This window comes from Clostridium sp. CS001 (genome assembly GCF_020443565.1).
GTDB lineage: Bacteria > Bacillota > Clostridia > Clostridiales > Clostridiaceae > Clostridium_AD.
In genome coordinates this window covers 115,344-173,014 of the sequence record NZ_JAIZZN010000006.1, presented here as the reverse complement: position 1 = coordinate 173,014, position 57,671 = coordinate 115,344, and the positions used below count along the sequence as shown (strand labels likewise).

At 32.0% G+C, this 57,671-nt stretch carries 44 protein-coding genes (2 of these 44 cut by a window edge); 32 read left to right on the top strand and 12 right to left on the bottom strand.

Annotated elements, in window-relative coordinates; all coding sequences use genetic code 11:
• Together LGK97_RS06415 and LGK97_RS06410 are read left to right on the top strand one after the other, a co-directional pair.
• Positions 1-1,501 carry the 3' portion of a PAS domain S-box protein gene (locus tag LGK97_RS06415; RefSeq protein ID WP_226258921.1) on the top strand. It extends 533 nt beyond the left edge of the window, so 1,501 of the gene's 2,034 nt are visible here — the last part of the coding sequence; its start codon lies off the left edge, out of view; the stop codon is at positions 1,499-1,501.
• An 11-nt stretch (positions 1,502-1,512) separates the two neighbouring features.
• Positions 1,513-2,256 carry a methyl-accepting chemotaxis protein gene (locus tag LGK97_RS06410; protein WP_226258920.1) on the top strand — a complete coding sequence of 248 codons (744 nt, stop codon included), beginning with the start codon at positions 1,513-1,515 and terminating at the stop codon, positions 2,254-2,256.
• A 63-nt stretch (positions 2,257-2,319) separates the two neighbouring features.
• Here the strand turns inward: LGK97_RS06410 and LGK97_RS06405 are convergent, their stop codons facing one another.
• The 4 genes from LGK97_RS06405 to LGK97_RS06390 all read right to left on the bottom strand — a co-directional run bounded on the left by LGK97_RS06405 (position 2,320) and on the right by LGK97_RS06390 (position 7,507).
• On the bottom strand, positions 2,320-3,471 hold the full coding sequence (locus LGK97_RS06405; protein WP_226258919.1) for an NAD(P)-dependent oxidoreductase: 1,152 nt from the start codon (positions 3,469-3,471) through the stop codon (positions 2,320-2,322).
• A 521-nt stretch (positions 3,472-3,992) separates the two neighbouring features.
• Positions 3,993-4,955: an NUDIX hydrolase gene (locus LGK97_RS06400; RefSeq protein WP_226258918.1), complete on the bottom strand. Its 963-nt coding sequence runs from the start codon at positions 4,953-4,955 to the stop codon at positions 3,993-3,995.
• Between the two features lie 91 nt (positions 4,956-5,046).
• Complete coding sequence (locus LGK97_RS06395) at positions 5,047-5,859, bottom strand: purine-nucleoside phosphorylase (RefSeq protein WP_226258935.1); 813 nt, start codon at positions 5,857-5,859, stop codon at positions 5,047-5,049.
• Positions 5,860-5,968: 109 nt separating this feature from the next.
• Positions 5,969-7,507 carry an MBL fold metallo-hydrolase RNA specificity domain-containing protein gene (locus tag LGK97_RS06390; protein WP_226258917.1) on the bottom strand — a complete coding sequence of 513 codons (1,539 nt, stop codon included), beginning with the start codon at positions 7,505-7,507 and terminating at the stop codon, positions 5,969-5,971.
• Between the two features lie 469 nt (positions 7,508-7,976).
• Here LGK97_RS06390 and LGK97_RS06385 point away from each other — a divergent pair, with 469 nt between their 5' ends.
• The 4 genes from LGK97_RS06385 (at position 7,977) to LGK97_RS06370 (ending at position 14,013) form a co-directional block, all read left to right on the top strand.
• Positions 7,977-9,791 (top strand): ABC transporter ATP-binding protein, encoded by a 1,815-nt coding sequence (locus LGK97_RS06385; RefSeq protein WP_226258916.1) that lies wholly within the window; start codon positions 7,977-7,979, stop codon positions 9,789-9,791.
• Complete coding sequence (locus LGK97_RS06380; protein WP_226258915.1) at positions 9,775-11,592, top strand: ABC transporter ATP-binding protein; 1,818 nt, start codon at positions 9,775-9,777, stop codon at positions 11,590-11,592. The genes LGK97_RS06385 and LGK97_RS06380 overlap by 17 nt, the downstream gene beginning before the upstream one ends.
• Before the next feature lie 157 nt (positions 11,593-11,749).
• Entirely contained in the window at positions 11,750-12,451 is a 702-nt protein-coding gene (locus tag LGK97_RS06375; RefSeq protein WP_226258914.1) for an ABC transporter ATP-binding protein, read from the top strand.
• Positions 12,448-14,013 carry a putative ABC exporter domain-containing protein gene (locus LGK97_RS06370; RefSeq protein ID WP_226258913.1) on the top strand — a complete coding sequence of 522 codons (1,566 nt, stop codon included), beginning with the start codon at positions 12,448-12,450 and terminating at the stop codon, positions 14,011-14,013. Before LGK97_RS06375 ends, LGK97_RS06370 begins: the two co-directional genes overlap by 4 nt.
• A 140-nt stretch (positions 14,014-14,153) precedes the next feature.
• Here LGK97_RS06370 and LGK97_RS06365 read toward each other — a convergent pair whose 3' ends face one another.
• On the bottom strand, positions 14,154-14,813 hold the full coding sequence (locus LGK97_RS06365) for a TetR/AcrR family transcriptional regulator (RefSeq protein ID WP_226258912.1): 660 nt from the start codon (positions 14,811-14,813) through the stop codon (positions 14,154-14,156).
• 278 nt (positions 14,814-15,091) lie between these two features.
• Between LGK97_RS06365 and LGK97_RS06360 the strand changes: the two genes are divergently transcribed.
• The 16 genes from LGK97_RS06360 (at position 15,092) to LGK97_RS06285 (ending at position 36,256) form a co-directional block, all read left to right on the top strand.
• Complete coding sequence (locus LGK97_RS06360; RefSeq protein WP_226258911.1) at positions 15,092-16,417, top strand: glycine/sarcosine/betaine reductase component B subunit; 1,326 nt, start codon at positions 15,092-15,094, stop codon at positions 16,415-16,417.
• Positions 16,418-16,431: 14 nt separating this feature from the next.
• Positions 16,432-17,742 (top strand): betaine reductase selenoprotein B, encoded by a 1,311-nt coding sequence (gene grdH, locus LGK97_RS06355; RefSeq protein WP_226258910.1) that lies wholly within the window; start codon positions 16,432-16,434, stop codon positions 17,740-17,742.
• 93 nt (positions 17,743-17,835) lie between these two features.
• Complete coding sequence (locus LGK97_RS06350) at positions 17,836-19,362, top strand: BCCT family transporter (protein ID WP_413228421.1); 1,527 nt, start codon at positions 17,836-17,838, stop codon at positions 19,360-19,362.
• Positions 19,363-19,675: 313 nt separating this feature from the next.
• Complete coding sequence (locus tag LGK97_RS06345) at positions 19,676-21,766, top strand: sigma-54 interaction domain-containing protein (RefSeq protein WP_226258909.1); 2,091 nt, start codon at positions 19,676-19,678, stop codon at positions 21,764-21,766.
• A 237-nt stretch (positions 21,767-22,003) separates the two neighbouring features.
• Entirely contained in the window at positions 22,004-23,677 is a 1,674-nt protein-coding gene (gene yfcC, locus LGK97_RS06340) for a putative basic amino acid antiporter YfcC (RefSeq protein WP_226258908.1), read from the top strand.
• Between the two features lie 180 nt (positions 23,678-23,857).
• The gene (gene iadA / locus LGK97_RS06335) at positions 23,858-25,033 is read left to right on the top strand and encodes a beta-aspartyl-peptidase (protein ID WP_226258907.1); all 1,176 of its coding nucleotides are present in this window, start codon (positions 23,858-23,860) and stop codon (positions 25,031-25,033) included.
• Between the two features lie 332 nt (positions 25,034-25,365).
• A complete protein-coding gene (locus LGK97_RS06330) occupies positions 25,366-26,838 on the top strand; it encodes a SpoIIE family protein phosphatase (RefSeq protein WP_226258906.1) in 1,473 nt (490 codons plus the stop codon).
• Positions 26,839-26,850: 12 nt separating this feature from the next.
• Entirely contained in the window at positions 26,851-27,237 is a 387-nt protein-coding gene (locus LGK97_RS06325; protein ID WP_226258905.1) for an ATP-binding protein, read from the top strand.
• 16 nt (positions 27,238-27,253) lie between these two features.
• Positions 27,254-29,266 carry a methyl-accepting chemotaxis protein gene (locus tag LGK97_RS06320; protein WP_226258904.1) on the top strand — a complete coding sequence of 671 codons (2,013 nt, stop codon included), beginning with the start codon at positions 27,254-27,256 and terminating at the stop codon, positions 29,264-29,266.
• On the top strand, positions 29,259-29,540 hold the full coding sequence (locus LGK97_RS06315) for an STAS domain-containing protein (RefSeq protein WP_226258903.1): 282 nt from the start codon (positions 29,259-29,261) through the stop codon (positions 29,538-29,540). The genes LGK97_RS06320 and LGK97_RS06315 overlap by 8 nt, the downstream gene beginning before the upstream one ends.
• Before the next feature lie 237 nt (positions 29,541-29,777).
• Positions 29,778-31,277: a hypothetical protein gene (locus LGK97_RS06310; RefSeq protein WP_226258902.1), complete on the top strand. Its 1,500-nt coding sequence runs from the start codon at positions 29,778-29,780 to the stop codon at positions 31,275-31,277.
• 254 nt (positions 31,278-31,531) lie between these two features.
• Positions 31,532-32,698 (top strand): ABC transporter substrate-binding protein, encoded by a 1,167-nt coding sequence (locus LGK97_RS06305; RefSeq protein ID WP_226258901.1) that lies wholly within the window; start codon positions 31,532-31,534, stop codon positions 32,696-32,698.
• A gap of 78 nt (positions 32,699-32,776) precedes the next feature.
• Positions 32,777-33,670 (top strand): branched-chain amino acid ABC transporter permease, encoded by an 894-nt coding sequence (locus LGK97_RS06300; RefSeq protein WP_226258900.1) that lies wholly within the window; start codon positions 32,777-32,779, stop codon positions 33,668-33,670.
• Between the two features lie 3 nt (positions 33,671-33,673).
• Positions 33,674-34,750, top strand: a complete 1,077-nt coding sequence (locus LGK97_RS06295) for a branched-chain amino acid ABC transporter permease (RefSeq protein ID WP_226258899.1) — start codon at positions 33,674-33,676, stop codon at positions 34,748-34,750.
• A gap of 50 nt (positions 34,751-34,800) precedes the next feature.
• Complete coding sequence (locus LGK97_RS06290; protein ID WP_226258933.1) at positions 34,801-35,547, top strand: ABC transporter ATP-binding protein; 747 nt, start codon at positions 34,801-34,803, stop codon at positions 35,545-35,547.
• Positions 35,540-36,256 carry an ABC transporter ATP-binding protein gene (locus LGK97_RS06285; protein ID WP_226258932.1) on the top strand — a complete coding sequence of 239 codons (717 nt, stop codon included), beginning with the start codon at positions 35,540-35,542 and terminating at the stop codon, positions 36,254-36,256. The genes LGK97_RS06290 and LGK97_RS06285 overlap by 8 nt, the downstream gene beginning before the upstream one ends.
• Positions 36,257-36,387: 131 nt before the next feature.
• On the opposite strand, the gene LGK97_RS06280 is transcribed toward LGK97_RS06285, so the two are convergent.
• Positions 36,388-38,946, bottom strand: a complete 2,559-nt coding sequence (locus LGK97_RS06280) for a putative bifunctional diguanylate cyclase/phosphodiesterase (RefSeq protein ID WP_226258898.1) — start codon at positions 38,944-38,946, stop codon at positions 36,388-36,390.
• A gap of 414 nt (positions 38,947-39,360) precedes the next feature.
• On the opposite strand from LGK97_RS06280, the gene LGK97_RS06275 reads away from it, so the two are divergent.
• The 4 genes from LGK97_RS06275 to LGK97_RS06260 all read left to right on the top strand — a co-directional run bounded on the left by LGK97_RS06275 (position 39,361) and on the right by LGK97_RS06260 (position 41,393).
• The gene (locus LGK97_RS06275; RefSeq protein WP_226258897.1) at positions 39,361-39,729 is read left to right on the top strand and encodes a nucleotidyltransferase family protein; all 369 of its coding nucleotides are present in this window, start codon (positions 39,361-39,363) and stop codon (positions 39,727-39,729) included.
• Entirely contained in the window at positions 39,722-39,943 is a 222-nt protein-coding gene (locus LGK97_RS06270; RefSeq protein WP_226258896.1) for a hypothetical protein, read from the top strand. Before LGK97_RS06275 ends, LGK97_RS06270 begins: the two co-directional genes overlap by 8 nt.
• Before the next feature lie 12 nt (positions 39,944-39,955).
• Entirely contained in the window at positions 39,956-40,144 is a 189-nt protein-coding gene (locus tag LGK97_RS06265) for a hypothetical protein (protein ID WP_226258895.1), read from the top strand.
• A 205-nt stretch (positions 40,145-40,349) separates the two neighbouring features.
• A complete protein-coding gene (locus LGK97_RS06260) occupies positions 40,350-41,393 on the top strand; it encodes an alpha/beta hydrolase (protein ID WP_226258894.1) in 1,044 nt (347 codons plus the stop codon).
• A gap of 254 nt (positions 41,394-41,647) precedes the next feature.
• Here LGK97_RS06260 and LGK97_RS06255 read toward each other — a convergent pair whose 3' ends face one another.
• On the bottom strand, positions 41,648-42,325 hold the full coding sequence (locus LGK97_RS06255; RefSeq protein WP_226258893.1) for an MgtC/SapB family protein: 678 nt from the start codon (positions 42,323-42,325) through the stop codon (positions 41,648-41,650).
• A 233-nt stretch (positions 42,326-42,558) separates the two neighbouring features.
• Entirely contained in the window at positions 42,559-43,464 is a 906-nt protein-coding gene (locus tag LGK97_RS06250; RefSeq protein ID WP_226258892.1) for a chemotaxis protein, read from the bottom strand.
• 257 nt (positions 43,465-43,721) lie between these two features.
• Here LGK97_RS06250 and LGK97_RS06245 point away from each other — a divergent pair, with 257 nt between their 5' ends.
• From LGK97_RS06245 to LGK97_RS06225, 5 genes are all read left to right on the top strand, one after another.
• The gene (locus LGK97_RS06245) at positions 43,722-46,757 is read left to right on the top strand and encodes a DEAD/DEAH box helicase (RefSeq protein ID WP_226258891.1); all 3,036 of its coding nucleotides are present in this window, start codon (positions 43,722-43,724) and stop codon (positions 46,755-46,757) included.
• 76 nt (positions 46,758-46,833) lie between these two features.
• On the top strand, positions 46,834-47,649 hold the full coding sequence (locus LGK97_RS06240) for an SWIM zinc finger family protein (RefSeq protein WP_226258890.1): 816 nt from the start codon (positions 46,834-46,836) through the stop codon (positions 47,647-47,649).
• Positions 47,650-48,195: 546 nt separating this feature from the next.
• Complete coding sequence (locus LGK97_RS06235) at positions 48,196-49,998, top strand: ABC transporter ATP-binding protein (protein WP_226258889.1); 1,803 nt, start codon at positions 48,196-48,198, stop codon at positions 49,996-49,998.
• A gap of 14 nt (positions 49,999-50,012) precedes the next feature.
• Positions 50,013-51,860 carry an ABC transporter ATP-binding protein gene (locus LGK97_RS06230; RefSeq protein WP_226258888.1) on the top strand — a complete coding sequence of 616 codons (1,848 nt, stop codon included), beginning with the start codon at positions 50,013-50,015 and terminating at the stop codon, positions 51,858-51,860.
• 472 nt (positions 51,861-52,332) lie between these two features.
• Positions 52,333-54,240: an endonuclease MutS2 gene (locus tag LGK97_RS06225; protein WP_226258887.1), complete on the top strand. Its 1,908-nt coding sequence runs from the start codon at positions 52,333-52,335 to the stop codon at positions 54,238-54,240.
• 65 nt (positions 54,241-54,305) lie between these two features.
• Here LGK97_RS06225 and LGK97_RS06220 read toward each other — a convergent pair whose 3' ends face one another.
• Genes LGK97_RS06220 through LGK97_RS06215 form a run of 3 tightly spaced genes read right to left on the bottom strand, consistent with a single transcriptional unit; the run spans position 54,306 to position 55,324 of the window.
• Positions 54,306-54,842 (bottom strand): DUF1048 domain-containing protein, encoded by a 537-nt coding sequence (locus LGK97_RS06220; RefSeq protein WP_226258886.1) that lies wholly within the window; start codon positions 54,840-54,842, stop codon positions 54,306-54,308.
• Positions 54,843-54,875: 33 nt separating this feature from the next.
• Positions 54,876-55,001, bottom strand: a complete 126-nt coding sequence (locus LGK97_RS19760; protein WP_264174976.1) for a hypothetical protein — start codon at positions 54,999-55,001, stop codon at positions 54,876-54,878.
• 2 nt (positions 55,002-55,003) lie between these two features.
• Complete coding sequence (locus tag LGK97_RS06215; RefSeq protein WP_226258885.1) at positions 55,004-55,324, bottom strand: PadR family transcriptional regulator; 321 nt, start codon at positions 55,322-55,324, stop codon at positions 55,004-55,006.
• Positions 55,325-55,539: 215 nt separating this feature from the next.
• On the opposite strand from LGK97_RS06215, the gene LGK97_RS06210 reads away from it, so the two are divergent.
• Positions 55,540-56,115 carry a DJ-1/PfpI family protein gene (locus LGK97_RS06210; RefSeq protein WP_226258884.1) on the top strand — a complete coding sequence of 192 codons (576 nt, stop codon included), beginning with the start codon at positions 55,540-55,542 and terminating at the stop codon, positions 56,113-56,115.
• A gap of 60 nt (positions 56,116-56,175) precedes the next feature.
• Here the strand turns inward: LGK97_RS06210 and LGK97_RS06205 are convergent, their stop codons facing one another.
• Positions 56,176-57,671 carry the 3' portion of a cation-translocating P-type ATPase gene (locus tag LGK97_RS06205; protein WP_226258883.1) on the bottom strand. Its footprint extends 1,114 nt past the window's final position, so the window shows 1,496 of its 2,610 coding nt (coding positions 1,115-2,610); the start codon falls outside the window, past its right edge — the gene reads right to left on this strand; it ends in the stop codon at positions 56,176-56,178.

Below are 57,671 nucleotides of genomic sequence, written 5' to 3'. Positions count from 1 at the left end.
AATTACAGGGATATTGCGAAAGGATATCATTGGTAAAACCATTAAAGAAGTAATGCCAAATACTGAAAGTTACTGGATTGATAAATATGGACAAGTTGCAATAAGTGGTGAAGAATTATATTATGAAAATTTTTCAAGTGAACTTAATAAATACTTTCAAGTTTACGCCTATTCACCTGAATATAAAAAATTTGCAATCATCTGCACAGATATTACTGAAAGAGTAAATAGAGAAAAAGAGCTAAATGAAAAGTATGAAGAATTATCATCAATATATGAAGAACTTATGGCAACTGAGGAAGAACTTAGAACCAATTACAAGGAAATGGAGATATTAAAGGAAGAAGCAGTGGAAGCTAATTCAATAAAAAGTGCATTTTTAGCTAATATGAGTCATGAAATACGAACACCACTAAATGGAATTATGGGTATGGCCTATTTATTAGAAGATACAAATACTAATGATGTACAGAATGAATACTTAAATATGCTAAAAACATCTTCAAATTTACTACTAGATATTGTCAATAGTGTACTGGATATGGCCAAAATAGAAGCAGGTAAATTAGAACTATCTACTGAACCCTTTAATTTGAAGGATACACTTGATACAATAGTAAATCAACTTCAATTTCTTGCACATAAAAAGAATCTAGAAATAATGCACTATATTGAACCCTTTATGAATTTAGATATTATTGGAGATAAAGTTAGACTAAATCAAGTTATTATTAACTTAGTTAATAATGCAATTAAGTTTACAGATGAGGGACGAATAATTTTATGCGCTAAAAAGAATTATAGTAATGCTTTGAAAATAAAGATTCAGTTTTCAGTTGAAGATACAGGAATAGGTATTGATAACGAATATAAAGATAAAATATTTGAAGCATTTTGCCAGGGAGACTCCTCTTATACTAAAAAATATGGTGGAACAGGACTTGGACTTGCCATATCAAAAGAGATTACAGAACTTATGAATGGTGAGATTTGGTTTGAAAGTGAAAATGGTGAAGGAAGTACATTTTATTTTACAGCAGAATTTAATTTGCAGCAACTAGATGAAGTAAGTGAAAAAAAAATTATAGCTAAAAATGAAATTACACCACCTGTAAACAGTGGAAATAGAACAGTTTTAATAGCAGAAGATAATGAAATAAATATGGAGATTGTAAAGTCATTTTTGGATATTAAGGGAGTGAACTACTTCGCTGCAAACAATGGTAGAGAAGCAATTGAAATTCTAGAAAAGGAATGTGTAGATTTAATACTTATGGATTTACAAATGCCAGAAGTAAATGGATATGAAGCAACAAAAACTATTAGAGAAAAAGAAAAAAACAGTGGTAATCATATCCCAATTGTTGCCATGACTGCGTATGCAATGGATAGTGATAAGAAAAAATGTATAGAAAGTGGTATGGATGATTATATTTCAAAGCCATTTAACTTAAAAGACTTGGAAAAGATAATAATAAAATATATCAGCTCAAAGGATTAGTAAATTAATAAATGAGATATCTAAAAGACAATAATTATGCTGGCGAAGAAGAACACTGGCCTTTGGTTCAAGACATGCGTGGACAAATGTTTGAGTCTTTGGATAAACTGTTGGTAATAAACAATGACATGGCAAAGGTAAGTGACGATAAAAATACGCAATTATATAACACTAGTAGTAAAATAATTTATTCATTTATAATTGGAGCCTTACTAATTTCAACATTATTAGGGGTTATTTTATCTATATACATGACAAGGTCATTAAAAAAAGGATTGGATTTTGCGAAAGCAATTGGAAATGGCGATTTATCTAAAGAAATTGATTTAAATAGTAAAGATGAATTTGGACAACTTGCAACAGCTTTAAACAATGCTCAAGGAAACATAAAAGAAATGGTGTTAGAAATAATGAAAGGTTCTGAAGAATTAAGTGCTTCAAGCGAAGAGTTATCGGCAACAGTGGAAGAAATTACATCAAAACTTGAAATTGTAAATGAAAATACCGGTGAGATCGCTAAGGAGACACAGGAGTCAAGTGCTATGACTGAGGAGATTAATGCTACAATGGAGGAAGTTGCTAAAGTAGTCCAACATATTGCATCATCAGCACAAAACACATCATCAAGATCAATGGACATACTATCAAGTATAGGTGAAACAACCCAAGCTATGGAACAAGTTTCAATTACTGCTGAAAATCAAGCAACCATTGCTGGAAAACTCAATACATTGGTTCAAAAATTTAATTTATAAAAATTATAGAAAAGCACATTCCAATTATAATCATTAATTTGGAATGTGCTTTATTAATAAATTCTACACTACTATATTTACTAAATCATCCCCATAGTGATTTGAGCATTCTTCAAAATATTTAATGGTTCCTCTATATATTGCTCTATTAAAATAATCATTGCTACTTAAATCAAAATCATTAATAGAATAGACTATAAGGTTTTGCAGAATATATATAAGCTGTTTACCATACAAATCCATGCAAGCATTGGGTGTAACTCCCGGCCAAGCATTGCAACCCACTACGGTTCTTCGATGAAGTGTTTTCAAGGACTTTGGCAAATTGTTATACTGATCGTCATCAGGGTAAATAACAGTTTTGTCAAGTGTACCATGAGGAATACCTTCAATTGCTTTTATCTGGATAGAATTAGCATCTGTTAAATATGGATCTGCCGTCAAATCTAAGATTATGGAATTCTGCTTTAAGTGGCCTAATAATTCATTACTGATAATATACTTGGTTGAATCATCTCTAGTTGTTGCATCTACTAAAATATCTGTTTTCCGTAGAATTTTTATCATTTCATTCTTATCTTTAGTTAGGTTTCTAGATAGCAAATTAACAAGCACGCCTTTAGTTTTATCTCGAAGGATATCTTCAGTTGTTTTGTTGTTTCCATATTTACTTGAGAGTCTTGCTGCGGTTAAACCAACACGACCCATTCCCATTACGCTAACAATTATAGGCTTTTTATCTTTAATACAGATGTTTTCATAAGTTTTAGCAAGTTCAGTAAATGCCGTATCAATTCCATTTCCAGAAGTTCCTTCATAATTTACAACAATTCTTTCAAGAAAATCATTTTTAATAGAATCCATTGAAACAGCAAATATGCCTTTATCCTTAAGTTTTTCAATACGTGCAGCTCTAGTTGGATAATGAAGCATACTTAATAAAGTGCTACCTTTTTTCATATAGTCAAGTTCCTTAAATTCTGGAGATCTTAAAACTACAACTACATCTTTTTCATAACATTCTCTTTTAGATACAAATTGGATTGCTTCATTTTCCTTAATATAATCTTCTTTTGTATAATCCAAAGCCATGCCGTAGCCTTCTTCTAGAAATATTTGTACCTTTTCATTTTTAAGCACAGCAAAAAAAGTAGGCAAAAAATCTCTTTTTTCATTTTTTTCTTTGTGCATTCTTGGGAACCCTATAGTTTTCAATAATTTTATCCTCCTTGCGAGTTATAGTAAAGACAACAATTATTAGTTGCATCTCCCGTGATATTTATATATTTGTTTTAGGTAGGATATATTAGTAATAATTAAGGTACAAAAAAAGATACTACCTATAAGTAACATCTTTAAGCTACTAACTTTTAAGTTTTGTTTATGTTTGAAAATTAGATATACAGTAAAAGAATTTTTGAAGTGATAAAAACTTGAAGGCCTATATAGTTAAATTGTATTACGAGGCAATTTAACACTTATTCACGATACTTGTATGACAAGCAATACTTGATTATACAATAGAAGTTGTAAGTTAGCAATAGGATATTAACAATCACCACCAAGATATTAAAATTGTGCAAGATTTAATTGTGGGAACTTTATTAATATTGCAGTACCTTAGGTGATGATTTAAATTGCTAATTGGTAAGAAGAGTGTTATCAAAGTTAGATGCTTTTTTTGACACAAGCAAATATGAGCCTTTTACTTGAATATTATACCATTGTATATATATTTATAGGGTATCCATTAATTTTTTATAACTTACAAGTGACATCTTATCATTAATAACCTTTAATTCGCCACTTTGAACATATCCCATTTTCTCATAAAGATAGCAATTGCGCTTTTCAGATAATATAGTTTCTAGTTCCCATCTAATTGCTTGTGGATACATAAGTTCTAGACGTCTTATTACTTCTTGAGCAATTCCTTTATTTTGGGATCTTCTAATAATATTTATTATATGTAGATTCATTACACCAGGTTCTTTTTCATAAACGAACACACTTCCTACCAAGTAATTTTGGTGAAGTATTTTATAATAATGGCCAATATCAAATCTTTTTAGAAAATTCTCTAATGTTTGATTTACTGGACTTGTTCCATGGTCATGATATTTTTCATATAAGGGTAAAAATACTTCCTTTTGTATATCTAGTAGTATTTGTGCATCATCAGCCTTTGCCAAGCTAAGAACTATATTGGAATTTATCATTTCAAATAAGTCATCATAATAATCTAGTGAAATAAATTCACCAGTTTGCATCATATTTCTAATTTCTTCTAAAGTAACCCATTTTGCATCAGCAACTTCCTCATATTGGAGTTTTAAATGCCTTATATCAATATTTTGCCTAACAAGCCAAATATCTTCAAAACCACTAGAAGATTTAACCGTAAACAGAAGCTCACTTTTACTTATGTCTAAATCAATACCTAATTCTTCCTTTGTTTCACGAATAGCTGTTTCTTTGCTGTTATCACCTTGGATAGCAGATCCTGCAACAGACTCAGCCCACATATTTGGCCAGCCAATCTTCCAAGGTTGCCTCTTCTGAATTAAGAATTCTCCTCTATCATTAACAATCCAAACATGAACTACAAGGTGATAATCGCCTTCATTCATAGGATTACCTCTTTCGTGTGTGCGTCCGGTGTTTTGTCTGTATTTATTGTAAATATCCCATATTTCCATAAGGTTGCCTCCTTAAAGCATCTAATTGTCAAGGTATTATAACATATAATTTAAATTAATTATAAATTCATATGGATTAAATAAATAGCTATTAAATATCCTCTACTATTTTAGCTACCCACTTGCAGAGATTTACCGAAGCTTTTTTTGCGGTTTCAACAACTCTTTCATGAGAGTGTTTTTGCTTTTGTATGCCTGTAGCCATATTTGTAATACAAGATATTCCAAGTACATCAATACCTAAATAATTTGCTGCTATTGTTTCAGGAACTGTGGACATTCCAACAGCATCTGCGCCTTGCCTTCCAATTGATCTTATCTCTGCGGCTGTTTCATAGTATGGCCCCATGAACCCTGCATAAACTCCTGTTTTGTAGTCTACTTGTAATTCATCTGCAATTTTCTTTGCTTTATCTATTAATTCAAGTTTAAATGGTTCAGACATATCAGGGAATCTTGGGCCAAATCTTTCATCATTAATTCCAATCAATGGGTTATCAGAAACTAAATTAATAAAGTCAGTAATTATCATTAATGTTCCAGGATTAAAACTTGTGTTTATGCCTCCACAGGCATTAGTTACTATTAGTTTTTCAATACCCAAAAGTTTCATAACGAACACTGGGTAGGCTACTTCTTTCATTGTATAACCTTCGAAATAATGAAATCTACCTTGCATTGCAAGTACTTCTACACCCTTTATTCTTCCTAAAACTAATCTTCCTTCGTGGCCTATAACTGTTGATTGTGGAAAGTTTGGTATATCCTTATAGTCAATGTATTCCTTATTTTCTATGGCATCAACCAAATCCCCAAGTCCTGATCCCAAAATAATTGCTACTTTAGGATTTATACTGATTTTGCTTTTTATAAACTTTGATGATTCTGCAACTTTGTCATACATGTTATTCATATTTTCATCCTCCTAATTTTAATTTGCAATGTGTTACTTTTACATAACAACAGCTGGCACAGCTAATATGCTATGCCAGCTTTAATTATTCTTTGAATTCCTATTTTTCGTAAATAAAGCCTTTTATAATATCAAGCAATTTATCCTTTTCTAATCCTTCAATATTATTTATTGAGTTTATGTGTTTTAACAATCTACCTTTTATATCGTTATCATTTTCAGCAACTTTATCATTTCCGTCAACTTTTTCATTGATATAGAGAATTTCTCCACTTTCAACTATTTTAGAGCTATAGCCCTTGGAACCCAATAACTGCTGGAAGCTATCCTGTGCTTCTTTATCGCCATGAACAAGCAAGATTTTTTTTGGTTTTTCCATAAAGCTTTCTACCCAATTTAATAGTCCGTTTTTATCAGCGTGACCAGATAATCCTTCAAGATTATAAATATGAGCATTAACAGCAATAGGTTCTCCAAATATCTTAACTTCTTTTATTCCATCAACTATAGAGCGTCCCAATGTGCCTTGTGCTTGATAGCCTACAAAAACAATTGAAGATTCTGGTCTCCACAAGTTGTGCTTAAGGTGATGTTTTATTCTGCCTGCATCACACATGCCACTTGCTGAAATAACGATTGCTCCGCGTTGAATTTTATTAATATTAGCTGAATCAGTTGGGGAAGTAGAGAATTTTAAGCCGTCAAATCTAAAGGGGTAATCGCCCTTCATAACAAGTTTTTTAGCCTCTTCATCATAATCCTCATTATGACTTTCAAAGATCTTTGTAGCTTCAATAGCTAAAGGACTATCGATATAAACTGTAACGCCCTTTAAATCGTCATTATCTACATATTTATTTAATTCATATAAAATCTCCTGAGTTCTCCCAACTGCAAAAGAAGGTATAATAACATTTCCACCTCTTTTAAAGGTGTCTTTAATTATTTTTAATAGCTCTTTTAGATTTTCATTTGCATCAGGATGTACTCTATTTCCATAGGTAGTCTCCATTATTAAATAATCAGTATGATTAATTATTGTTGGGTCTTTTAAGATTGGCTTATTTATATTACCCAAATCACCACTGTACACGAGCTTTACTTCTTCTTGGTATTCTTCCTTTATATATAATTCAACAATAGCAGAACCTAAAAGATGCCCTGCATCTCTAAATCTTATTTTTAGCCCATCAAAGATATCTATCATTTCATCGTAAGGAAATGCTGAAAAAAGAGAAATAGAAGACTCGGCTAGTTTGACTGTATAAAGTGGTTCTAGAGGTTTTAAACCACGACGCTCTCGTTTTCTATTTTTCCACTCTATCTCAGATTCTTGGATGTGACCACTGTCAGGAAGCATAATACTGCATAAATCTTTTGTTGCCTGCGTTGAGAAAATAGTTCCCTTAAAGCCTTTCTTGTAAAGTAGCGGTATTCTTCCGCTATGATCTATATGTGCATGTGATAAAATAACATAATCTATATCTTTAGCATTAAAATCAAATTCCTCATTGCCAAAGTTTCTTTCATCTTTTCCTTGATATAAGCCACAATCGAGTAAAACAGTCTTTCCGCTTATGTACAAGATATGACATGACCCTGTAACAGATTTTGCAGCTCCATAAAATTGAATTTTCATAATAAGAACCCTCCTTTTAGTGTAAATAATAGATTTCGATTGGAGTCTTCAAAATATTTAGACATTTTATATATTATAACAGATTTATGAGGAAATATATATATTGTTGTAAATTCAGTTACAGTTTTTGTATGAAAAATTGTTGCTTGCCTTCTTCCTTTGTTTTAACTCTGAATGTTTTGTTAAGATTACTAACTTTTATTATACTCAATACAACCATCTCCTTTTGCCAAAAAAATAAGCCCTAAAAACAAATCTCTAAATTGAGACTCGTCCTTCAGGCTTTTCTCCTAAAAGTGTAGACATTATCCTGTATCGCTCGGACCAGACATTTTTCAATCGGAACCCTAGATACACTCTCGCTAGAATAAGTTAATACATAATGTTACAGATATATGATATAATTCCTTGGTAGGGTATGTATGTATTATTAGGCCGGAAAAGTAAGCTGAAAGGTAGGGGATTTATTGTGGAAATTAAAATTAGAAACTATAAGGTAGCAGATTACATTGGAATACCATTAAAGATTGCGCCTGTAACTGTAATAGGCATGGGGATTTTGCGGGTACTTATAGCACTCATTCCAAGTTTTCAAGTACTAACAATATCAAAATTTATAGATACAGCCATTGATATCTTTAAAAATGGGTCAATGACTAGAATTTATATACCACTATTTGCGCTCATGATATTCATCGGATTTTCATGGGTTTCCTCAGTATTACATTACTTTATGAGATTAAAGCTGGATTTAAAAATGAATCAACGTTTTCGCCCCGCAGTAGTAAAAAAACGCAGTCGTCTATGTTATGAGCATATTGAGAATAATGACACCTGGGATTTGATTGCAAGAGTCGGCGAAGATCCTTCTGAGCAAATAATGAAAGGTCTTAATAATCTGTTTAATATTGTAGAGTACATAGTAAAGATTCTGGGACTTATGATCATCATTGCTGCACAGGTATGGTGGGTTGCTATTGCAATTATAGCAATTGCACTGCCACTATTTGCATTGGCATCTAAAAGTGGAAAGGTTGATTATGAAGCATATTCGGAAGCAGAAAAGTATAGAAGAAAGGCAGATTATTTAAAAGAAGTTCTTTCTTCAAGGGAGAGCGTAGAAGAACGTGCCCTATTTGGATATACAAAGGAAATAGATAAGAAGTGGTTTGATAGGTATGAAACTGCGCGTAAAATAGAGTTTAAAGCTATGAAAGGTAATTTCATTAAAATGAAAACAGCAAGTATTATTACAGCAACCATATCCATGGCAATTGCACTAGTATTATTAACCCCTGTAAGCAAAGGGTTAATTAGTGTTGGTATGTATATGGGATTAGTTACTGCTGCTTTTAGTCTGGTGCAGCAGATGTCCTGGGAGTTATCCGTTGTGATGCAAGAATATACGAAAAATAAGTTGTATTTAAAGGACTTAACAGCATTTTCACACCTTAAGGAAGTGGAGGGAGCGGATGCATTACCGGATATGTTAGTGCAAAAAATGCCTTTTGAAAGTATAGAGTTTAAAAATGTACATTTTTCTTATCCGGGAACTGATAGAGTGATTTTAAAAGGGCTATCCATGAGGCTAGAAAGGGATAAGCAATATGCATTTGTGGGCAAAAATGGAGCAGGTAAAACAACTATTACTAAGCTTTTAACAGGCTTGTATGATAATTACCAAGGTGACATATTGATTAATGGAAAGAATATCAGAAGCTTTACCCAAGAGCAGTTAAAGGCATATTTTGCTGTGGTGTATCAGGACTTTGCCAAATATCAGATAACACTAAAGGATAATGTACTTTTGGGCAATTGTGGACAAGTTCAACATCAGAATAAACAAACAGCTTTGGTAGAAAAAGCATTACATAGCATGGAAATGGATGAGGATGTTAAAAAGTTGCCTAAAGGCATTGATACCCATCTAGGTAAACTAACGGAGGAGGGCATGGATTTATCTGGAGGTCAATGGCAGAGGGTTGCCATTGCAAGAACACTGGTAAGCAATGCTCCTGTATACATTCTTGATGAGCCCACTGCGGCACTTGATCCAATCAGTGAAAGTAAATTATACAAGCTATTTGGAAAGGTGAGCAAAGGAAAGTCAATTATTCTTATAACCCACAGACTTGGAGCTGCAAGGAGTGCAGATGAAATACTAGTAGTAGACGATGGATTTATAGCAGAGAGTGGTAGCCACGCTGAGCTGCTTAATAAAAGTGGCATTTATGCAGAAATGTTTAAGGCGCAAAGGAGCTGGTACAATGAGCAAGGAGCATAAGCAAAAACAGATATCTGTATGGACAATGATAGCACGGATTTTTCCACAGGTAGTATCTGTTTCACCAGGACTATTTACTTTTAATTCTATAGTTTTTATTTTTAATGGAACTTTACTTGCAGTATCTATTTTGTGTATGCAAATATTATTCGATAAGGTAACAGATTTAGCGGTTAATAAAGGTACATTAAATGATGCTATTTTGGCATTATTGCTATTATCTGCAGTAACGGTATTAGAGCAAATTGCAAGTGGAGTTGTCAACTTTATTGGTGAAACTTATGACATGAGAACTACCGGGAAACTTACTCATATCATTAACTTGAAAATGGCTAGATTAGACCCCATTTGTTTTGAAAATCCAGAGATTTTGGATGATATAAACAAATGTTATTCGGGAATAAGGTTTGCCAAAAATTTTATCAATACCATTATGGATCTCATAACCTTTTACATGCCATACTTTATATTTATGGGCATATACCTCTTTACATTAAAACCAATTTTAGCGGTGGCACTGCCTTTAGTGTTTTTACCAGTAATGCTTAGCCAGTTGGTACGAGTAAAGGTATTTGTAAAATTAGAAGATCATTCAGCACCCCTTAGAAGAAAAGGTGAGTATTATGAAAACTGTATGGTAGGCAGAGAATATCTTAAGGAAACTCGTATCTTAGGTGCTTGCCCCTATTTTATGCGTTTGTTTAAAGACACATTGGTTCAGATGAACCGTTTAAAGTGGAAGGCAGATGTGAAGGCAAGTTTATTAGAGCTTAGTATGAAAATAGTGTCTCTTACAGGGTACTTTGGTATCTTATGGATGCTATTTGATGCCTTAATGAAACAGGAAATTAGTGTAGGTGCTTTTGCTGCGGTATTTACTTCTGTTGATGGAATGTTTAATCTTATGGATGAGATTATCTGTGGGCGTCTCGGATACTATGCAGAGAATTTTGGAAAGATACAAAATTATTTAAGATTCTTAGACCTTCCTGAAAGATCAGGAGAGGACACAATGCAGGAAAAGACATTTCATGGAGATATTGTTTTAGAAGATGTTAGTTTTTCTTATCCTTTTACAGATAACAATGCAGTAGAAAGCATAAATCTAACAATCCATAGTGGAGAAACAATTGCTGTGGTAGGTGAAAATGGTTCGGGTAAATCTACATTAATACGGTTACTTACAGGACTATATCTTCCGAAAAGTGGCAGGGTGCTACACAATAATAAATCCACAAAAGATTATACGCCCAAAGCGTTATTTGCAGGAATCTCCGGTGTGGTTCAAAAATTTCAAAGGTACCAGCTAAGTTTATCTGATAATGTCACTATTAGTGAAATGGAAGTTAAGTCAAAGACAACGAAATGTAGAGAGCATGCAGTTACGCATTCTGGTATTCAGGTTAACGATGGGGCTTTTCCAAATGGATATGACACCATGTTATCTAGAGAGTTTGATGGAGTGGATTTGTCCGGTGGTGAGTGGCAGAAGGTGGCCATTGCCAGGGGTTTTTATAGAGATCATGAACTGATAATATTAGATGAACCCACTGCAGCCATTGACCCTGTAGAGGAGACTAAGATATACCAAAGATTTGCAGATATTGCGAAGGAGAAAACTGCAGTGATAGTAACCCATCGGTTAGGTTCCGCTAAATTTGCTGACCGTATTGTGGTCATGAAAGAAGGTAGCATTGTAGGAATAGGAAACCATGATAACTTACTTTCAAGTTGTGCTTTATATTCGGATATGTGGGAATCTCAAGCACAGCATTATTTGAGGGAGGACAAAATTGGGTGATTAGAGTTATTTTTTTATTGTATTAGTGATACTATTGATAGGGGGATTAGTCTTTAGGATTATGGGGATTACAAATTATTAAAAGGTGAATGACCTAACATACATTTGCTAAACTTGCCACTTGTCACGTGGGTGGCACTATTATAAGGGGGATATTATGTTAAATGTAACTAATGTAACAAAGAAATATGACAAAACTTACGCTATAAATGATATTAGTTTTTACGTTAATGATGGTGAAATTGCGGTTCTACTTGGACCTAATGGTGCAGGTAAAAGTACCTCTATAAAATGTGTAACGGGACTTTTAAAATATGAAGGTGAAATTGAGATTTGTGGATACACTAATAAAAGCTTAGAAGCTAAAAAACTCTTTGCTTATGTTCCTGAAACACCTGCAATGTATGAAATGCTTACGGTATACGAGCATCTTGAATTTATAGCTGGAGCCTACAAAATTAAGGATTATAAAGAGAAGGCAGAAATTCTTCTTGAAAGATTTGAGCTTTCCGATAAAAGGGATAAGCTTGGAAAGGAGCTTTCAAAGGGAATGCAACAGAAGGTTAGTATATGTTGTGCACTTTTAATAGAACCAAAAGTAATACTTTTTGATGAGCCTATGGTAGGACTTGATCCAAAGGCAATAAAAGAATTAAATAGTGTGTTTTTAGAATTAAAGCAAACTGGATGCTCAATTGTGATAAGCACTCATATTATAAATAGTGTGGAAGATATATGGGATAGGGCCCTTATAATGAAAGATGGAAATATAGTAATGTCAAGAACAAGACAAGAGTTACTAGACAGAAATGAATCCCTAGAAGAAATGTTCTTCCATGTTACGGAGGGAACAAAATGAAACCACTTTTTTATATATTTAGAAAGACCATAAAAAACCACATTCTGCAGCTTAAGAAAAAACCAGGAATATTGATACTATACTTGCTTATAATTGCTTTTTTAATTTTTATTATAGTTTCAACTTTTCTTAGTCCCCAAAGAACTTCTGCAAAAGGTAGAATTGATACCTATGGAGCGATTGTAACTGGGTCAATTTTAGCAGTGATGTGGTTTGGAATTAATAATGGTATTGAAAAGGGAAGCAGTTTTTTTAGATTAGTAGATGTAAATTTAGTTTTCACAGCACCTATATCACCTACAAAGGTTCTTATTTATGGATTTATCAAGCAACTTTACACTACCTTTTTCTTTGTGTTCTTTTTATTGTTTCAAATTCCTAACCTTAGAAACTTTTTTCCTATAACAGGAGAGGGTATCATTATAATTTGTTTTGCTGCATTTTTCTTGATGTTTACTATGTCAATTATGGGGCTTCTAACATATTCAATTGCGTCTAAATCTAATAAAAAAAGAAGTCTAGCTAAGAAAACATTGAATGGTTTAACGGCTATCTTTGGAATTACTTTATTATACAATGTATTTATATACAAGGATTTTCAAGTAGCAGCAATAGGTTTTTTAAATAATAAGTTTTTTATATACATTCCATTCATTGGATGGATAAAATCTATTTTAATGGCTGCGGTGAGTGGTATAACTTACACCTTTTATATAAATATTCTTCTTTGCACCGCATTTATAAGTATAATGATTTATTTATTATACAAGCTGAATACAGATTATTACGAGGATGTTCTTGCGGCTACAGACAGGAAGGAAGAATTGGTAGCAATGAAGAAGTCTGGTAAGGGAAACATGAACTATGGAAGAAAAAAATTTAGAAAGATTAAGTCTGGCAACATAGGCAGTGGTGCTAGTGCGATTTTCCACAGACATCTTCTAGAATATAAGAAATCTGGAATTCCGTTTATTGACAAAATGACTTTTATAATGCTAGGTGTAGGAATTGGGTCGCGCTACCTTTTTAAAGGTGCGAGCATGAATACAATTTTATTTGCCACAATATATATCTTGTTTTTCTTTAGTATTCAAGGGAAATGGGGACAGGAGCTTTCAAAGCCATTTATATATTTAATTCCGTATGCTTCAACATCTAAACTATTTTATGCTACACTAGCAGATCTTATTAAATATACAATAGATGGACTTGCACTTTTTATTGTATCAGGAATTATATTTAAAAGTGGTGCAGTAATTTCAATATTATGTGCTATTAGCTATGCATCCTTTGGTGCCATATATACATATGGCGATGTGCTTTCACGAAGAGTACTAGGGACAACTCATACCAAAAACCTAGAAATGTTTATGAAGATGGGTATTACACTATTAGTGGTGTTACCGGGAATTATAATTTTTGCTGTTTTATCAATGATTTCTAATGGTAATCCTGCAATGCAATATACACCATATATAATATTAATTTGCTATAATCTTTTAGCCTCATTCTTAATAATGCTTCTAAGTAAAGGAATATTTGAGGTATTAGAACTGAATTAGACTACAAGACAATGAAGACCTCACAAAGGTAATTACTTTTGTGAGGTCTTCGTTGTTTTATGAAAGTAGCTAATTACAGATTTATAGTTTCAAATTTACAACTTACAACTTACAATTTGCCACTTGCCACTTGGGTGGCACTAATCAATTCTATAAGAGCTAAGGGTTCTTTCAATATATGTTAAAGTTTTTTTTACAGCAACGTCAACAGTATAATCATTTTTACCGCTTAATATTCTAGATAACATTCCATTATAAATAAGTATATTCATTTCATTAATTTCATGTAGGTCTTCCTCCCTAAAGAAACCTTCAGCTGCAGCAGCCTTTAAAAGAGTATAGTCTCGTAAATGAATATTATCTTCAAATAGCATAGGTAAAAATTTTTTAGTTTCTTCTCCTATTTCTTCAGGGAAGATTGAATAATAGGTCTTTATTGAAGAGTTGACAGTGGTATGAGAAAAGCTACTAAAGAAAATAATATTGTATATTTCAGGTCTTAAGTATGAGTGGTAACTAAAACATTTCCATACATTAAGATAGTTTTCAAGTGAATTTTCCGAGTTCATAGTATATTTAGGCAAATCTTCTGCATAGTCTTTTAAATATTTTAGGGAAGCAAAGAAAATAAGATGGTTAAGATTTTCAAAATAATTATAAACTGTAGCAATATTAAAGCCAGCTATACTAGCAACTTTTCTTATAGTAACTGCGGAAATACCTTCTTCATCAATTATAGTGTTTGTGGCTGTAAGGAAGTATCCCATCATTCGTCTTTTTTGTATTTCTTTATTGTCCAATAAAATCACCAATCCTATAAATTTAATAATCTATTAAATATAATTTACCTTAAACATTATAACATAAAGTAAAGATAAATAAATAAATACAAAGATTTAGAATATTTAGGCTATAAACATGTTTACTTTATAATCATGTTTGTGTTAATATAATATCAATGGAATGTTCCAACAGATTTAAAGGTTTTAAAATTGAAATCCATTACAATTTAGAAGATATATGCATACATCTTCTATAAAGCCCAAAAATAGTACGAGTTTAGAAAGGAGTGTCAAGTATGAAATTAGAAATAGGAAACTTTTATGTTAAAGAAATAGTTTTCGGAGAAAAGGCATCTTATCTTAATGGTATTTTAACAATTAATAAAAAAGAGGCATTAGACTTTGTTATGCAAGATGAGCATATTACAGAGGCAGATTTGTACATTGCAAACCCTGGTGATATGATTAGGTTATGTCCTGTAAAGGAAGCTATAGAGCCTAGAGTTAAAGTGAACGGTGATGCACTTTTTCCAGGATATACTGGAGAACTAGGACAAGCAGGTAACGGAAGAACTCATGCTTTAAAAGAATGTAGCTTAATTGTAGTTGGAAAGCATTGGGGCGGATTCCAAGATGGACTTATTGATATGGGTGGAAAAGGCGCTGACTATACTTACTACTCACAGCTTAGAAATATAGTTCTTGTGGCTGACACAGATGAAGATTTTGAAAAACGTACACAACAAAAGAAAAACAAGGCATTAAGAGGAGCAGGACACAAGTTAGCGGAATTCATAGCATTATGTGTAAAGGACATGGAGCCTGAAGACATAGAAACTTATGAATTAGGTGCTATTACAAAAAGATCTGCAGAAGTTCAAAGCCTTCCATCTATGGTATATGTAATGCAACCTCAATCACAAATGGAAGAGGATGGATATAATGATTTAGTATATGGATGGGATGCAAACCACATGGTACCAACCTATATGCATCCAAATGAAATACTTGATGGAGCATTGGTATCAGGAAGCTTTATGCCTTGTTCATCAAAGTGGGCTACTTATGATTTTCAAAATTGCCCTACAATAAAAAGATTATATAAGGAACATGGAAAAACTATTAACTTTTTAGGAGTTATAATGTCAAATCTTAACGTTGCTCTTGAGCAAAAGAATAGATCAGCATTATTTGTAGCTCAAATAGCAAAATCTTTAGGAGCTGATGGTGCCATAGTTGCAGAAGAAGGATACGGAAATCCTGATGCTGATTTCGTTGCGTGTATAGTTGCATTAGAGGATGCAGGGGTAAAAACCGTAGGAATAACTAATGAGTGTACAGGAAGAGATGGACAATCACAGCCATTAGTAACATTAGATGTAAAATTAGATGCATTAGTATCTTGTGGAAATGTATCCGAACTTGTTGAACTGCCAGCAATGGAAACTGTTTTAGGAGAACTTGAAGCGCTAGCAAGAGATGGTATGTCTGGAGGATGGGCAAATGACGAAATAATAGGACCTTCTGTAAGAGCTGACGGTTCAATTATTATGGAGAACAATGCCATGTTCTGCGGAGATCAGGTAATAGGTTGGTCAACTAAAACAATGAGAGAATTTTAAGGGGGTGCAATAAAATGAAAAAAGCTATTATGTACACAAATCAATTTTTTGGTCAAATTGGAGGAGAAGAAAAAGCAGATTTTGCTCCTGTAATAAAGGAAGGTTTAGTTGGACCTGCTATGGAGCTTGATAAACAAGCAGATGCAGAGGTTACGCATACTATTATATGTGGCGATAATTTCATGGGTTCAAACACTGAAGAAGCAGTTAAGTCTATTATTGGATTTTTAGAGGGTAAAGAATTTGATATATTCTTTGCAGGACCAGCATTTCAAGCAGGAAGATATGGTGTTGCTTGTGGAACTATATGTAAGGCAGTAAAAGAAAGATTTAATGTACCAGTTATAACTTCAATGCATATAGAAAATCCTGGTGTGGAAATGTTTAAAAAGGATATGTATGTATTAAAGGGTGGACATAGCGCTGCAAAGATGAGAGATGATATAAAAGCTATGGCTAGCTTAGGAAACAAGCTTTTAAAAGGAGAAGAATTATTAGGAGCAGATGCTGAAGGGTATTATGCAAGAGGAATTAGACATCAGGTTTGGAGAGACGACAAAAAACCAGCATCAGAAAGAGTTGTAGAAATGCTAGTTAAAAAGTTAAATGGGGAAGCATTTGAAACAGAACTTCCAATTCCAAAACTTGATAGAGTTCCTATTGCAGCTGCTCTAAAAGATTTAAGCACAGCAAATATTGCAGTTGTTAATACAGGTGGTATAGTTCCAATAGATAACCCAGACAGAATTCAATCTGCATCTGCAACAAGATGGGGCAGATACAATATTGAAGGTGTGGACGACTTACTCGGTGGAGTTTACAAGACAATTCACGCTGGATTTGACCCTGCAGCAGCAGATGCAGACCCAGATGTAATAGTTCCTATAGACGCACTTAGAGCTCATGAAAAAGAAGGTAAAATCGGAAAACTACATGAGTATTTTTACTCAACTGTAGGAACAGGAACCACACAAGCTGAAGCAGCTAGAATGGCTAAAGAGATTATTCCTTATTTGAGAGAAGCAAAAGTAGATGCAATTATAATGGTTTCAACATGAGGAACTTGTACTCGTTGCGGTGCAACGATGGTAAAAGAATTTGAAAGAGAAGGCTTCCCTATTGTTCAAATGTGTAACTTAGTACCAGTGGCAACAACTGTTGGTTCAAATAGAATAGTTCCTACTATATCAATACCTTATCCATTAGGACATCCAGGTACTAGTAAGATAGAGCAATGGAAATTACGTTATCACAGAGTAGGGGTAGCATTAGATTCTCTTGCTACAGATATTGAAGAGCAAACAGTGTTTAAGGTAAAAATTTAAAATTTAATCAAATAAGTCTCATTGTAAAAAAGTGAGACTTATTGTTTAATAATTTTTGTCTTACACTAAAAATACTAAATAGGGGGGAAATTTGTGAAGAAAGATAGTAAAAATGCAAATATAAATATAGAAGAAAAAGGTAAAGATGTCTATTATATATCTTTAGCTATAACTTTTATTATAGTTATTTGGGCAATACTTGCAAAAGACAACTTTTCTGATTTTTCTAATGGATTACTTAAATTTTTAACAGAAAACTTTGGATGGTCATATCTTATATCTATGGTTATATTTGTTGTGTTTTCTTTGGCCTTGGCATTTAGTAAATATGGAAACATTAGGCTCGGAGCAGATGATTCTAGGCCAGAATATAGTACTAAATCTTGGTTTGCAATGTTGTTTGGAGCAGGCATGGGTATAGGACTCGTATTTTGGGGAGTAGCAGAACCAATATCACATTTTATTGCACCACCAGGTATAACTCCAGGAACTGAGGAGGCAGCCAGATTTGCAATGAAAGCCTCATTTATGCATTGGGGATTCCATCCTTGGGCAAATTATGCAATCATAGGTCTTTCTCTAGCATATTTTCAATTTAGAAAAAATAAACCTGGTCTTATAAGTAGTATATTTGAGCCACTTATAGGAGAAAAGGGTGTAAAAGGACCAATAGGTAAAACAATAGATGTTCTTGCAGTATTTGCTACAGTGGCAGGTGTAGCTACATCACTAGGACTTGGAACTATGCAAATAAACAGTGGACTTAAATATCTATTTAATATTCCAGAAACTCAAACTGTGCAGATCGCTATAATCATAATAATCTCTATAATTTATATATGGACAGCAGTTAGTGGAATTGACAAAGGTATAAAGTTAATTTCTGACGTAAATTTATATTTGGCATTTGGACTATTAGTTCTTGCATTTTTAGTAGGGCCAACGCTAAAAATAATAAATACACTTACGGACGGTATGGGATTATATTTGAATAATATATTACAAGATAGTTTATCAATTAGTGCATTCGGAGACAATTCTTGGCTTAATGGATGGAGAATATTCTACTGGGCATGGTGGATTGCGTGGGCACCATTTGTAGGAACCTTTATAGCAAGAATATCTAAGGGTAGAACTATAAAAGAATTCGTTCTAGGGGTTGTTGTTGCGCCATCTTTAGCATCCTTTATATGGTTTGCAGTATTTGGAGCAGCAGGAATTAACTTAGGAATAACAGGCGCTGTAAGCATGGATGCTTTAAAGCAAATTGCAGCTGCTCCTGAAACAGCATTCTTTGTTATTATGGCTAAATACAAACTAGGATCAATATTATCATTTATTGCAGTATTTTTGCTGGGAACATTCTTTATAACATCAGCTAACTCTGCTACCTTTGTTTTAGGTATGCTTACATCTGGTGGAGACTTAAACCCATCAAATAAAAAGAAAATAATATGGGGAGTAGTTCAAGCGCTGCTAGCAGCTTCTTTGTTACTTGCTGGAGGATTAAAAGCACTTCAAACTATCTCAGTAGCAGCAGCATTCCCATTTATCTTTGTAATGATATTTGCATGCATAGCTCTATGGAAAGCTTTAAAAAGTGAAGATATTGTATCTTAAGGTAATCGTTTAACCCGGGGGTTACATTAGAATTTAAATTTACTGAATATTTTGATGATAATCTAGATGAATAAAAGATAGAAGTGCTTAGGTACTTCTATTTTTTATTCTTCTTATAAACTTAATAATGTAAAATCAAAAGCGGAAAAAATAGTTCTATCATACCACCCTAAAGTAAGAATTCTGAAGCTTCTGTGCTTTTAGAATATAATATATAAGATGACTATGTTATAATTTTATAATAGGTTAGAATTGGGAAGCAGAACGCGAATGCGTGATGTTATATTGTTTAGTATATTTTAGGAGGAAACATATGGTTAAAGGCATAAGTTTAGTTGCAGGATCTGAATATACCAGGTTAGCATTATTAAAACAACTTGCGGAATACATAGATATTAAATGTGTAAAAAGCTATGCCACAGATGATGGGGAAGAAATAAATGAGATAATCGAAAATGATTTAATAATTATTTCAGGAGAAATTGTTAGGCAAGAGTTAATCGAAAAGAATTTGTTAAATACTAAATGTGATATCATTACAGCAAAGAGAACTATAAGCTATGATTGCATAGATGAAATAATTTTAATACCGGAAAATACAGAAGTGCTCTTTGTAAATGACGTGAAAGAAACTACCTGCGAAATTATCGATATATTTAAAGAATTGGGTATTGATCACATCAAATGTATACCATATTACCCTGGAATCACATCAATTAATGAAAGAATAAAAATAGCTATAACTCCTGGTGAGATAGATAAAATTCCTTCTTTTATAGAAAGAGTTTATGATATAGGACCAAGAATAATGGATTCCACTACAATAATAAAAATTTTGGTTAAACTGGATTTACTAGAAGAAAAATCATGTGTATTTTCTCAAAATTATCTTTTTAAAATAATTAACATTGCAAAAAAATTAGGTAAATATAATAATAAAATTATTAAGATGAATTCACATCTTAACAATGTAATTGATGGGATACAAGAAGGGCTAATTGTATATGATAAAAATGGGATAATAAATGTATTAAATGAAGATTTAAAATGCAGTTTAAAAATAAATAACAATAACTTAGTAGGTAAAAGACTTAAAGATGTGATTTATAATAAAAAACTTTTAGAATACCTTATGGATAATACAGAATTTGGTGAAAAGAAGTTTAATTTAGAGGGCGTAGATTTATCTATTAATAAATTTCAAATGGATGATAATGATTATACAGTAGCAGTATTTAAGAAATACCAGCATAGAATAAACGATAACAAAGAAAAGAATCTCATAATAAAAGGCTTAGTTGCAAAGTATTCCTTTGATGATATTATAACTAACAATTTAAGAATGCAAAAGATAAAAGATATTGCAGGAAAATTAGCAAAGACAGATTTAACTATATTAATTGAAGGAGAGAACGGGACGGGTAAAGAGCTTTTTGCTAGTGCACTACACAAAAGCTCTAGAAGAAGCAAAGAACCATTTCTAGCTGTAAATTTTAGTTCCCTACCTGATGAGCTTATTGAAAGTGAATTGTTTGGATATGAAGAGGGGGCATTTACAGGTGCAAGAAAAGGTGGGAAAATTGGGTTGTTTGAGCAGGCAAATGGGGGGACTATTTTTTTAGATGAAATAGGTGATATTTCATTAAAGGTTCAAGCGAGGCTACTTCGAGTACTTCAAGAGAAAGAAGTTATGAGAATTGGTGGTAATGCTATAATCCCTGTAAATGTTAATGTCATAGCAGCTACTAACAGAAATCTATTTAAGATGATAGAAGACGGACAGTTTAGAAAGGATTTGTATTACAGATTTAAAATAGGATACTTAAAGATTCCTGCCCTGCGTGATCGAAAAGAGGATATAGAACCGCTAATAAAATGCTTTATAAATATGGAAAGCAGAGAAGATATTAAAATTCATAGTAAAGTAATTGAAATATTAAAAAGCCATGACTGGTACGGAAATGTTCGCGAACTTAGAAATACAATAAACTATATGCTTGCTATTAGAGATAGTAATACTATAACAGTAAATGAACTACCAGATATAAATTTCTTTCAAAATTATGATATTAAAACTGATACATTAAACTCATGTAATACAGAAGTTGATAGTAGATACAAGATTGATGGAAATTCCTGTTTAACTATTGATTATTTAGATAGGGAGCTTACATATATACTAATGCAAGTATATAAATCCAATAATGAAAACATAATTATAGGAAGAAAGATTATTTCTGAAGAAAGTAAAAATAATAATCTTGATATGAGTGAAGCAATGGTAAGAACTAGATTAGATAGGTTAGAAAGAATGGGCCTAATTGTAAAAGGGAAAGGTAAAATAGGTACATGCTTAACTGACTTAGGTAAAAAAATAGCATTACAAGAATTAAACAAAATATAATATTTGCATCAGGGAAGATTATAAGCGGCTATATAGGTGATGATTTAAAGTAATGATTTAATAGATGGTGACCATTAGCATCCTACGGGTGTTTAATGGTCACCATTTATTTTTAATATTTAAAGAAGATTCTGATTTTAATAAGTTTGTTTAGGGAATTAGCTAAATTTAATGAAATTATAAATTGGCATATAAATTGCTATTATAAAAATATATAAATTATAAGGGGGAATTAAAATGGTACAAAACAAAAAGAAAAAATGGTCTTTTGAAATGCCGGATACCTATGTAATTATATTTTTTGTTGTTTTATTAGCGGCATTAGTAACTTATATTATGCCTTTAGGCAGGTTTGAAGTTAACTACAAAGCTTACAATGCTAACGAGAAAAAAATTGTAGAAGTTGCAGATGGCCAAAAAGCTTCTTTTCAGGTAAATAGTAAAAATTATATTATTGATGCTACGGGTGAAAAAACATTATTACTTGAAGAAGGTAAAGAAGAACCATTAGGGGAAATAAAAAAGAGTAAGGCAAAGGCTTTAGAAGTAAAAGAAGATACTAAGTTATCTTTTAAGGTAGTTCAGGAATATGGAAAGTTTGTATCTTCGGGAGAAAGAAAAGGGATTAAACTATTTGCAAGTGGTGGGGATGTTGGATTCCTTAACTATGTATTTGAAGGTATTGTAAAAGGTGACAAGTGGGGAAGTGCAGTAGGGGTTATTGCATTCATATTAGTTGTAGGTGGTGCTTTTGGAATAATCTTAAAAACTGGTGCAGTAGAATCGGGTATTCTTTCAATGATAAGCAAAAGTAAAGGGAGAGAGGTTATACTTATCCCCGTACTATTCATATTGTTCTCATTAGGAGGTGCTGTGTTTGGCATGGGGGAAGAATCAATTCCATTTGCTATGATTATTGTACCTCTGGTAATAGCCATGGGATATGATGCAATAGTTGGTATTATGATTACTTATTGTGCCACACAAATAGGCTTTGCAACTTCCTGGATGAATCCATTTAGTGTTGCAATTGCACAAGGAATTGCTGGTATACCTATTTTATCAGGTGCAGGATTTAGAATATTTTTATGGGTGGGGTTCACAGCAGTAGGTATATTATATACTTGGTTTTATGCTAAAAAGATTAGAAAGAATCCACTATTATCAGTTGCATATGAATCAGATGAATTCTATAGAAAAGATTTTAAAGAAAAGGACATAAAGGAGATCAAATTTACAATTGGACATAAATTAGTACTTCTTACAATAGTGTTGGGTATGGTCTGGGTTGTATATGGTGTTATAAAATATGAATACTATATTCCAGAGATTGCAACAATATTCTTTGCTATGGGACTTGCTTCAGGTATCATTGGTGTAATATTTAAGCTTAACAATATGAACATAAATGATATTTCAATTTCCTTTAGAGAAGGAGCAAAAGACTTAGTCGGAGCTGCAATAGTAGTTGGTATGGCACAGGGGATTGTTTTAGTACTTGGAGATTCGTCACCAGTAAATAACTCTGTTCTAAATACTTTACTTCATGGAATGGGTACTGCACTTAGCGGGCTTTCTTCAGGCTTGAATGCATGGTTTATGTATATGTTCCAATCCATATTTAACTTCTTTGTTGTATCTGGATCAGGACAAGCGGCTATAACAATGCCACTTATGGCACCACTTGCAGATATTGTAGGTATAAGCAAACAAGTTGCAGTACTAGCTTTCCAATTGGGGGATGGATTTACAAATCTAATTGTTCCAACTTCAGGATGCTTAATGGCTGTACTAGGTGTTGCAAGATTGGATTGGGGTAAATGGGCAAAATTCCAGATTAAATTCCAAGGTGTATTGTTTGTGCTATCTTCACTTGTAATGTTTGTAGCTGTGGCAATAGGTTTTCAATAGGAAATACACTTCAATTTTAAGGTGTTAGGTTATAAATAAAATTCAGAAGTTATGCATCTCAATATAGAAGGGGGCAGAAGTGTCCCTTTTTATTTAATACAAAACCATATTAAATATAAGATATTAATTGTTTTATAAATAGATACATATTGACATATTTATAATGAAAGGAGAACTAGCATGATAACTTTAATTAAAAGCGGGAAAGTATACTCACCACAATATATAGGAAAGAAAGATATTTTAATATGCGGTGATAAGATAGAGCTTATAGATGATAGCATCAATATACAAAATTCTGGGTTAGAAGTTAAGGTCATAGAGGCACAGGGGAAACTAGTATTTCCCGGCTTTATTGATTCCCATGTCCATATTCTAGGAGGAGGAGGAGAGGGGGGATTTAAAACTCGAACTCCAGAAATTAAATTATCTGATTTAACTGCTGCAGGAGTTACTACAGTAATTGGGTGTTTAGGCACAGACGGTGTATCAAGAGATATGAAGTCACTACTTGCAAAGGCAAGGGCACTTGAAGAAGAAGGGATATCAACATTTATATATACAGGTTCTTATAGGGTACCTGTGAAGACTATAACTGAAAATATTCAAGAGGATATTATTTTAATAGATAAGATTATTGGTGTTGGAGAAGTAGCGTTGTCAGATCACCGTTCAAGTCATCCAACCTTTGAACAGTTTGTACAACTAGTGTCAGATGCAAGAGTGGCTGGAATGTTATCTGGAAAAGCAGGAATTGTAAATGTTCATATGGGGGATGGAAAAGAGGAACTCAATTATCTAGATAGGTTAACTAAGGAAACGAATATACCACTAACTCAAATTATTCCAACACATATAAATAGAAATATATCCTTATTTGAAAAAGGTTTAGAATATGCAAGAAATGGTGGGTGTGTTGATTTCACTACAAGTACCACAGAAAAATTCCTTGAAGAAGGGGAAATGAAATGTAGTACTGGCCTTAGAATTATGATTGAGAGCGGTGTGGATATTAAGAAGATAACATTTACATCAGATGGTCAAGGGAGCCTTCCAGAGTTCGATGATAAAGGAGAATATCTTGGCCTTAAAGTTGGGAAATGTGATTCTTTATATAAAGAGGTAAGAGATGCAATAATCAATGAAAATATTAGTATAGAAAATGCAATTAGTGTAATAACATCAAATCCTGCAGAACACTTAAAACTTAAAACAAAAGGATATTTAGTGGCTGGTTTCGATGCAGATATTGTTCTGGTCGATGAAAAAGATTTAAGTATCAATACTGTAATAGCAAAGGGGCAAACGATGATTCATGAGAATAAGATTTTGGTTAAGGGTGTATTTGAGGGATAAATAGGCTGGTAATTATAAAATCTAAAGTAAAATAATATTAAAAAATGCAGGTTATTTAAAACAATTAAATAATCTGCATTTTTTAATATAAATATATACTTTATTAACTTTATTAATAGTCAGAAGTTTAGCACATAAAGGCTTTTGTGACATTATTGAATATAATTGCTTATAATTGAAAAAAGGTAAGATTTATGATACAATAAATAGTTAAGTAATTTACTCTAACAATATTTAACAAGTCAAACTCTGATAATAGTCTAAATTGCCTTCTTAGGTCTTTAATATTACACCACCGAAGGTGATGATTTAATTGGTATGGGAGTGATATAATGATCAATGAATTTGATTATTCAAAAATAGTTAATGTTTTTGAACATACAGGAGAAGATACTAAAACCATTAGTTATTCAAGTTTTTTGGAACAAGTTCTAAAAGGAATTCCAGATGTAATAGTAGTATACAGACCAGATAAAACTATTATGTTTTTAAATGAGGCAGGCTATGAATTTTATAGGACAACACCTGATGAAGTTAATGGCAAGAGATGTTTTATGCTTTTAAGTCACAATACAAAATGCGATAATTGCATTGTGCATGATACTCTTAAGAGTAAGAAAACAACAATGAAAGAAATTTATGTTTCATCAGTAAATAAATATATGGATTGTTGTTGTAATCCTGTGTTAGATAATGAAGGGAAAATAGTACTTCTTGTTGAGCAGTTAAGAGATGTTACTAAAAGAAAACACTTAGATAAGCTGCTAAAAGAAAGTGAAGAAGGGTATCGTAAAATTGTGGACCTTTCACCAGATGCAATGATTATTATGATTGATAATGAAATTGTTTTAGCAAATGAAAAAGCAGTAAAATTATCTGGATTAAATTATAGTGATATTATTGGACAAAGCATATATAAATTTACACCTGGTTACGAAAAGATAATTAGTAAAAGAGCAAAACAGTTATTAATACATAAAGAAATAAAGACTACATTTGATTACAAACATATTGGTAGTGATAGTAAAGCAATTGATATTGAGGCATCTTCAAGCTACTTGTATTATAAAGGTAAACCAGCAATCATTTCAATTCTCAGAGATGTTACTGAGAGAAAAAAAGAATTAAATGCTGCTGCTAAATTACAGAAAAATGCTTTGAAGAAGGAATTTCCTTTTACAGATAAGGCTGAATTGCAAGCAGTTTACATACCAGCCAGAACAGTTAGTGGAGATTATTATGATATTTTAAAGATAAATGATGATTTAGTTATTGGAATAATTGCAGATGTAAGTGGAAAAGGAATAACAGCTGCTCTTAGTATATCTGCCTTTAATGTCTTATTTCATGAATCAGTTTTAATTAGTAATGATCCATTACAAATTTTAAAAAATTTGAATAATAAAATAGGTGATTACTTAGAAGATAGTTATATTGCTGCATGTTGTTTTAGCCTAGATTTCAAAAATAATAAAGCAAAAGTTGTTGGTGCTGGTATTAATGAGTTTATTTTTCAAAGTTCTAAGAATAAAATTGAGGAAAGAGTAGTTAAAGGTCTTTTCCTAGGTATGTTTAAAGATAGTATATTTGATGAACAGATAATCTATTTTAAAAAAGGGGATAGATTTTGCTTTTTTAGTGATGGATTAGAATTTATCTTTGATGATAAAATCAAAGAAATTTATTTGAATTCAATAGAACTAACTGAATTTAGGAGTTACCTAACTAAATATTTAAAGAAAATGTTGATTGATGTAGAAGGAATTAAAGATGATTGCACATTACTTGCAATAGAAATAAAGTAAGGGAGCGTAATTATGATAATAAAAAGTAAAGAGTTTATTTTGTATGGGTTGGAAAATATTAAGGGAATTATTGCGAAAATAATTGCGGATTTAAATATTCTAGATAAGTGCTTTGATGTTAAATTAATGCTTACAGAAGCATTAACTAATGCCTTTATGCATGGTAACAAATGCAATGTGGACAAACCAATATATTTAAGATATGTTTATGATGGTACATATGTAAGCTTTGAAATAGAAGATTCAGGGACTGGACTTGAAAATATCATTATTCCAGAGCAAATATCAAATGAATCTTTACTAAATGATAGCGGAAGAGGATTGTTCATTATAAAATCTATGGCAGACAAAATTGAGTTAAGAAAAAATACTTTAATTATTGGAAAGTGTTTAAATTAAGAAATGGGGTATACACATGAAAAGAAGTTTAAAAGTAAAATTAAGTTTAATGTTCTTTATATTTATATCAATTCCGCTTACTGCATTGGGAGTTTATTCTTCTATTAAGACTTCAAATTCCATGAAAGAATTAACAGAGGCGAATCTAACACAGGTTACTCAAAAAACAGCAGAAAGCATTAGTTTAAATATAGAATCAGTAAATAAGTATCTTCAAACTTTAAGTTTGGATGGAGATTTCGCTAAAATATCTGCAGGCGATAATACTCTTCGTGCGGGTGTATTTGAATATTTATCAACACTTCAGAAGGAAAATAGTGATAGGATTGAAACCTTAGCTATTACAGATGCTTTCGGCACGGGAATTATAAGTAATGATAATGTAAATTTTAATTCTGACTTAAGTGAACGTGGATATGTACAGCAGGCTTTAAAGGGTACTGCAACTCAAAGTGACATTATACTTTCTAAGGCATCAAACAAGCCTGTTACAGCAATTGCATATCCTTTAAAGATTAATGATAAAGTGGTAGGTACCATAGTTGGAAGTATTAAATTTGAGAATATTTCTAAGTATGTTGCGGATGTAAAAGTAGGAAAAAGCGGATATGCATATATGATTGATAAAAACGGATTATTTGTATATCATCCTAAAAGTGAAAAGATACTTAAAGAAAATCTAGGTGAAACAGATAATGCTGAGTTAAAAGCGTTAGTAAATAAAATGAAGGCTGGTGAGACTTCCGGTGGTTATTATACATATGAGGGCAAACTTAAATTTGTAAGATTTACTCCAGTAGAAAATTGGGTAGTTGCAGTAACGGCTGATTACAATGATTACATGGCGCCAGCTACGGCTATAAAGAAAAGCACGATAATAATAGTTATAGTGTCATTAGTTATTGCAATGCTTTTAGCATATCTCTTTACAACGAGAAATATAATAAATCCTATTAAAGGCTTGGAAAAGTTAATGATAAAAGCTGGTGAAGGGGACTTAACAGTTAAAGCTGAGATAACTACTAAGGATGAAATTCAAACCTTAGGGGAATGTTTTAATATAATGATTAAACATCAATCAGATATAATAAGCAGTGTTAGAAATGGAGCTGAGGAGCTAGCAGCGGCATCTGAGGAGGTATCTGCTTCTACTGAAGAAATAAGTTCATCAACGGATCAGATTGCTGAAAGTATACAAAATGTTGCATCTAATGCAGAAAATCAAAATAATTCAATAATAGAAACATCAGAAGTTTTAGTTCAACTTTCAAGCCTAGTTCAAATAGCTCAGAAAAAAGCGCTTACTGCTAAACATAATTCTGAAAATACTGTGAGTGCAGCTAAGGAAGGAAGAATTAAGGTTAAAGAAACTGTTGAAGCTATTGAAAATATCAATAAAGCATCAATTGAAACAGAAGATACATTAAAGGTGCTAAATGAATTATCAAAACAAGTTAGTGGAATTATAAGTACAATTAACAATATTTCTTCTCAAACTAACCTGCTAGCTTTAAATGCGGCTATCGAAGCTGCAAGAGCTGGAGAACATGGAAAAGGATTTACAGTGGTAGCAGATGAAGTTAGAAAATTATCAGAACAAACCAACATTGGTTCAAATGAAATATCTTCATTGGTGAATGAAATGGTAATTCAAATAGATAGAGCTGTAGATTCAATGAGTTTGAGTAAACAAGCAGTAGATAATGGGGTTGTTATTGCTAGTGAAACAGACGAATCTTTTGTTAACATCATAGATGCTGTTGAACAAATAGCAAAAGATATTAATCAAGTAGTAGATATTACAAAAGATGAAGTAGCAAGCTCTGATCAAATAGTAAAGCTTATAGATTCTGTTGCAACTATTACTGAAACAACAGCTGCAAGTAGTCAAGAAGTTGCAGCATCAACGGAGGAGCAACTTTCTGTAATTGAGAATCTAGCTTCAAGTTCTGAGCAAACCAGTGCTATGGCTAACAACTTAAATGGTCTTGTAGAAAAATTTATAATTTGGAGTGATAAAAATGAGTGAGTTAAACATTTTAATGCCTGAAAATTTCGCTGTGGATGAAGCAGCTGATTTTAGGGAAAAAGTAAATACCCTAATAAGCAAAGGGGAAAAACAGTTTGTCCTTGATTTTTCTAAGTGCACATTTATCGACAGTACTGGACTTGGTATATTAGTAGGGATTTATAAGAAATGCACAGAATTAAATGGGAGTTTAAAGCTACATTCAATTAATGCACAAGTAATTAAAATTTTCAATTTAACAAGATTAGATAAGGTTTTTCAAATTATTAAATAAAGAAATATTATATTTTAAAATAACCATTTTCAATGAAATATATTGAGAATGGTTATTTCTACTATATAGTGATTAAATTGCAGAAGATAATGTGGATAACATTTTTTAAATTTAAGAGTTTAAAACTCATAGTAAGCAGTGTGAATTTGTTTGAATATAGCATGGAAACAAGCTATAATGTACTAAGTACAAGATGTTTTTATAATATATATTTATATAGATGTTTGGAGGTAACAGATGATTTGTAATGGCTGTAAAAGTGAATTTACCAATATTGATGGATTGAAATTTTGCCCATATTGTGGAGCGAAGATAGAAGAGGTAACAGAGATAAAAAATGAAAATACGTTACCAATGCCTGCAATAACTGACAAGGATATAAAGAAGTTTAATAAAGATAAGTTCTTTGTGTCTTTAAAGGGAACATTTAAAAAGATGAAAGTAATTATACCTATAATATTATTGCTTGCTGTTGTTTCGGGGGGAGTGTTTGCATATACAACACTTAGTGTTAAAGCAGTAGATGAAGTTAGAATAAAGGAAGACTTAATAGGTAAGGTAGTGACGCTTCCGAAAGGGACAAGCATAAAAATAACCAAGGATTACATAAAGGCATTTAGTATAAGTAGCAGAATTAAAGACAAAAATAGTGGTAACGACATGGTAAAGGTATCATTAGATTTAAACAATGGTGCTATAGAAGTAAAAACCTTACTGTCTTTAGTATATATATATGAAGGAAAAAAGCAATGGAAAATGCAAGAGGCAATTTCACTAGAAGCTGTTACAGAGTTAAAACCAGTTGTGGGAATGGATGAAAAGAAGTTCTTAGAGGGTTTAAAGAAATTAAGTATCGACATTTATGGTACTCCAAAAGTATTAGGTGCAGAGGATGTTAAAAGTCTTGGAATAACTACAAGAACACCAGATTTAGATAATAATAAAGAAGAAATTTTACTAAATATGGGCATTGATAGTGGTCTTCTAGCTGCATCAGGAAACATAAAGTGTAAGTTAGTTTTTAAAGATGAGGCTTGGAGTATTGAAGCATTGGAAAGGAATAGTGATGATGACTTTAAGTTAGTTATATCTCCTAATTTTTCTGATGAAAAGGTTATTGAAGCTATAAGAAAACAAGGCTTAGAAGAAACAGTAACTTATGAAAACTTTTTTAGTTCTAAAGGCTTTAAGGTGAAGGATAGCTTTACAAAGAGCATAAACATATCTAGTAAGAATTTTGATGCAGAAAATGGAACGTTAAATGTAACTGCTAAAAGAGAGAATGTAGCTGGACAAATAAAGTCTACATTATCAACTAAGTACACCTTCAAGATATCTTACGATGAGGTATCCTTATTAGACAAATCAAAAACCACAGTAGATAGTGGAAAGATAAATGACTTATCTACAGAATTAATAATATCAACTATTGTAAATGCTGAGATTGAAGGAAGCAACTTGTTATTTTGGTTTTCAGATAATCATAAGATAACATCTAAAGAAGCTAGCAGCTTTAAACTTAAAGATATAGTATCTAAAAATGGAATTGAAAACATAAAATATGTTTATGGAAGTATTAATTATTCGGAAAATAAAAAAAGCAAAGAGGCTGGGTTCGTAGGACTATATTTCCTTGTTTATGATGAAGCTAAAGGATATAACTGGAAGTTGAATAAATTAGTAGGTGAGGATTCACCTAATTATAATGAGTATAAAAAAACAGCTCAAAGTCAATAAAGGGTAAACACACAAAAAAATAAAAATCAAACTCTTCATGAAGTTTAGTTACATTGAAGAGTTTGATTTTTATTTTTTTGTTATGTATTTAATGTATAAATAATTTTTCAAAGAGTGATATTAATCATATTTGTGGATATATATATTATATAATCTCTAAGGAAATTTTAGTGTGATTCAATAGTTAGGTCACCTCTTCAGAGTTTAGGTACTTTTATATTTTTTAATCTTTATTAATAATTAGGAGGTAAAAAATGAAAAAAAAATTATCAATTTTGCTTACGACTCTTATGATTGCAACAATGGGGTTAAGTGGCTGCGGGAAAAAAACAGAACCAAGTGTGGACACAGGTGGAGGCGTAATTAAAATTGGAGTTTTTGAACCTTTAACTGGTGCAAATGCGGGTGGTGGAGCATTGGAACTTGAAGGGATAAAACTTGCCAATAAGCTTTACCCAGAGGTTCTTGGAAAGAAAGTTGAACTTGTAGTTTTAGATAATAAGTCAGATAAGGTAGAAGCAGCAAATGCAGCAGCGAGACTAGTAGATAAAGAAAAGGTTACAGCAATAATTGGAAGTTGGGGAAGTTCACTTTCTATGGCGGCTGGAGATATTATCAAAAAAGCACAGATTCCAACAATGGGAACTTCTTGTACAAATCCACTTGTAACAAAAGGCAATGATTATTACTTTAGAGTATGTTTTATAGATCCTTTCCAAGGAACTGTTATGGCTAATTATGCGTTCACTACATTAAAGGCTAAGAAGGTTGCCATTGTTCAGGAAGTTTCAAATGACTATGCAATTGGACTTGCAAAGTATTTTACAGATTCATTTAAAAAACTAACAGGAGATGAGGATTCTATTGTTGCAGTAACAAATTATAACACAGGGGATCAAGATTTTACAGCGCAACTTACTAACTTAAAAGCTAAAAACCCAGATGTTATTTTTGCACCTGGTAACTTTACTGAATCAGCATTAGTAATAAAACAAGCAAGACAATTAGGAATTACGACGCCGTTTATCGGTGGAGACACTTGGGAAACACCAGCATTCTTAGAAATAGGAAAAGAAGCTGTAGAAGGAGTAAACTTCTCAACATTCTTTGCTACTGAAAAACCAATTACAAAAGAATCAGAAGTGTTCCTAGCTGAGTACAGAAAAGAATATGGTGGAAAAGAACCCGCAGCAGTAACAGCACTTGCTTATGATGCTTACATCATACTTTTAGATGGTATAAAGAGAGTTGGTTCTGTTGATTCAGTTAAATTAAGAGATGAACTTGCAAAGACAAAAGACTTCCAAGGCGCAGCTGGAGTAATTAATTTTGATGAAAATCGAGATGCAGTAAAGAGTGCTGTTATCAAAGAAGTTAAGGATGGAAAATTCACATTTAAAGAAGTAATACAACCTAAATAATATTAAATTAAGACAATGCGCTTCATCCAGATGGGGTGAAGCGTATTGTAATTAATAATCGTAGGAGGGGGTGGACCTATGAACTTAGATACATTTTTGCAGCATCTTATTAACGGGATTTCCCTTGGGAGTTTATATGCACTAATTGCAATTGGGTATACAATGGTTTATGGGATATTAAGACTGATTAACTTTGCCCATGGTGATATTTTTATGATGGCAACATACTTTGCTTTTTATGGAGTATCCTTATTCATGTTACCTTGGTATTCTGCTTTTTTACTTGCAATAATTTTAACTGGTGCACTGGGAATGCTGATTGAAGTCTCTGCATACAGACCTCTTAGAGGTGCACCTAAAATTTCAATTATGATTTCTGCAATTGGAGCATCTTTTCTTTTAGAAAATATAGCAATTGTGCTATTTGGAGGAATACCGAAAGCCTTTCCGACTCCAGATATTTTTGAAAGAATGGTTCAAATCGGAAACATATCCGTGCAGAGATTGACTTTTGTTATACCTGTAGTTACACTTGTTCTTTTATTTTTATTGTTATATTTAATTAATCATACAAAGAGTGGCATGGCAATGAGAGCAGTTTCAAAAGATTATGAAACAGCTGGTCTTATGGGTATAGATGTAAATAGAACAATTTCTTTTACCTTTGGAATAGGGTCTATGCTTGCAGCCGTGGGAGCACTTATGTGGGCTTTAAAATTTCCGCAGATTGCACCACTTATGGGTATTATGCCAGGACTTAAGTGTTTTATAGCAGCGGTTATTGGAGGAATAGGAAATATCAAAGGTGCTGTTATTGGAGGATTTATCTTAGGTGTAGGTGAAATTATGCTTGTTGCATCTTTTCAAAATTTATCAGGATATAGGGATGCATTTGCATTTATATTCCTTATCGCTATACTTCTACTTAAGCCAACAGGCATTATGGGCGAAAAAATATCGGAGAAGGTGTAGAATATGAAAAAGAGGAATTTTATTTTAACCATAATTTCTATACTGATTTTAATAGGAGTATTATTTATTGTAGATAGGAATTTTGATCATTATAATACAAGAATACTAAACTTATGCGCTATTTATGTAATACTTGCACTAAGTATGAATCTGATAAATGGGTTTACTGGATTATTTTCACTTGGACATGCTGGTTTTATGGCAGTGGGAGCTTATACAACAGCACTTCTAACAATGTCAGCAGATATGAAGGTGCAGAACTTTTTTTTAGCACCTATCATTAAACCCTTAGAGAATATAACCCTGCCCTTTTTACCAGCGCTACTTATAGCAGGCCTGGTTTCAGCATTTGTTGGATATTTGATTGCAACACCGGTATTAAGATTAAAAGGAGATTATTTGGCAATAGCCACTTTAGGATTTTCAGAAATCATAAGAGTTGTGTTTACAAATACGCAAACAATAACAAATGGAGCTTTAGGGTTAAAAGGGATTCCATCTACAACTAACATATGGTGGACTTTTGGGACAGCAGTGGTTACCGTTGCTATCATTGCATCTTTGATAAATAGCTCCTATGGAAGAGCTCTAAAAGCAATAAGAGAAGATGAAGTTGCAGCCGAAAGTATGGGGATTAATTTATTTAAACATAAAGTATTGGCCTTTACAATTGGTGCCTTCTTTGCAGGTATAGGAGGAGGACTACTAGGAAACTTATTAGGCACAATAGATCCACTTATGTTTAGATTTGTCTTAACCTTTAACATACTACTTATTATAGTACTTGGCGGTATGGGAAGTATAACAGGAACCATTATTTCTGCTTTTATGGTAACAATTGCAGGAGAGGCGCTACGGTTTCTGGATGAGAGGATGGACTTTGGGTTTATAACAATTCAAGGAGTACCTGGGCTTAGAATGGTTGTATTTTCAGCACTACTTATGCTAGTGGTAATCTTTTTCCGGCATGGACTTATGGGTACCAGAGAGTTTAGTTTTGACAAAGTAATTGATAAATTCAGCAAAAAACCACCTACAAATTTTAAAGGTACGCCACTTGCAAAAGGGGGCGAAGAGTAGTGATAGAGTTTAAGAAGGAAGCAAACACAGTGCTTAAGATAGAAAATCTAATGATGCAGTTTGGAGGACTTACTGCAGTAAAGGATTTTAATCTTCACTTAAATAAGGGAGAAATAGTGGCATTAATAGGACCTAATGGTGCAGGTAAAACTACAGCCTTTAATATGGTTACAGGCGTATATAAACCAACTGCAGGGAAAATTTATTTTAATAATAAAGATATTACAGGAGTAAGACCAGATTTAATTACTAAAACAGGAATTGCAAGAACCTTTCAAAATATAAGATTGTTTAAGGATTTATCCGTGCTTGACAATGTTCTGATTGCAAATCATTTAAATATAAAGTCAAATTTTGTAGATGCAGTTTTAAGGCTTCCACGATATAAAAAAGAAGAAAAGGCAATGATGGAAAAGTCTCTTAATTTACTTGAAAAAGTAGGGTTACTAGATTTGAAGCATGAAAAAGCACATTCCCTTCCTTATGGAAAGCAAAGAAGGCTGGAAATTGCCCGGGCAATGGCAACCAATCCAGAAGTTTTACTTTTAGATGAACCAGCAGCGGGAATGAATCCAAAAGAAACAGAGGATTTAACACTTTTTATTAAACAAATTAGGGACGAATTTAACCTAACCATATTTATGATAGAACATCACATGCAAGTGGTAATGGGAATATCCGATAGAATTTATGTTTTTGACTATGGTGTTACTATAGCAGAAGGAACCCCATATGATATTCAAAATAATCAAAGGGTTATTCAGGCATATTTGGGGGTGAGTGAAGATGATGCTTAAAGTTGATAATTTAGTAGTTGCTTATGGTGGAATCGAAGCTTTAAGAGGAGCAAGCATGGAGGTTGAAGAAGGAAAAATTGTAACATTAGTTGGAGCCAATGGTGCGGGAAAGAGCACCTTGCTTCGATCTATTGTAGGCCTAGTAAAAGCTAAAGATGGAACAATTAAGTATTTAGATAAAGATCTTATGAGTATTAAACCTCAAAATATAGTTAGGCATGGAATCACTTTGGTTCCAGAGGGAAGAAGGGTTTTTGCAGACCTTACGGTGCTTGAAAATCTAAAGCTAGGAGCATTCTCAAGAAAAGATGATAAAGAAATTAAAAAAGATATGGAATGGGTATATACTCTTTTTCCGCGTTTAGAGGAAAGAACTTGGCAACAAGCAGGAACTTTATCTGGTGGGGAGCAACAAATGCTTGCAATTGGAAGGGCATTAATGTCAAGACCAAAACTATTAATGATGGACGAACCTTCCTTAGGTCTTGCACCATTAATTATTAAAGATGTATTTAATATTATTAAAGAAATTAATAAGCAAGGTGTGACTATCCTACTCATTGAGCAAAATGCTAACGCAGCCCTACATATTGCAGATATAGGATATGTGATAGAAACGGGGAAAATCACTATTAAAGGAAGTGGAAAAGACCTTCTAAACAATGAAGCTGTAAAGAAGGCCTATCTAGGAGAAAGTGTTCACGTATAAGGATAATAATCGCTAAGCTTAAAAGTAAGCTATAAAAATAAAATAGTTGCTAATGGTGAATCTTAAAAACCCTTAGCAACTATTTTTTTGTTAAAACTTTTAAGGCGCATATTTCTAATTATTGATTGCTATCATTGCAGGATAGAAGAGGATGATTTAATTATTAGTTTGTCTAAAAAGTTATCATTATATATTTTTTCAGCATCATCTACCTCTAAAGGCTTGCTAAATAGATACCCTTGAATATAGTTACAACCAGCTACTTTCAGACGGTTAAAGTGCTGCACATCCTCTATTCCTTCGGCGACTACTTCAAGGTTTAGACTATGTGCTAGGGAAATTAAACTATCCATTACTTTAATATTTTCAAGTTCCAAAAATTTATCGTTTAGGGATTTGTCTAGTTTTATTTTATCTACAGGTAAAAAGGTTAAATAGCTGAGGGAAGAGTAGCCTGTACCAAAGTCATCGAGTGCTATTTTTATCCCTAGAGCTCTTAATTCATTAAGGAACTTAATGGTTTCCTCTTTTTTTTCTAGAAATATACTTTCGGTAATTTCTATATTTATATACTTAGCATCTATATGGAACTCTCTTAATGTATCTGTTAAAAAAGTTACATAACTCAAGTCATTTAGTTGCTTTGCAGAAAAATTAATAGCTATAGGTTTTAAAATGAATCCTTTATCCTTCCAAGTGGCTATTTGTTTGATTGTCTCTCTGGTTACCCATCTTCCAATTTCAATAATAATCCCTGTTTCTTCTGCTACAGGTATAAACTCTGCAGGAGAGATGTGATGATCCTTTAGTCTTAAAAGAGCTTCAAAACCTACAAGGGCTCCTGTATTTGAGCACACTTGTGGCTGATATAAAAGCTTTAATTCATTTAGTTCTATTGCCGCTCTTAAAATTTTTTCTATTTTAATCTGAGTTTGTAAATTTGTTGTCATTTCTTGATTGAAAAACATATAGTTGTTTTTACTAGAATTTTTTACTTTATACATAGCCATATCAGCATTCATAAGCAATTGATCAACACAATTACTATCAAAAGGATATAGGGTGATACCAATACTACAACTTATATAATTCATGTCACCTTCGATTAATAACCTATTTCCAAAAATATTAATTATATTTTTTGCGTAACTTTCAATTTGAAGAATATCTTTTTCATTTTGAATTAAAATAAAAAATTCATCTCCCCCGAATCTTGATACATATACTTTTTCATCTTTAATATTTGAAAGTTCTTCCGCAACCCTTTTTAAAACTCTATCACCATAGGTATGACCTAGGGTATCATTAATTACCTTAAAGTTATCAAGATCTAGAAGTATTACAGCACCAAACCTATTATCATTTAATTGTGCTTCAAGCATATTTATAAACTTTCTTCGATTTGGTAGGTTTGTTAAGGAATCATGATAAGCCAGATGGCTTATATATTCTCCCTGCTCCGTTATTTCATCAAATTGAGCTCTAAGTTCTTCATCGGATGCTGCTAACTGTTGATAGGTTGCCGATAGTTCTTCATTTGATGCCTGTAACTCTTCTTCATGTTCTTTTAACTGAAAAAAGTAATTATCTGTTTTGTCTAGAATTTTATTTATAGAAGAAACTACACCAAAGAAAGTATCATTTTCTACTATAGGCAACCTATATCTTATGTTTTTTTCTATATCAATTTGGTCAATTCCATGATCTAATAGGGTTACTGGCCTGATAACATTCCTGTGTTGTGCAAAGAGAAGTATCAAAAGCATTATAATAGCTATAATAGTTGATTTTATAAATAACATATAGATAGAGGAATAAACCTTTTCGGTAGAAAGACATAATACGAGAGCATTATTAATTTCTCCTTTGAGAAAAACAGGTACATATATGGTTAATACATTTGCATTGTTTTTTTTATAATAGGAGTCTTTTGCAGAAATAACTCCATCTAGTGCCTTCTGCATTTCCAGTTTGTTATCTTTGTCATGAGTCATTCCTATATCAGCTACAGTTGAATCTGCAATGGAGTTTAAGTTTTTATCAATAATAAGCACATTAAGAATATTTTCTCCTTGTGCCAACTTTTCAACAAGATTTTGAAAGTTGAATTTATATGTGAGGCTTTCGATTTCATTAGCTCTTATCCCTACTTGTATAAAGCTACCATCTGAATTTCTAAAATATCCATATTTATTATAATTATTTGATTCAGTATCTTTTCTTATATCCTCCATAAGTTCATCCATTCCACTTATCCTAAACTTTTCTACAGGATGGTCTTTTGGTGATTGCCAGCCAACATAGCTTTCAATATTAGAAAAAATGACCTTACCATCAGAAGAGTAGTAGTTTATTTCAGCAACAACCAGTGTACTTGCTATATCTTTAAGTAAATCATTGCTCAAAGATTCTTCATTTGCCATTGTAGCTTTTGCAATTGTCCTAATTTTATCCTCAACCATTTTATTAATAAGTTCCAGTGAAACTTCATTTTCATCTAGCTGTGAAACAGTTTTTTTTGCAAGGGTAATTCCATCTAATTTCATCTGCTCTAAAAGTAAACTTTTGCTTGTATAAAAACTAATAACACTTATTATAACTATAGCAAGCAAACCGATTACTAAGGGTATATAAATTAACTTGTATTTATTTACTATTATATTTTTAATTTTATGGTCTTTATTATGCATAACTGCCTCCTTTAAAATGGCATAATTTAAGCTTTGTTAAATAAGCCATTTTTACGAAATCACCTAAAAATAGAATGTCTGAATTATTGTCAGAATATATATTATATTATGACTTATTAATTCGATATAATAGTTCGAAATCCTTCAATTTGGGACAAATTATTTAAGTTGGGTTATTTTATATTCAGTTATGTAGAACAGTTAAGAAGTTTTAGATATAAGCATGTTCAACGATAGATAAATATTGGACTTGTTTATTTTTATATGATATAAAGTTAATGTAGCAATTTATCACTTTTGTGGTAACATTGATTATCCAAAGTATAAAATAGATATAATTAATAATAGATGATAAAAACGTAAGAGTAACATGCCACTTGCCACGTGGGTGGAACTAAAGGAGTGATTTGGGCTATGGATACAAATAATTTAATAGAAAAACTTGTGCGAACATACAATGTGGATTCAGTAGGCATGTTTGGGAGTAGAGCAAGAGGGGACCATAGAGAAGATTCAGATTATGATATATTTATAATTGGAGAATTGACCATAGATGATGAGTTGATTCTTGAAGAAAAATTAGAAACCGTATTAGAAAAAAATGTAGATTTAATTAGAATAAATAAAGAGACTGACAGGATGTTATTAAAAAATATTTTTAATGAGGCCATAGTTATTTATAATAAAGATAATTCTTATGAAAAAATGTATGATTGGATTGAAAATTTTTTTAAGGAAAACACTGATTTTATTCATATGAGGGAGCGTGACTTAATTGATTAATAAGGATAGAATTTTAAAGTTATTAAAAGATTTTAAAGAATTGAAAAATGATATTATAGAATGTATAGATATTGCAGAATGCTGTGAAGATGAAAAAATGAAAAAACTTTTATATCACAGTATTAGAGCATACTTCTTAGATTTTCACATATTATGTGAGGATTACATATCTATAAATTTAAAAGCCATCAATAAATTTAGGATCGATATATAAGCAATAGAGGGAATGGAAATAATTAAAAAATCAAATAATGTAAGTGATAATTTCATGAATTTTTATATAACTTCAAGACGGTTAAGAAATAGATTAGCACATAGATATAAAATGCCAAAAGATGAAGAGCTACTTTTAAATCTAAAAAATAACATATCCTATATTGACGAATTAGAAGAGGGAATTAAAAAGTATATTTAATTTATGATATTCTGAACAAAATGGAGGAATGACAAATGAGTAAGTTTTCAAATTTGCTTAGATTACTTATTTTATTAAAAAGTAAAAAGCGAATGAAAACAAAGGGGTTCAAGTTTAGCATAGATAGAATATAAAAAAATAAATGGCTTTGCCAAAGTTTCTTAACATAAACTTTGACACTACGAAAATAGTGGGGGGATTGTATATGAAATACAATAGTTTTAAAGAGTTAGAGAATGAGTATTCTGTACCTTTTTCTCAAGGAAAGTATATGGAAGCTTTAACTTTATTAAAAAATGGAATGAAAAGTCTTCCAGAAGAAGAGTTCGAAAAATATTTATTTAATATTATACTAGATAAAGCTCAACTTAATAGCAAATCAAAATTATATGATGAGTGTCTAAAAGATTTAACATACTTAGTTGATAGAGGTTATGTATGTCCTTTATATTGGAGTAGATTCTCTGATCCATTTACTAAAAGTAAGGACTACACAAAATTAAGAGAGAAAAATAATCTTCAAAGAAGTCGGCAACAAGAAAATTTAAGTCTAGAATGGGAGGTTTTATTGCCTCAAAACTATACTAAAGGAAAAAGGTACCCTTTATTTATAAATTTACATGGTGATGGAGATAATATAGCATATCACAAAGAGTTTTGGAAAGCTGAAGAGCTATTAAATAAAGGCTTCATTGTTGTTTATATTCAATCAAGTCAATTAATCAGCCACAATGGTTATTCATGGACAAAAACAGTTTTTTATAGTCCTGATCAGAAAAATTGGCCAGATTCAGAACAGATACGTCCAATATCACAAAGTAGTTATGAAATTAGGGAATGTTATGATTCAGAACATGATGAGATTAAGAGATGTTATGATGCTATAAGCAATGAGTATTCAATTAATGAGAATAGTATCATAATTGGGGGATTCTCAGGCGGAGCTACAGCAGCTATAGATATTGCAATAACTAATACTGTTCCAGTAAAGGGATTTATTGCTCTATGCTCAGCCAAGCCAAATTCATTTACAAAAGACAATATTGAAGAGCTGTTACATCGAGGTGTAAAAGGTGTGTTTATAGAAGGCGAGAAGGATGTGCCGGTGCAAAAAGTGGATGAAATGATGAAAGACTTTAAGGATATTGGAGTTCCATACGAATATTATATTAATGATGGAATAGGTCATTGGTACCCCGATGATTTAAATGATAAATTAGTACAAGCTGTAGACTTTATATTAAAGTAAAATTAGATTATGAACTAAGTTAATATATTACGTATGAGAAGTGTTGAGTTTTAGCACTTTTATGGAAGAATTTGCACCTCTGGGGTAATTGTGAGGCATGGCGAATGCCATGTTCCTCACTTACTAAAAGTCTGTTGTTTCAATGCTTAAAATTATTGCCTTTTGTTTAGAATCCTTCAAATTATAATCTCTAATAAACTAAATATTTTTTGGAATGGCCCATGGAGTGTTTAAAGCAGCCCAAATAGGCTGCTTTAACTTATTTTTATTTGTTTAACAAATTCATTTTCAGATAGAACGTTAATTAGTTCTTTATATTCCTCCTTTGAAGAAAAAGAGATTATAGCAACTAGTACCATAGTATCATTATCCTCTACACTAATATTGGTATTAGAAATATCAGCTCCTAGGCTAGAAATACAACTTAAAATTTCACTGACTTTACTTTTATTATTTATATCTTTCTTTAAAATAAGCTCTAATTCATAATCGCTTCTTAAGGATCTTTTGCTATTTATTCTTTTATCAAAATTAAATACATCCCTTAAAATAAGGAAAATCACAACTGTAGCCATTGTAGCTGGGATATACAAATTGCTACCTACAGCTAGTCCAACACAAGCAATAAACCATACACTTGCAGCAGTTGTTAATCCTACAACAGCTCTACCATGCCTGATAATACTAGCCATGCCTAAAAATCCTATTCCGGAGATAACCTGTGCGCCCAGTCTCATAACATCTATGTTAGCGTTATTTAATAAGTTATAATCTATAGAAATTATTTGTACTAAAGTAGCACTTACACAAACAACTACATGTGTTCGTAGACCCATAGACATGCCCTTTTGTTGCCTTTGATGACCAATTATACCTCCCAAAGTACAAGCAATCATTATTTTTATAAAATCATTTAAATACATAAGTTCCATAATACTCAATCCTTACATAATATTATTTGTGTGCTAATTTCATTATAGCTTACTAGGAGTAGCATGACCTAATAGTATTATATTATATCATATTATATTATGCTAGGTTATAATTCTGGTACAAAGTTATTTTATCAATTACATTGAGGTATTATATTCAAAATAAAAATCTAAATTAATAAACGCTGTGAATTTAACATTCACAGCGTTTATGATTGAATATATTGAGTTTTTTACTTGCGAATAAGGCTGGTAAATTGATCAATACATGTAACTAGTTCACCAATTTCTGGTTTGCTTAGTTGAGCATCTGCACCAACAGATTCTCCCTTATGTTTCAAATCACTTGTAATTAATGAGGAGAATAATATAACAGGTAATTTTTGAAGAATATTGTGTTCTTTAATCTTTCTTGTTAATGTGTGACCATCCATTTGAGGCATTTCAATGTCGGTTATAAGTACATGAACATCCTCCATGAAATCTCTGTTTTTCTCATCAGCTAAAGTAAGCAAATAATCCAAAGCTTGTTTTCCATCATCAAATATTTTTAAATTATTAAATCCAGCTTTAAGAAGGGTATCTTTAAGGAGTCTCCTAATTAAAGGAGAGTCATCAGCTAAAACAAGTTTAACTTTAGATCTGTCTTTATAATCTATATCCACTATTCTATCTTCACTAATTCCTGTAGAAGGACTGATATCAGTAACTATTTTTTCAAAATCCAGTAGTAATATTATTTTATCGTTTAAAACAATATTTCCTATAACTAGTGAATTAACAGATATATCATCAGGTTTTGTTATTTGTCCCCACTTAATACGATGAACACCTACAATACTATCAATACTAAAGGCTACTTCAATCTTATTAAATTCGCAAAGGATGATCTTTGCATTAACTTCATCTTTATAACGTTTTTCTAAAACATATTTTAAGTCTATTAACGTTATTATTTTATCCCTATATAAGGTAAGTCCCGCTACGGCAGGGTGTGAATCAGGGAGTTTTGTAAGGTTTGTTGCATTTATGACTTCTTTAACTTTTATAATGTTAATGGCATAATGTTTATGGTTTATCACAAACTCCAGTATTTCAACTTCGCCAGTTCCAGATTCTAATAGTATGTTATTATTCATGATTTCCCTCACTTTCAAATAGGTATAAAGATAGTGCTTAATAAAAAAATTGAGAATTATTAAAGAACTTATGTATATACATTATATATCGAATATTACCTAAAGAACTTTATTTTTATATGAATTATTAAAATAAAGTTCTTTAGTGTAGTTTTGGAATAATAAAACTCAATATAAAGTGAAATCTTTCTGCTAAATATGGTAAACTATATAAGATGAGTTAAAAGATTAGTAGCATTAATAGAGGGTGAATAAAATTGATATTAAATGGCGGATGGATAGAAGCTACCGAGGGTATGCACACATTTATATTGTGGGGCGAGAGTGGAGAGACTAAGTGTGCAAGAAGGGGAAGAGTACCTAAAAATGCACATCCACTATATGAACAGATGTCTTCAGTTACAGAAGTGCGTAACAAGATAAATAATTCAGCTTTAGAAATAAAGTGTGGAAAATATAAATACGATACGGTAAAAAAGGAGCTTCTTAAGAGAGAAATTAGGGGCATCACTTTTAGTAACTTAGATGCATTTCACATGCTTTTAAATATAGATAAAAAGCCTATAATGAATGTGGAGCTATCACAGGAGTTAAGGTTTTGGATTGCAGCTTCAAAGTTTACAGCGGAACTTATTATAAAACATAAATATTTACCTTCTTTAACTATAGATAGAACACATAAAAAAGTAAATTCTAAGTGGAGATGGCATACCAGCGATTCTGAGTATATTGATAAAAAGAAGGCTCTATGTAGTGGCATGCCTACAGGATGCAGGGCATACTTTCCTTTAGATTGCGAGGACTTTGTGTATACAAATAGCACTAAATTATTAAGCAATTTCATGGACACCATCATTGACGATATGGTGAGAAGTAGCTGCTCTGAAATAAACAAAGATGGCAGTTATTTAGAGTACTCCTTTAATAATTTAAGTAGCATTTGGATGAATTCTCTTTTTTCAAAATTACCAGAGATACCTGTGGGTATAAGTGATCAAATTAAAATGCTAAATGAGTATAAAAAATGGATAGAGCCTATAAGGATTAAAAATAGTAAATTTAAATTTCGTACATGTTTCAAGGTTGTTCCACCTATAAAGGATGAGGATTGGAGAATCGAATATTTGCTTCAAGCTAAGGATGATCTTAGTCTTATGCTACCAGCAAAGATGATTTTTGAAGAATCTGTGGATACTATTACCTATTTAAATAAAAAATTTAATAATCCTCAAGAAAGACTTTTAGAGGATTTGGCAATTGCATCAAAGGTATTTATTCCCATTGAGAGGAGTTTATACGATGCAGTTCCAGTAGAATGTAAGCTTTCTGTAGAAGAAGCTTATTCATTTTTAAGGGAATCTGCTTACTTTTTAAAAGAAAAAGGATTTGGTATTATAGCTCCAGCTTGGTGGAAAAAACCTTCAAAGCTTTCTGTGAAGTTAAAAGATAAAAATGGAAGCAAAAATAATAATATAGCAGCAAAGAGTATGTTTAATATGGACACTATTCTTGAATATGATTGGAAGTTGGCATTAGACGGAAGTGATATAAGTGATAAGGAATTTGAAAAGATTTCAAATTTAAAAGTACCATTTGTTCAATTGAGGGGCCAGTGGGTAGAGGTAGACATTCATCAAATTAAAGCCCTTGCCAAAATGAAAGTAAGTAAAAGCTTAAATGGTAAAATTCATATTGGGGAACTTCTCAGACTTAACTTAGGTGAGGAAGAGGTAATTCCAGGAGTTAGTGTTGATGCTATAGAGAGTCAAGCAGCCGTTGGGCATTTTTTTGAGAAATTATTTAACTTAAATAAAATAGAGGAGGTTCCTATACCTAAGGGATTTGTTGGAACTCTTCGTGAATATCAAAAAAGAGGTTTTTACTGGTTAACATTTTTGAGAAGTCATGGTATAGGTGCTTGCCTTGCTGATGATATGGGACTTGGTAAAACCATCCAAAGTATATGCCTTTTGCTCTACGAACGTGAGAAGAAGCTAACGGATAAGCCTACTTTAATAATATGCCCTACCTCTGTTGTAGGTAATTGGGAAAAGGAAATTGAAAAATTTGCACCGGGGCTTAAATGCGCCATTCATCACGGAAATAATAGATGGGGATACGAGACATTTAGCAAGGAAATATGTAAAAATGAAGTCATTATTACAACTTATGCTCTAATGGTGAGGGATAAGGATTTATTTCAAAATCAGAAGTGGGCAGGGATTATATTAGACGAAGCTCAAAACATTAAAAATAGTTCAACAAAACAAACACAACATATAAAAACACTTAAAGCAGAATATAAAATTGCATTAACAGGTACACCTGTTGAGAATAGGCTTTCAGATTTATGGTCTATTATGGATTTTTTAAATAAAGGATATTTATACAATTGGTCAACCTTTAGAAATGAGTTTGCTGTTCCTATAGAGAGGGATGGGGATTCTAAAAAAAGTAATAAACTAAAAAAACTAATAACACCCTTTGTACTGCGTAGACTTAAAACTGATAAAAATATCATAAAGGACTTGCCAGAGAAAATTGAGACTAAGGAATATGCGCCTTTAACAAAGGAACAGGCTACATTATACCAGGCTGTGGTAAAGGATTGCTTAGATAAAATTGATAATTCACAAGGCATTGCACGTAAAGGTATGATTATTGCTTCCTTAACAAAGTTTAAACAAATTTGCAATCATCCTGTGCAGTTTTTAAAGGACAATGGTGAAATTGAAGGACGATCTGGGAAACTTGAAAGGCTAATAGATATGCTAGAGGTTGTTATAGAAGAAGGAGACAGGTCTTTAATCTTCACACAGTTTGCAGAAATGGGACATATATTAAAATCAGAACTTGAGAAAAAGTTAGGGGTAACAACGTTATTTTTACATGGAGGAACCAGCAGAAAGAAAAGAGAAGAGCTCATTAGTATTTTTCAAAATGACAGCAATGAGCCTATGATATTTATACTATCTTTAAAAGCTGGTGGACTTGGACTAAATCTTACAAAGGCGAATCATGTATTCCATTTTGATAGATGGTGGAATCCAGCTGTAGAAAATCAAGCAACGGATAGAGCCTTTAGAATAGGCCAACTTAAGAATGTTCATGTACATAAGTTTATATGTATGGGAACACTTGAGGAGAAGATTGATGAAATGCTAGAACGAAAACAGGCCCTTGCGCAAAGCATAGTTTCTACAAGCGAAAACTGGATATCAGAGATGAGCAATGATGAACTTAGAGAATTATTTATACTGGGAGAACAGGAAGATACAATGAGCAGTGATTAATAATGGATGATGAATGATAATTAAGAATTGATCAATGAACATTGAAAATTGATCATTGTAAGGGGGTGTGAATGCTTTGACGGCTAGAATAAGAAATGAGTTTGGAAGTAACTGGTGGTCTAAAAAGTGGAACAATGCAATTTCAAGCTTTACTACAAGTTCTAGAATGGATAAAGGGCGAGAATACGCAAGGGCTGGAAATGTCCTTAGTATTGAGGTTTCAAAGGGAGAAATTGAGGCGGAAGTTCAAGGTGGTAAACTAACACCTTACAAGGTAAATATGGAAGTTGATAGTTTTTCAAAGCAGCAGTGGGAAAAGATTATGAGTATAATGTCAAAGAAGGCTATATTTTGTGCTAAGCTTTTAAATGGAGAAATGCCTGAAAATATAGAAGAAGCTTTTAAGGAAAGTGGAGTTTCTCTCTTTCCTAAAAAACAAATACATTTAATAACAGAGTGCTCATGTCCTGATGCTGCAAATCCATGTAAACATATAGCAGCAGTTCATTATATGCTTGGGCTTGAACTGGATAAAGATCCTTTTGTAATTTTAAAACTAAGAGGAATGGATAAAGAAGAATTTTTAAAGGCTTTAAGAGTTTTAAGAAGTGGGGATGAAAATAATAATATAAGAAGAAAAGCTAAAGTTCAGCGAAAATCCTTAAAAACCATTGAAGATTTACAGAAAGAATTTGAATATTCAAGTGAAATAGATGATGATATAATAAACATGTCTTTTTCCTATGAAACACCTGAAGTTAAATGCGGCATTATAAAGACCTTAGGAATTCCAGCCTTTTGCAGTGGAGAGGATGAATTTAGATATAAGATGAGAATGGCTTATACTAATGCCGAAGAAGAAACTAGAAAATATATTTTAAAAGGTTTCTGAATTTTATTACAATTTCATATTGCAATAAATGTAATTAAGGTATATAATGGTTTTGTTGGTAACAACTAATATTAAAAAGGAGGTCGTGACTATGTTAAGATATAAGAGATTTGCATTTGAAAATGTAAATTTTGCAATGAGATTTAATCAATTATATAAACACGATCTGGTATAGGTTTTTAATATTTAGCAATTTTGTTATTTATATTAATTATTGAAGCCAAGGGTTGTGTACCTATGGCTTTTTTTATTAGTGTTAAAGGTAGTACTATGTAAAATTTCTAGTATATACTTAATAGCTAATTTTATATTTAAAAAGCCGTGGGATATGTTCCTCGGCTTTTTGATTTTTTATAAAATAAATTTTTTGTTTTATCAAAAAGAAGGAGTGAAGAAAATGATTAAAAATTATTATTGCAAAAAATTTAGGGGCTGGAATTCTAAGTATTACACTTGAGTTCTCTAAAGATATACCAGCAGCATATTAAAAATTACAAAGACATTTATAGTGGTATTTATTAAAAAGGGAGACGGGAGGCAGATTATATGAAGAAACTTTTAAAGTTAACGAAGGGAAATAGATTATTATATATGGCAGCAATTCTTTCAATAGCAGCAGCTACCTTTGTAGCAATGGTTGAGCCTATGGTTATGAAAGTAACAATAGATTCCATAATAGGAGGTAAAGCACTAGATGTCCCAGCACCTATAGAAAAATTAGTGCTTCTAGTTGGTGGTACAAAGGTACTTTGGAGAAACCTATGGATATGTTCCTTAGCTCTTGTAACATTAACTTGTACAAGAGGTGTTTTCTTATTCTTAAGGGGAAGACTTTCTGCACAAGCAGCTGAAAACATTGCAAGGAATATGAGAGTGGCACTTTATGATCACATTCAGAATTTACCCTATGGATATCATATAAAAGCAGAATCCGGGGATCTTATTCAAAGATGTACATCTGATGTGGATACAGTTAGAAAATTCTTTGCATCTCAAATGGTGGAAATAGGAAGAGCGTTTTTTATAGTAACCTTTGCAGTAATAATGATGTTATCTTTAAATAAAAAAATGACAGTTATAGCTATGGTTATTGTACCTATTATATTTATATTTTCATATGTATTTTTCCATAAGATTAAAAATACCTTTGAAAAGGCAGATGCCCAAGAGGGGGTTCTAACTTCAGTACTTCAAGAAAATCTAAGTGGAGTTAGAGTTGTGAAGGCTTTCGGAAGACAGAACTTTGAAATTGAAAAATATGAAAAAGAGAATATAAAGTATAGGGATTTAAATTTTAAATTGATAAAGTTACTTTCAAATTACTGGTCTACCTCAGATATTCTTTGCATGACTCAAATTGGTCTGGTTTTAGTATCAGGCATATATTTTGCAGTTAATGGAGAAATAAGCTTGGGTACCTTAGTGGTATTTAATACCTATGAAGGAATGTTATTATGGCCTGTAAGACAATTAGGGAGAATTCTATCGGACATGGGAAAAATGTCAGTTTCTCTTGATAGAATTAGCAACATCCTAGATGAACCAGTGGAGAGGGAATATGGGAAATCATTAAAACCAGAGATTAAAGGTGAAATAAGCTTTGAAAATGTAAACTTTGAATACGATAAAGGCAATGAAATTCTAAGAGATATAAGTTTTACAGTAAAGAAAGGTGAAACAGTTGCTATTGTTGGGCCAACAGGATCAGGTAAATCATCGCTAGTACACCTTTTATTAAGACTTTACGACTATAATAGTGGGTCTATAAAGATTGATGGAGTAGAACTTTCAGACATTGAAAGAAAGCACATAAGAAGTAATGTAGGCATAGTGCTTCAAGAACCCTTTCTTTATTCACGAACTATAAAGGAAAATATAAAAATGGCAAAGCTTGACTCTAAGGATGTAGAAATTCACAATGCTGCTACAGTAGCTGCAGTGCATAATGTTATAACGTCCTTTGAAAAGGGTTATGACACAATAGTTGGAGAAAAAGGTGTTACATTATCAGGCGGACAAAGACAAAGGGTTGCCATAGCAAGAACACTTATAAAGGACATGCCAATATTGATATTTGACGATTCTCTAAGTGCAGTAGATGCTGAAACTGACAGAGTTATAAGGGAAGAACTTAAAAAGAAAAGTGAAAATAATACTACCTTCATAATCTCTCACAGAATTTCAACAGTTATGGCTGCAGACAAAATTATAGTTTTAAATCATGGAAAGATAGAATGTATAGGAACTCATGAAATGCTTATTAAAAAAGATGGTATCTATAAGAGGATATGGGAAATACAAACTTCATTGGATGGGTTTGAAGATGAAGCTAAAGCGTGTAATGAGTAAAAGGAGATGATAGTATGGCTAGAATGGATGAAAACAAAGAATCAGAAAGTAAAGTAGGAGAAAAAATAGATATTGGTATATGGAGAAAACTCTTTAAATACCTTTCAGAATTTAAAAGAGGACTTGTATTTTTAGGTTTCTTAATGGTGGGAGTAGCGGGCATAGACGTAGTACTGCCGCTACTTACAAGATATGCCATTGATAATTTTATTGTAGCAAAAACTGTAGAGGGACTTCCAATATTTGCATTAGTTTACTTTTGCACAGTGTTATTTCAAGCATTGAATGTAAGACTATTTGTGAGAAATGCTGGAAAGATTGAAACTCACCTGGCTTATCATATAAGAAAGCTTGGTTTTAAAAGGCTTCAGCAGTTATCATTTTCATATTATGATAACTCTTCCGTGGGATGGCTTATGGCAAGAATGACCTCGGATGTAGCAAGACTTAGTGAAATAATTTCCTGGGGATTAATTGATATGGTGTGGGCTCTAACAATGATGACTGGATTTATAGGAGTAATGCTTTATAATAGTGTAAAACTAACTCTTATAAGTATGTGTGTTGTACCACCTTTGTTTATAATAGGAATATTTTTTCAAAAGAAAATATTAAAATCCTATAGAAAAGTAAGAAAATTGAACTCGCAGTTAACAGCAGATTTTAGTGAAGAGGTATCTGGTGCTAAAACTACTAAAACCCTTGTTCGTGAAGAAGAGAATTTAAATGAGTTTAAGCTAGACGCTGGCAGTATGAGAAAATCTGCTGTTAAGGCAGCAATGTTTTCCGCTCTATTTCTTCCAATAGTTATATCCATGGGAAGTATAGGGACAGGGCTCGCTTTATGGCTAGGAGGAAATAATGTTATATCATTATCATTAACTTATGGTACTTATGTAATGTTTATCGCATACACCATACAATTCTTTGATCCTGTAAGTCAGCTAGCTGGAACCATTGCAGAACTTCAAAATGCACAGGCATCAGCAGAAAGAATTATAAACTTAATAGAGACAGAACCAGATATATGGGACAAGGAAGAGGTTATTGCAAAATACGGAGATTTATTTAATGCAAAGCAAGAAAACTGGGAAGAAATACAGGGAGATATTGAGTTTAAGGATGTATGTTTTTCCTATAAAAACGGAGAAAAAGTATTTCAAAACTTTGATCTAAAGGTAAAAAAAGGTCAAACCATAGCCTTAGTTGGAGAAACAGGCTCTGGTAAAAGCACCTTAGTAAATTTACTTTGTAGATTCTATGAGCCTAGTAGTGGACAAATATTAATTGACGGAAAAGATTATAGAGAAAGATCACTGCTTTGGCTTCAATCCAATATAGGCTATGTGCTTCAAAGCCCACATTTATTTAGTGGAACCATTAAAGAAAACATTATGTATGGAAAGCTTAATGCAACCTTTGATGAAATTGAAAATGCAGCAAAGCTTGTAAATGCACATAGCTTTATAAGCAAATTAGAAAAAGGCTATGATACGCAGGTTGGTGAAGGTGGAGGAAATCTATCCACAGGGGAAAAACAACTTATATCCTTTGCCAGGGCCATTGTAGCAAATCCTGCACTATTTGTTCTTGATGAAGCTACCTCATCTATAGATACTGAAACAGAAAGAATGATACAAGACGCCATAGAAAAAGTCCTATCAGATAGAACTAGCTTTGTGGTTGCCCATAGACTTTCTACCATAGTATCTGCAGATAAAATTCTAGTTATAAGAAATGGAAAGATAACTGAATCAGGAAATCACAGAGAACTGCTAAGAAGAAAAGGTTATTACTATAACTTATACACAAATCAGCTATTAGAAGATAAGGAAATGGAAAGTAGAACAATAGTTTCATGATAGTGCCACCCACGTGGCAAGTGGCAAGTAACTTGCCATATGCCACGTGGGTGGCACTATAAAGATTTGATTGACAATACATGCAGAAATGTAATAAAATAGTATCAGATAGATTTTGTTAAAATAAAAAAATGAGGTGCTTTATGAGCGTGTTAGTATCCAAATAGATTAAATTTTATAATTAAATAAATCTTTCAAAAGAGGTATTGTGTACCTTTGTTTGTTGTGGGTTTATTTAGTGAAAATCTATGAAGATACAAGTCCACAAAGTACTGTTATATTAGGAAGAGATAGATTAGTCTACCTTTTACCAAGTTGCGTATTTTTAGTCGTGGTAGTGTCCACGGCTTTTTGTTTTATGGAAAAATAAAATATTTGTAAAATAAGTTAATTATATATAGAATGCTAATGAAATCTATCTAGGGATTAGTATCTTCATATAACAAAAAGTTGAATATGAGGAGATATAAAAATGAATATAAATACTTTAAATAAATTGCAATATAACGAGTTAAAGGAAATAGTAAAATCCTATTGTGTAAGTAGCCTTGGGAAAAACTTAATAGATATATTAGAGCCAAGCACCAGTTTAAAGGTTGTAGAAAGTAGGCTTAGTGAAACTAGTGAGGGAAGAGTTTTATTAGATGCTACTCACCACATTCCATTGGAAGGAATATTCAATGTAAAGAGTATTATAGAGAACACTGAGAAGGGAGCAATAATAGAGCCAGAGGACTTAACAACACTTTGTAACTTTTTAAGAGGATGTAGAAAAATTAAAGAGTTTATGAAAGGTAAGGAATTTTACGCTCCAACTTTAAGTAGCTATGGCGAGTCAATTACAGAATTTAAATCCTTAGAGGAAGAAATTGAGTTTTCTATAAGAGGTATCCTAGTAGATTCAAATGCAAGTAAAGAACTTAAAAAAATCAGAAGATATATAGAAAATACGGAAAGTAAAATACAAGAACAGCTAGACAAGTTTTTAAAAAATAGTGCAAATAAAGCTTATATACAAGAGTTTTTCGTAAGCAAGAGAAATGGTAGATACACAATTCCCATAAAGGCAGCCTTTAAAAATCAGATCCAAGGTACAATTGTAGAAACTTCCTCCAAAGGCGCCACTGTATTCATAGAGCCAAGTGTTATATCAAAAAATACTGCAGAACTTATAGTATTAAAAGCTGAGGAATCAATAGAAGAGTACAAGATATTATCTTATTTAACAGGACTAGTGTTTGACAGTTTGAGGGAAATTAAAATTAACATAGAAGTAATAGCAGAGTATGATATGATTTTTGCTAAGGCTAAATATAGTAAAGAAATAGAGGGAATAAAGCCTAAAATTAATGATCATGGATATATAAATATACTTAGGGGTAAGCATCCATTGTTAAAAGGAAATATAGTACCCTTAGATTTTAATATTGGCACAAATTATAGAGCATTAATAATAACAGGGCCAAATGCAGGTGGTAAGACTGTAGTGCTAAAAACTGTTGGACTATTAATGCTAGCAGTACAATCCGGAATTCATATTGCAGCTAAGGAAGGTACTGAAATATCTGTCTTCGAAAATATATTCGTAGACATTGGTGATGATCAAAGCATAGAAAATTCTTTAAGCACTTTTTCCTCACATGTGAAAAATTTAGCTGACATAATTAATAGTAGTAACAAATCTACTTTAATACTATGCGATGAAATAGGAAGTGGAACTGAACCTAATGAGGGAGCAGGCCTTGCTATTGCAATACTCGAAGAACTTTATCATAAAGGGTGCATTATTATGGCTACTACTCATTATGGGGAAATTAAAAATTTTTCACAAAGTCATAGCGACTTTGAAAATGCAGCAATGCAGTTTGAAAGCAATACACTAGAGCCTCTATACAAGCTAATTATAGGTAAATCAGGAGCGAGTAATGCTCTTTGGATTTCTAAGAAAATGGGCATAAGAGACTCTATTCTTGAAAAAGCAAAACACTATGCAAATCATAAGGATTACAATTTAGCTTTAGTTAAAGATAGTAAAGTTAAGAAGAAAAGGATTGAAGAAGAAATCCAAAACGTGAAAGCTTATGAATATAAAATAGGTGATACGGTGCTTCTTATGGATTATAGAGAATCAGCTATAGTTTATAAACCAGCAGATAGTTTTAATAATATAACAGTGTTATATAAAGATGGTTTTATAGAGGTTAATGAAAAAAGGTTAAAACTAGAGCTAAAAGCTGAGGATTTATATCCAGCAGATTATGATTTTAATATATTATTTGTGGATTATCAGCATCGGAAATTGAAAAGAGATCTTGAGAGAGGGTCTAAGAAGGCACTAAAAAAGGTTCAAAAAGAAATAAGAAATAGTAGAGAAAACTAAAAAGGGTGCCACCCACATGGAAAATGACAAGTGAAACTTGCCACTTGCCACGTGGGTGGCACTTATTATGAAATTTTTTTATTAATACTTTTTATAAAATCCCATATATCGCGTCCGAAGGCTATTAAAAATATAATTAATAAAAGTATCTTATTGTCATTTGGAATTATATGCGTGGTAGTTAATTGCGGAAACTTATTATTAATAATATCAGTTATACTGATAGATAAATACATGCATATAAACAAGAAAATCCCAAGATAGCCTGATATTTGTGCCTTTCTCTTGAAGATTTGCTTTCTTCTTATGAAAAAATTTAGTAAAAAGATAACAATAAACATACTTAGTAATGAAACTATATCTATATAAAACACATCTTGGCTTTCTAAGGAACTATTCCACCCATGTCTAATTAAACTAGATATAAACATCATTAAGAGGTAAACTAATCCTGTCTGCAAAATAATTTCTATATAATTAAAACATTTGTGAAAAATACCTCTATTGTAGTTTGATTCTAGAATTATTGAATCACAAAATCCTTTTATATCATCACCAATAACTTCACTTGCAAATTTACCTTCACTTTTTGCTTGGAGCATTATATCTAAGACTTGTTGAAATACTACTTCTTGTTATATTGGACGCAAAGATGACATTCCAATGTACAAAGCAATATCATTAAAATTCTTTAGGTCTCTGTCATTCAGTTCCTTTTGGAGCTTGCTTCTTTTACGCATTAATACAATAGTTCTAACCATAACTACCCCCCCAATACCCTATCTACATTTGTCTTTACATCGTTCCATGAAATAACAAAGGCTTCAAGCTCATCTGACCCTTCAGTTGTTAAATAATAATATTTTCTCTTGGGTCCAAAAGGTGAGTTTTTCATAACAGAATATATTAATTTTTTCTTTTCAAGTCGTATTAATATAGGATAAACGCTTCCCTCTGTTATATCTGCAAAGCCATAGTTCATTAACAGTTCGCATATTTCATATCCGTAAGTTTCATTCTCTTTAACTATTTTTAAAATGCAGCCTTCTAATAGACCTTTTAGTATTTGAGTATCACTTGCCAAATTATCACCTACTTTGTATTACATAATAGCTATATGTTAATATTATCCTTTATACTAGGTATTGTCAATTAGCTTAAGTGAAAATATATAACAAATTCAAAATATAAACATTTAGTTTATTGAAACCTTTGACCCTAGATGTTAAAATAGAGAAAAATAAGTTTAATAATAAATTTAAGCATCACATAAGAACCAGAACAAAAGGGGGAAATTATATGGGGAAAATACTAGTATTTATCTACGATGATATGGCAGACTTTGAGATAACATTTGTTACTCATCTTTTAGGAGCAGATTGCGGGAAGGAAATAGTAACCATAGCCTATGAAGATAAATTAATAAAAAGTAAATCAGGAATTATTTATAAACCATTAAAATTAATTAAAGATGTTTTAGAGGAAGAAGTAGAGGGACTAATAATTCCTGGAGGCTGGAATGGAGAAATAAGACCAGAACTTATTGAACTTATTCAAAGTATAAATGTAAAAGGGAAATTATTAGCAGCTATTTGTGCAGGACCAAGATTTTTAGCAAAAGCAGGAGTTTTAAATGATGTAAAATATACCACTTCTATTAGTCAATGGACGAAAAATCATGAAGAACAGTTTAAAGAAAGTGATCCATTTCCTAGAGAAAATTTTGTGTCAGAAAGGGTTGTAACATATGGAAATATTATAACAGCAAAAGGAACGGCTTTTGTGGATTTTGCAATTGCGGTGTGTGATTGGTTTTCTTTATTTGATGATGAAGAAGATAAAAATAGTTTTTTGAAAGAAATAAGGGGGATTTAACAAAGTGCCACCCACGTGGAAGTGGCAAGTTTAACTTGCCACTTGCTACGTGGGTGGCACTTAAGCTTTAGCTTTTACAAAGAATAATTTATATATTTGAATAAGAATTAGAGGCATAAAGGATAGCCCATATACTATAGCACGCTGATTTAAAGTTAGGGGAGCTATTTCAAAAACACCCATAAGTGGTTTAAAACTTAATACAAATTCTAAAAGTAAATATCCGAGTATTGTGGCAATCCATAAATATTTATTTGAGAAAACTCCTATTTTAAATATGGATTCACGTGATCTAGAGTTAAATCCATGGAGTAGTCTTGAAAAGCATAATGTTGCAAATGCCATTGTGCTGGCAATTAAGTTATTACCTGTTGATAATCCTATATGGAAAGCTGTCATTGTACCTAGTGCAATGATTAGTCCTTCAATTAGTATTTCTATTGAAAAGGATTTACTTAATATAGGCGCATTTATACTTCTAGGTTTTTCATTCATTATATTTTTATTATGAGGCTCAAGACCTATTGCAATAGCAGGAAGGCTATCTGTAACCAGGTTGATAAACAGAAGATGCACTGGTGCAAAAGGCATTGGAAGCGCTGCAAGTGAAGTATAAAGCACAGACATTACAGCAGCAGTGTTTCCAGATAATAAAAATTTAATTGAATTTTTTATGTTGGAGTATATGCTTCTACCATTGGAAATTGCTTTTACTATGGTAGAAAAGTTATCATCCATAAGTACTATAGAAGCAGCATCTTTAGCAACCTCAGTGCCTGTTATACCCATAGCGATACCAATATCTGCTTGCTTTAAAGCAGGAGCATCATTTACACCATCACCGGTCATTGCAACTACATTTCCTTTTTCTTGCCATGCTTTTACTATTCTTATCTTATGCTCAGGAGATACTCTTGCATATACAGAAATATGTTCCACCTTAGTTTTAAGCTCTTCATCACTTAAATTGTCAATTTCATAACCTTCTATGGCTTCAGATTCATTATTTAACATACCTATTTGTTTTGCTATGGCAGAAGCAGTTATCTTATGATCTCCAGTTATCATTATTGGCTTAATACCAGATCTTATACAGTCAGCAACTGCTGCTGCAGATTCTATTCTTGGCGGGTCCATCATGGAAATTAGACCTACAAATATCAAGTCATTTTCATCTGAAGTGCCAATTGTTTTTCCATTTTCAATTTCTTTATAAGCAAAGGCTAAAACTCTAAGCCCACTTTGAGAAAACTCCCTATTTACTCTTTCAATCTCTTTTTTATCATCCTCAGTGAGGGGTTTAACTCCACTTGATGTAACAACACTTACTGTTCTTAATAAAAGTACATCAAGGGCACCTTTGGTTATCATAAAAGTTTTGTCATTAAGTATATTTGCTGTACTCATTAACTTTCTATCTGAATCAAAGGGTGCTTCAGAAACCCTAGGATAGTCTTTTCTAACATCTAGCTCATCTAAATCATATATGTCACCTAGGTTTACAAGTGCAACCTCAGTTGGGTCACCAATCTCTTTGTTTTCTACAGTTACAGCAT

Excerpts from the sequence above, each read along its gene's own strand:
- yfcC (WP_226258908.1), top strand. The coding sequence starts at position 22,004 with ATGGTACAAAACAAAAAGAAAAAATGGTCTTTTGAAATGCCGGATACC.
- LGK97_RS06325 (WP_226258905.1), top strand. The coding sequence starts at position 26,851 with ATGATAATAAAAAGTAAAGAGTTTATTTTGTATGGGTTGGAAAATATT.
- LGK97_RS06330 (WP_226258906.1), top strand. The coding sequence starts at position 25,366 with ATGATCAATGAATTTGATTATTCAAAAATAGTTAATGTTTTTGAACAT.
- LGK97_RS06225 (WP_226258887.1), top strand. The coding sequence starts at position 52,333 with ATGAATATAAATACTTTAAATAAATTGCAATATAACGAGTTAAAGGAA.
- LGK97_RS06265 (WP_226258895.1), top strand. The coding sequence starts at position 39,956 with ATGGAAATAATTAAAAAATCAAATAATGTAAGTGATAATTTCATGAAT.
- LGK97_RS06260 (WP_226258894.1), top strand. The coding sequence starts at position 40,350 with ATGAAATACAATAGTTTTAAAGAGTTAGAGAATGAGTATTCTGTACCT.
- LGK97_RS06250 (WP_226258892.1), bottom strand. The coding sequence starts at position 43,464 with ATGAATAATAACATACTATTAGAATCTGGAACTGGCGAAGTTGAAATA.
- LGK97_RS06235 (WP_226258889.1), top strand. The coding sequence starts at position 48,196 with ATGAAGAAACTTTTAAAGTTAACGAAGGGAAATAGATTATTATATATG.
- LGK97_RS06290 (WP_226258933.1), top strand. The coding sequence starts at position 34,801 with ATGATGCAGTTTGGAGGACTTACTGCAGTAAAGGATTTTAATCTTCAC.
- LGK97_RS06300 (WP_226258900.1), top strand. The coding sequence starts at position 32,777 with ATGAACTTAGATACATTTTTGCAGCATCTTATTAACGGGATTTCCCTT.
- LGK97_RS06390 (WP_226258917.1), bottom strand. The coding sequence starts at position 7,507 with ATGAAAATTCAATTTTATGGAGCTGCAAAATCTGTTACAGGGTCATGT.
- LGK97_RS06305 (WP_226258901.1), top strand. The coding sequence starts at position 31,532 with ATGAAAAAAAAATTATCAATTTTGCTTACGACTCTTATGATTGCAACA.
- LGK97_RS06220 (WP_226258886.1), bottom strand. The coding sequence starts at position 54,842 with ATGCTCCAAGCAAAAAGTGAAGGTAAATTTGCAAGTGAAGTTATTGGT.
- LGK97_RS06380 (WP_226258915.1), top strand. The coding sequence starts at position 9,775 with ATGAGCAAGGAGCATAAGCAAAAACAGATATCTGTATGGACAATGATA.
- LGK97_RS06230 (WP_226258888.1), top strand. The coding sequence starts at position 50,013 with ATGGCTAGAATGGATGAAAACAAAGAATCAGAAAGTAAAGTAGGAGAA.
- LGK97_RS06210 (WP_226258884.1), top strand. The coding sequence starts at position 55,540 with ATGGGGAAAATACTAGTATTTATCTACGATGATATGGCAGACTTTGAG.
- LGK97_RS06360 (WP_226258911.1), top strand. The coding sequence starts at position 15,092 with ATGAAATTAGAAATAGGAAACTTTTATGTTAAAGAAATAGTTTTCGGA.
- LGK97_RS06345 (WP_226258909.1), top strand. The coding sequence starts at position 19,676 with ATGGTTAAAGGCATAAGTTTAGTTGCAGGATCTGAATATACCAGGTTA.
- LGK97_RS06280 (WP_226258898.1), bottom strand. The coding sequence starts at position 38,946 with ATGCATAATAAAGACCATAAAATTAAAAATATAATAGTAAATAAATAC.
- LGK97_RS06410 (WP_226258920.1), top strand. The coding sequence starts at position 1,513 with ATGAGATATCTAAAAGACAATAATTATGCTGGCGAAGAAGAACACTGG.
- LGK97_RS06370 (WP_226258913.1), top strand. The coding sequence starts at position 12,448 with ATGAAACCACTTTTTTATATATTTAGAAAGACCATAAAAAACCACATT.
- LGK97_RS06400 (WP_226258918.1), bottom strand. The coding sequence starts at position 4,955 with ATGGAAATATGGGATATTTACAATAAATACAGACAAAACACCGGACGC.
- LGK97_RS06310 (WP_226258902.1), top strand. The coding sequence starts at position 29,778 with ATGATTTGTAATGGCTGTAAAAGTGAATTTACCAATATTGATGGATTG.
- LGK97_RS06315 (WP_226258903.1), top strand. The coding sequence starts at position 29,259 with ATGAGTGAGTTAAACATTTTAATGCCTGAAAATTTCGCTGTGGATGAA.
- iadA (WP_226258907.1), top strand. The coding sequence starts at position 23,858 with ATGATAACTTTAATTAAAAGCGGGAAAGTATACTCACCACAATATATA.
- LGK97_RS06295 (WP_226258899.1), top strand. The coding sequence starts at position 33,674 with ATGAAAAAGAGGAATTTTATTTTAACCATAATTTCTATACTGATTTTA.
- LGK97_RS19760 (WP_264174976.1), bottom strand. The coding sequence starts at position 55,001 with ATGGTTAGAACTATTGTATTAATGCGTAAAAGAAGCAAGCTCCAAAAG.
- LGK97_RS06275 (WP_226258897.1), top strand. The coding sequence starts at position 39,361 with ATGGATACAAATAATTTAATAGAAAAACTTGTGCGAACATACAATGTG.
- LGK97_RS06285 (WP_226258932.1), top strand. The coding sequence starts at position 35,540 with ATGCTTAAAGTTGATAATTTAGTAGTTGCTTATGGTGGAATCGAAGCT.
- LGK97_RS06255 (WP_226258893.1), bottom strand. The coding sequence starts at position 42,325 with ATGGAACTTATGTATTTAAATGATTTTATAAAAATAATGATTGCTTGT.
- LGK97_RS06395 (WP_226258935.1), bottom strand. The coding sequence starts at position 5,859 with ATGTATGACAAAGTTGCAGAATCATCAAAGTTTATAAAAAGCAAAATC.
- LGK97_RS06320 (WP_226258904.1), top strand. The coding sequence starts at position 27,254 with ATGAAAAGAAGTTTAAAAGTAAAATTAAGTTTAATGTTCTTTATATTT.
- LGK97_RS06375 (WP_226258914.1), top strand. The coding sequence starts at position 11,750 with ATGTTAAATGTAACTAATGTAACAAAGAAATATGACAAAACTTACGCT.